Source organism: Gleimia hominis (assembly GCF_032085515.1).
Lineage (GTDB): Bacteria > Actinomycetota > Actinomycetes > Actinomycetales > Actinomycetaceae > Gleimia > Gleimia hominis.
In genome coordinates this window covers 57,672-107,780 of sequence record NZ_JASXSX010000005.1, presented here as the reverse complement: position 1 = coordinate 107,780, position 50,109 = coordinate 57,672, and the positions used below count along the sequence as shown (strand labels likewise).

At 58.2% G+C, this 50,109-nt stretch carries 46 protein-coding genes (1 of these 46 cut by a window edge); 13 read left to right on the top strand and 33 right to left on the bottom strand.

Translation table 11 applies throughout. The features are described from left to right. Positions 1-471: 471 nt before the first annotated feature. A complete protein-coding gene (locus tag QS713_RS08760) occupies positions 472-1,488 on the top strand; it encodes an endonuclease/exonuclease/phosphatase family protein (protein ID WP_313274584.1) in 1,017 nt (338 codons plus the stop codon). A gap of 249 nt (positions 1,489-1,737) precedes the next feature. Here the strand turns inward: QS713_RS08760 and QS713_RS08755 are convergent, their stop codons facing one another. The 4 genes from QS713_RS08755 to QS713_RS08740 all read right to left on the bottom strand — a co-directional run bounded on the left by QS713_RS08755 (position 1,738) and on the right by QS713_RS08740 (position 5,230). Beyond that, the gene (locus QS713_RS08755) at positions 1,738-2,493 is read right to left on the bottom strand and encodes a Rossmann-like domain-containing protein (protein ID WP_313274581.1); all 756 of its coding nucleotides are present in this window, start codon (positions 2,491-2,493) and stop codon (positions 1,738-1,740) included. After that, positions 2,490-3,365, bottom strand: a complete 876-nt coding sequence (locus QS713_RS08750) for an ABC transporter substrate-binding protein (protein WP_313274579.1) — start codon at positions 3,363-3,365, stop codon at positions 2,490-2,492. Before QS713_RS08750 ends, QS713_RS08755 begins: the two co-directional genes overlap by 4 nt. A gap of 66 nt (positions 3,366-3,431) precedes the next feature. Next, positions 3,432-4,238, bottom strand: a complete 807-nt coding sequence (locus tag QS713_RS08745; protein WP_313274577.1) for an ABC transporter ATP-binding protein — start codon at positions 4,236-4,238, stop codon at positions 3,432-3,434. Continuing rightward, positions 4,235-5,230, bottom strand: coding sequence for a FecCD family ABC transporter permease (locus tag QS713_RS08740; protein ID WP_313274575.1), 996 nt, complete (start codon positions 5,228-5,230; stop codon positions 4,235-4,237). Before QS713_RS08740 ends, QS713_RS08745 begins: the two co-directional genes overlap by 4 nt. A 283-nt stretch (positions 5,231-5,513) precedes the next feature. Between QS713_RS08740 and QS713_RS08735 the strand changes: the two genes are divergently transcribed. From QS713_RS08735 to QS713_RS08720, 4 genes are all read left to right on the top strand, one after another. Continuing rightward, entirely contained in the window at positions 5,514-6,992 is a 1,479-nt protein-coding gene (locus tag QS713_RS08735) for a catalase (RefSeq protein WP_313274573.1), read from the top strand. A 287-nt stretch (positions 6,993-7,279) separates the two neighbouring features. Then, a complete protein-coding gene (locus tag QS713_RS08730; protein ID WP_313274571.1) occupies positions 7,280-8,407 on the top strand; it encodes an ABC transporter substrate-binding protein in 1,128 nt (375 codons plus the stop codon). 20 nt (positions 8,408-8,427) lie between these two features. Further along, positions 8,428-9,408 (top strand): FecCD family ABC transporter permease, encoded by a 981-nt coding sequence (locus QS713_RS08725; protein WP_313274569.1) that lies wholly within the window; start codon positions 8,428-8,430, stop codon positions 9,406-9,408. Between the two features lie 14 nt (positions 9,409-9,422). Then, positions 9,423-10,178 (top strand): ABC transporter ATP-binding protein, encoded by a 756-nt coding sequence (locus QS713_RS08720; protein WP_313274566.1) that lies wholly within the window; start codon positions 9,423-9,425, stop codon positions 10,176-10,178. Here QS713_RS08720 and QS713_RS08715 read toward each other — a convergent pair. The 7 genes from QS713_RS08715 to QS713_RS08685 form a co-directional block, all read right to left on the bottom strand. Further along, a complete protein-coding gene (locus QS713_RS08715; RefSeq protein ID WP_313274563.1) occupies positions 10,167-10,781 on the bottom strand; it encodes a histidine phosphatase family protein in 615 nt (204 codons plus the stop codon). The two genes, QS713_RS08720 and QS713_RS08715, sit on opposite strands and share 12 nt — an antisense overlap. Further along, entirely contained in the window at positions 10,778-11,152 is a 375-nt protein-coding gene (gene rsfS, locus QS713_RS08710) for a ribosome silencing factor (RefSeq protein WP_313274561.1), read from the bottom strand. The genes QS713_RS08715 and rsfS overlap by 4 nt, the downstream gene beginning before the upstream one ends. A 28-nt stretch (positions 11,153-11,180) precedes the next feature. Then, positions 11,181-11,804: a nicotinate-nucleotide adenylyltransferase gene (nadD, locus tag QS713_RS08705; protein ID WP_313274559.1), complete on the bottom strand. Its 624-nt coding sequence runs from the start codon at positions 11,802-11,804 to the stop codon at positions 11,181-11,183. A gap of 24 nt (positions 11,805-11,828) precedes the next feature. Beyond that, on the bottom strand, positions 11,829-13,349 hold the full coding sequence (gene obgE, locus QS713_RS08700; protein ID WP_313274558.1) for a GTPase ObgE: 1,521 nt from the start codon (positions 13,347-13,349) through the stop codon (positions 11,829-11,831). Positions 13,350-13,525: 176 nt separating this feature from the next. Further along, positions 13,526-13,786: a 50S ribosomal protein L27 gene (gene rpmA, locus QS713_RS08695; RefSeq protein ID WP_102215659.1), complete on the bottom strand. Its 261-nt coding sequence runs from the start codon at positions 13,784-13,786 to the stop codon at positions 13,526-13,528. A 25-nt stretch (positions 13,787-13,811) separates the two neighbouring features. Continuing rightward, the gene (gene rplU, locus QS713_RS08690) at positions 13,812-14,132 is read right to left on the bottom strand and encodes a 50S ribosomal protein L21 (protein WP_102215658.1); all 321 of its coding nucleotides are present in this window, start codon (positions 14,130-14,132) and stop codon (positions 13,812-13,814) included. Between the two features lie 138 nt (positions 14,133-14,270). Then, the gene (locus tag QS713_RS08685) at positions 14,271-16,832 is read right to left on the bottom strand and encodes an Rne/Rng family ribonuclease (protein WP_446685023.1); all 2,562 of its coding nucleotides are present in this window, start codon (positions 16,830-16,832) and stop codon (positions 14,271-14,273) included. Between the two features lie 523 nt (positions 16,833-17,355). Between QS713_RS08685 and QS713_RS08680 the strand changes: the two genes are divergently transcribed. The 5 genes from QS713_RS08680 (at position 17,356) to QS713_RS08660 (ending at position 25,315) form a co-directional block, all read left to right on the top strand. Continuing rightward, positions 17,356-18,900 (top strand): cytochrome ubiquinol oxidase subunit I, encoded by a 1,545-nt coding sequence (locus QS713_RS08680; RefSeq protein WP_313274555.1) that lies wholly within the window; start codon positions 17,356-17,358, stop codon positions 18,898-18,900. A gap of 15 nt (positions 18,901-18,915) precedes the next feature. Next, positions 18,916-20,040, top strand: a complete 1,125-nt coding sequence (cydB, locus tag QS713_RS08675; protein ID WP_313274552.1) for a cytochrome d ubiquinol oxidase subunit II — start codon at positions 18,916-18,918, stop codon at positions 20,038-20,040. 88 nt (positions 20,041-20,128) lie between these two features. Beyond that, positions 20,129-21,877 (top strand): thiol reductant ABC exporter subunit CydD, encoded by a 1,749-nt coding sequence (gene cydD / locus QS713_RS08670; RefSeq protein ID WP_313274550.1) that lies wholly within the window; start codon positions 20,129-20,131, stop codon positions 21,875-21,877. Then, positions 21,874-23,652, top strand: coding sequence for a thiol reductant ABC exporter subunit CydC (gene cydC / locus QS713_RS08665; RefSeq protein WP_313274548.1), 1,779 nt, complete (start codon positions 21,874-21,876; stop codon positions 23,650-23,652). Before cydD ends, cydC begins: the two co-directional genes overlap by 4 nt. Beyond that, positions 23,639-25,315 carry a sensor histidine kinase gene (locus tag QS713_RS08660; RefSeq protein WP_313274546.1) on the top strand — a complete coding sequence of 559 codons (1,677 nt, stop codon included), beginning with the start codon at positions 23,639-23,641 and terminating at the stop codon, positions 25,313-25,315. The genes cydC and QS713_RS08660 overlap by 14 nt, the downstream gene beginning before the upstream one ends. 187 nt (positions 25,316-25,502) lie before the next feature. On the opposite strand, the gene QS713_RS08655 is transcribed toward QS713_RS08660, so the two are convergent. The 12 genes from QS713_RS08655 to QS713_RS08600 form a co-directional block, all read right to left on the bottom strand. Beyond that, the gene (locus QS713_RS08655) at positions 25,503-26,135 is read right to left on the bottom strand and encodes a response regulator (RefSeq protein WP_102216517.1); all 633 of its coding nucleotides are present in this window, start codon (positions 26,133-26,135) and stop codon (positions 25,503-25,505) included. 87 nt (positions 26,136-26,222) lie between these two features. After that, positions 26,223-27,104: a bifunctional DNA-formamidopyrimidine glycosylase/DNA-(apurinic or apyrimidinic site) lyase gene (gene mutM, locus QS713_RS08650; protein ID WP_313274543.1), complete on the bottom strand. Its 882-nt coding sequence runs from the start codon at positions 27,102-27,104 to the stop codon at positions 26,223-26,225. A gap of 3 nt (positions 27,105-27,107) precedes the next feature. Next, positions 27,108-27,833 carry a ribonuclease III gene (rnc, locus tag QS713_RS08645; RefSeq protein WP_313274540.1) on the bottom strand — a complete coding sequence of 242 codons (726 nt, stop codon included), beginning with the start codon at positions 27,831-27,833 and terminating at the stop codon, positions 27,108-27,110. Positions 27,834-27,835: 2 nt separating this feature from the next. Further along, complete coding sequence (locus QS713_RS08640) at positions 27,836-28,390, bottom strand: YceD family protein (protein WP_313274537.1); 555 nt, start codon at positions 28,388-28,390, stop codon at positions 27,836-27,838. An 87-nt stretch (positions 28,391-28,477) separates the two neighbouring features. After that, positions 28,478-29,197 (bottom strand): hypothetical protein, encoded by a 720-nt coding sequence (locus QS713_RS08635; RefSeq protein ID WP_313274535.1) that lies wholly within the window; start codon positions 29,195-29,197, stop codon positions 28,478-28,480. Positions 29,198-29,208: 11 nt separating this feature from the next. Then, the gene (gene coaD / locus QS713_RS08630) at positions 29,209-29,697 is read right to left on the bottom strand and encodes a pantetheine-phosphate adenylyltransferase (RefSeq protein ID WP_313274532.1); all 489 of its coding nucleotides are present in this window, start codon (positions 29,695-29,697) and stop codon (positions 29,209-29,211) included. Then, on the bottom strand, positions 29,694-30,263 hold the full coding sequence (rsmD, locus tag QS713_RS08625) for a 16S rRNA (guanine(966)-N(2))-methyltransferase RsmD (protein ID WP_313274529.1): 570 nt from the start codon (positions 30,261-30,263) through the stop codon (positions 29,694-29,696). The genes coaD and rsmD overlap by 4 nt, the downstream gene beginning before the upstream one ends. Then, complete coding sequence (locus QS713_RS08620; protein ID WP_313274526.1) at positions 30,260-32,389, bottom strand: ATP-dependent DNA helicase RecG; 2,130 nt, start codon at positions 32,387-32,389, stop codon at positions 30,260-30,262. The genes rsmD and QS713_RS08620 overlap by 4 nt, the downstream gene beginning before the upstream one ends. A 93-nt stretch (positions 32,390-32,482) precedes the next feature. Continuing rightward, complete coding sequence (locus QS713_RS08615) at positions 32,483-33,835, bottom strand: ABC transporter substrate-binding protein (protein ID WP_313274523.1); 1,353 nt, start codon at positions 33,833-33,835, stop codon at positions 32,483-32,485. Between the two features lie 6 nt (positions 33,836-33,841). After that, on the bottom strand, positions 33,842-34,849 hold the full coding sequence (locus tag QS713_RS08610) for a carbohydrate ABC transporter permease (RefSeq protein ID WP_313274520.1): 1,008 nt from the start codon (positions 34,847-34,849) through the stop codon (positions 33,842-33,844). Between the two features lie 4 nt (positions 34,850-34,853). Next, a complete protein-coding gene (locus QS713_RS08605) occupies positions 34,854-35,759 on the bottom strand; it encodes a carbohydrate ABC transporter permease (RefSeq protein ID WP_102215645.1) in 906 nt (301 codons plus the stop codon). Continuing rightward, on the bottom strand, positions 35,756-37,996 hold the full coding sequence (locus tag QS713_RS08600; RefSeq protein WP_313274518.1) for an alpha-galactosidase: 2,241 nt from the start codon (positions 37,994-37,996) through the stop codon (positions 35,756-35,758). The genes QS713_RS08605 and QS713_RS08600 overlap by 4 nt, the downstream gene beginning before the upstream one ends. Before the next feature lie 473 nt (positions 37,997-38,469). Between QS713_RS08600 and rpmB the strand changes: the two genes are divergently transcribed. Continuing rightward, positions 38,470-38,661: a 50S ribosomal protein L28 gene (gene rpmB / locus QS713_RS08595; RefSeq protein ID WP_102215643.1), complete on the top strand. Its 192-nt coding sequence runs from the start codon at positions 38,470-38,472 to the stop codon at positions 38,659-38,661. Between the two features lie 207 nt (positions 38,662-38,868). Here rpmB and thiL read toward each other — a convergent pair whose 3' ends face one another. The 8 genes from thiL to QS713_RS08555 all read right to left on the bottom strand — a co-directional run bounded on the left by thiL (position 38,869) and on the right by QS713_RS08555 (position 45,057). Further along, a complete protein-coding gene (thiL, locus tag QS713_RS08590) occupies positions 38,869-39,888 on the bottom strand; it encodes a thiamine-phosphate kinase (protein ID WP_313274516.1) in 1,020 nt (339 codons plus the stop codon). Continuing rightward, on the bottom strand, positions 39,830-40,759 hold the full coding sequence (locus tag QS713_RS08585) for a TrmH family RNA methyltransferase (protein ID WP_313274515.1): 930 nt from the start codon (positions 40,757-40,759) through the stop codon (positions 39,830-39,832). The genes thiL and QS713_RS08585 overlap by 59 nt, the downstream gene beginning before the upstream one ends. Positions 40,760-40,768: 9 nt before the next feature. Then, positions 40,769-41,152 carry a 50S ribosomal protein L20 gene (gene rplT / locus QS713_RS08580; protein ID WP_102215642.1) on the bottom strand — a complete coding sequence of 128 codons (384 nt, stop codon included), beginning with the start codon at positions 41,150-41,152 and terminating at the stop codon, positions 40,769-40,771. Positions 41,153-41,193: 41 nt separating this feature from the next. Further along, positions 41,194-41,388 (bottom strand): 50S ribosomal protein L35, encoded by a 195-nt coding sequence (gene rpmI, locus QS713_RS08575; protein WP_102215641.1) that lies wholly within the window; start codon positions 41,386-41,388, stop codon positions 41,194-41,196. 45 nt (positions 41,389-41,433) lie between these two features. Next, positions 41,434-42,036 carry a translation initiation factor IF-3 gene (gene infC, locus QS713_RS08570; RefSeq protein WP_102215640.1) on the bottom strand — a complete coding sequence of 201 codons (603 nt, stop codon included), beginning with the start codon at positions 42,034-42,036 and terminating at the stop codon, positions 41,434-41,436. Positions 42,037-42,348: 312 nt separating this feature from the next. Further along, positions 42,349-43,155, bottom strand: coding sequence for an SseB family protein (locus tag QS713_RS08565; RefSeq protein WP_313274510.1), 807 nt, complete (start codon positions 43,153-43,155; stop codon positions 42,349-42,351). Next, a complete protein-coding gene (locus QS713_RS08560) occupies positions 43,131-43,733 on the bottom strand; it encodes a hypothetical protein (RefSeq protein ID WP_313274508.1) in 603 nt (200 codons plus the stop codon). The genes QS713_RS08565 and QS713_RS08560 overlap by 25 nt, the downstream gene beginning before the upstream one ends. 76 nt (positions 43,734-43,809) lie before the next feature. Beyond that, entirely contained in the window at positions 43,810-45,057 is a 1,248-nt protein-coding gene (locus QS713_RS08555) for a dicarboxylate/amino acid:cation symporter (RefSeq protein ID WP_313274505.1), read from the bottom strand. 174 nt (positions 45,058-45,231) lie between these two features. On the opposite strand from QS713_RS08555, the gene QS713_RS08550 reads away from it, so the two are divergent. Both QS713_RS08550 and QS713_RS08545 read left to right on the top strand, forming a co-directional pair. Next, the gene (locus QS713_RS08550; protein ID WP_313274503.1) at positions 45,232-45,660 is read left to right on the top strand and encodes a VanZ family protein; all 429 of its coding nucleotides are present in this window, start codon (positions 45,232-45,234) and stop codon (positions 45,658-45,660) included. After that, positions 45,641-45,865, top strand: coding sequence for an RNA-binding S4 domain-containing protein (locus QS713_RS08545; protein ID WP_102215635.1), 225 nt, complete (start codon positions 45,641-45,643; stop codon positions 45,863-45,865). Before QS713_RS08550 ends, QS713_RS08545 begins: the two co-directional genes overlap by 20 nt. Positions 45,866-45,887: 22 nt before the next feature. Here QS713_RS08545 and dnaE read toward each other — a convergent pair whose 3' ends face one another. Together dnaE and QS713_RS08535 are read right to left on the bottom strand one after the other, a co-directional pair. Further along, positions 45,888-49,424, bottom strand: a complete 3,537-nt coding sequence (gene dnaE, locus QS713_RS08540; protein ID WP_313274500.1) for a DNA polymerase III subunit alpha — start codon at positions 49,422-49,424, stop codon at positions 45,888-45,890. Positions 49,425-49,449: 25 nt separating this feature from the next. Further along, on the bottom strand, positions 49,450-50,109 hold the 3' portion of the coding sequence (locus tag QS713_RS08535) for an RluA family pseudouridine synthase (protein ID WP_313274498.1). 261 nt of this gene lie beyond the right edge of the window; the window shows 660 of its 921 coding nt (coding positions 262-921); its start codon lies off the right edge, out of view; it ends in the stop codon at positions 49,450-49,452.

Sequence of the window (50,109 nt, the reverse complement as noted above, 5' to 3'; positions counted from 1 at the left end):
GACCCGTCCGGATTCGCCCCGACTCGAGGACGTATGAGTGCAAGCCCCACATGGCGGCAAGCACCTATTCGAATCCTTCAGAAAGGAGAAAACTTATGGCAAAGCACAAGCTTCGCATCAATGTCACCGACGACGCGCCAGATGACTCGCTAGTCTGGCTCTAATAGTCATTTAACCTGGATTTCCGATTACGCCAATGAGTCACCCAGTGTACCCCCTCTCGCGAAAAACTACTCCCGCTACACAAAAGTATCCATACTAGCGTGGAGGTAACAATCTACTACCTCATTTGAATACAAAGATGTGAGCGCATCTAACTCCCTCAGGAAGTCGCGTTTTACTTGGTCAAGTACGGTTTTTGAGAGGGCTCATGCATCTGCAGATGCGCTGAGACCGTGCTCTAGTTGGCCGGCAGACGTAGTGGCCTGCCTATCTAGTAGACTTCGTCTTGAGGGATGAGCGAGGAGATGGGTGAAGCATACGGCTAAGATATTGTCGGTATTTCTACTGGGGCTGTTGGCAATGGCTGCAATCAGTGCCATGGTCGCGAAAAGTTTACATATTTCGCTGCTGGTTACCACGTGGCCGGTCGCTGCCCATCTTCTTGCTTTTCCTTCGGCTCTGTGTGTCCTCCTGTGCAGCACAGGACTTGCTGTTGCGGCTATTTCATGTTGGTGGAAACGAAAAAATGGCGCCATCCAAAGGTTCTGGATTGTGTGTGCAGCAGCCAGTGTCGTTAGCGGTCTACTCTATGGGGCACTCGCTGTTGAACCAGCACCTCGCATCGATTCGGGGCAAACACAGCAAAGTGATATTACTGTTTTCGAATGGAATGCGCACGATTCTGCTGATGTAGACCAGTTTGAAGAAATTTTCAAACGATTCGACCCTGACATTCTCGTACTACCAGAGCTTGGCGATTACCCCACCCCTGGTGGAACACGCCTGTCAAACCTGCTCAATGACGCAGGTGAAAAATCCACGGATTACTCTATATTCACCTCACAGTCGCAAGGCGGGATAGCACCATTAACGGTAATGATAAAGAAGTCCTTGGGCGAATACACGGTTCAAGATACGGATTTAGCTACCTATGGGTCCCTTATCTTAACACCGAGCACCCCAAACTCTGCATTGCCAGTAATTATCGGTGTGCATACTGCGCCCCCACTGCCTGGTCTCATGGATTCGTGGCGTAGCGATCTTAAACGTATCCAGAGCCATCTTTCGTCTAGCGACCATAAACGAGCCATTATTACAGGTGACTTCAACGCGCAACTCCATCATGGCGCACTAGCCTCCCTTACCCACTACCATGAGGTCAAGCCTTGCACACTAGGTGGTACTTGGCCCAGAAGTGCCCCACCTGTTTTTCGCAGTCAAATCGATCATATTCTGACTCCGGATACGGTTTCCGTTAGGGCTACGCAATTTTACGAAACGAAGAAATCAGATCACATCGCCTTGGTCAGCACCCTCTCGTTTTAACTAACCAATTTGCGTGCCAGCACTTCTCGCTCACTGGCGGGAAGTGCTTTTTCATATCCGATACGGAGAACGTATGCGCTCGTTTATTTCTTCCGGCCGGTTGTTGATCACGACTTAAGTTATCCAACGCTAGGATCTTGAGGATAGACAAGCACTTTGGAGTAACCCAAGCTAATATCGCCGTTGAGGAATTCCCGCTTAACTGGGCCGCCACTGCTCAGCCAAGCGGGAATCTACTCGTTCACATGACTAGTGCTGTTTCACCACGTCGTAAGTGACGCCAGCGTCGAAATGGCTCAAACCACCAACGCCGCGCAGTGACTTCTTGAGTTTCTGCGGATCAGTCACCACGAGTCCGGATAACCCATCCACTCCTTCCTCAAATAAGGCGGCCGCCAAAGGAGTAGTAGGCCCCAAAATCACTACCCTCGCATTCTCAGAAAGCTGCAATAATCGCGGCGCCGTACGGTTCGCAAACGTACTTCCAGTAATGAACACGTAATCCTGGTCAGCAAGAACATACTCGCTTGCCGGATCTGGATAATCACCTTGCCATGGTTTGCGCTCCAACACGGTGAGCTCACGCGCCTGGCTTAACCGGTTTTCAACCCCCGGAAAGTGCCCCACTACCGCCACCCGCTTACCCACAATATCCTGAGCGTAAACAGCAAACGCATCATGCTCGCGAGCATTCGGATGTGGGGTAAACGACTTCAACGCATCAGGTGTGTTATACCAAGCGTTTATCGCCGCCATCCCCACCGAAGCTTCGGGCGCATTCCAACTCTTCACCAGTTGCGCAACCGAATGTAGAGGCTTACCAATTAGCGAATCATCCGCCGTCAGCTGTGGTCGCGTTCCAAAATCCGTGTTCATCGCCAGCCCAACAGATCCCGAACTGGCATGCACCTGCGTCCAAGAACGACCGACCTGATAGTCCTCAACAATAACGTCATCATCGATCGGGTCCAACAGGCGGTCATACAGGTACCACGGGTTACTCATGCAGCCTTCTTTTCATGAGAATCACCTGAATCGTGGGAATCACCCGAAGTACCCAACAGATCCGCCACTTCCTCATCCGTCAAATCGTGACGATACATGAGTTTGTAGAAATGCTTAACCTCTTTCTCCATGTCGTAATCAAACACGTCCGGGTAAAGCATGTTCCCAACCCAGCGGATCCCAATCAGACGGTTCGGCCCCGGTGGGCGGCCCACCCAGTTGTAAGGCGTATCCGGAATCCTGTAGTAATCCCCATTCTGAATAGCTTTAAGCCCGCTCCAAGTCGGATCACTCGCAACCGAATCGTAAATCGAATCTGGTCCAAAGAAAATCGCATCCGGATTCCACGCAAGCACCTGCTCTAACGAGACCGTGCCGCCACCCTGCTGCTTATTAGCCACCTCCGGGGTGGCCACCACATCGGCTCCAACCATCTCAAAAATCTGAGCGTGAATCGTACCCGCAAGAATCGTGGACAAACCATCTTCGCGTTCACCCACGTAAACCTTCTTGTGGTCCTTAATCTTCTTCACCCGATCCTGCGCATCCTGCAGAACCTCATCGGAATACTTACCGAGCTCTTCCCCGCGTTCTTCTTCACCCAACAGCTTACCCATGGTGCGGAACGCAGACGGATTCTCTTTAATGTTCCCATCAATTAGGACAACCGGAATCCCGATTTGTTCCTGCAGTTTATCCAGATCCTTCTTGTAGTCCTCATCCCACTCGCCAACATCAATCACCACTTGTGGTTTAGCAGCCATCAACGCCTCGCGATTAAAGTCACCAGACTTACCGTAGAACTTACCGTACTCGGGCAGGTCCCAGTACTTCTTATCCATGTACTCGCGAGCTTCCACCACCCGATGCACAGCCAGTAACCACTAGGGCCAAACCAGCCATAAGAGCGGCTAACTGCCGCCACTTTCGGTGTAACTTCATCTCCTCTTTCCTCTCGTTAACTGTGCTGGAATACAAACATTTGTAGAAACCTCCGTGCCTTGCACACGGATCGCCGCTACCTGCACGTCAACTCCGTACAGGTCACTTAAAGTCGTTTCAGTCAGTACATCACTAGGCTTGCCGGCCTGCACGAAACTATTACGCCCCAACGCCACTACCTCGTTTGCAACTGTGAACGCTTGCGTCGGATCATGAGTAATAAAAATAATCGTGTACCCAGATTCACTCAGCCGTTGAATCCGCTGCAGAACCAACACTTGATTCCCAAAGTCCAAACTCGCAGTTGGCTCATCCATCATGATTAGCTCCGCCTGCTGCGCTAACCCACGGGCAATCACAACCAGTTGCCGCTCTCCCCCACTGATCTGCGTGTAATCGCGCTTAGCTAAATGCGAAATCCCCATGTTCGCCAATGCGCGGCGCGCTACCTCAAACTCTCCTTCCCCAGGCGAAGCCAGTTCATTCAAATGCGGGTTCGTCCCCATAACCACAAAATCTTCGACCGTAAATGGAAATGGTGGAATATGACTTTGAGGCACGTACGCGACTTTACGTGCAAATTCTTTCGCCGAGTACTGCGACGCATCCTTGCCACTTACCTCGAAACTGCCCGAAAGAGGTTTCAGCAGGCCCAAGAGGGTCTTGAACAAAGTGGTTTTACCGATCCCATTTGGCCCAACTATGCAGGTGATTGATCCGCGTTTAATCCCGAGGGAAATGGGGCCAATAATTGGGTGCCCAGGCTTGTATCCGCACACTAGTTCGCGCGCTTGAATAATCATACAAACCCCTTTTGAGCGCGGAACAACAGGACGCAGAAAAAGGGTGCGCCCACAATCGCCGTGAGAATACCGAGCGGCACCTCGACGGTGAACAAAAGCCGAGCAACCGTGTCGACAAGCAGTAAGAAGGAAGAGCCCAACAGGATGGTGGCGGGCATGAGCCGCCCGTAGTTAGACCCCACCAGCATGCGCGCCAGGTGCGGCACCACCAGACCGATCCACCCAATATTGCCGCTCACTGCCACCGAAAGTGAGGTCAGTAGCGTGGCGCAACCAATGATTAGCCACCGGTACACAGCCACGTTCACCCCCAGCATTTTCGCTTCCTCATCCCCAAGGGAGAGGAGGTTAATCTTCCACCTCACCAGTTGCAGGACGAGCATTACGGGTACGAATAACCACAGGATCTTTAGGTCACTGAGCTGCGTGCCCGCGAGCGAACCCATCAGCCAGAACGTGATGGCCGGTAGTTTTGTTTCCGTATCAGCTACGAATTTCAGCAGTGAAACAAAGGCGTTGAACAGGCTGCCGATGAGCATCCCGCACAAGATGAGGGTAATGATTGTGTTTGCGCGGCGCACGAGTAGTCCGTTGAGAGTGGCTACTATTATCACGGCCAGCAGCCCGAACGTGAATGCGACAACCTGTATTCCCAGGCTAGAGATGCCAACGAAGATTGCGAGCGCAGCACCGAAGGAAGCACCAGACGAGGCGCCCAGCAGATCTGGCGAGACCACTGGGTTTCGAAACAAACCTTGGAAGGCCGCGCCTGCGGAAGATAGTGCTGCGCCAACAATCATGGCGACGAGCACGCGTGGGAGTCGCACGCGGATCAGTGCAAGCTGACCGGCGTCCATCGGAGCACCGGTTAGATATGCGCTAGTTGCGTCGTATAGGGATCCTAGGCTCACTGGATAGCGGCCCACGGATAAGGCAAGCATGAAAACGATAACCGGGCTGACCCACACCAAAGCAGTCCGGGCACGGCTCATTATCAGCTCCTCTTCCTTTACGTTTTCTGGCTCGTACTATGTTGTGTGACCACGTGCGGATGGTTAGATAACCTTAGCCCAGTTAGAACAAGTACGCCCACAGATAACCTGGCCGCATGTGCGCCTTATATATTAACCATAGCAAGATTGTGCAGACGCTTTTACCGCGTTTCTTCCGTTCCTGCTGTGGTGAGCGCGCGGAAAGTTTCAAAGCGCGCAGGCCACGTTTCGTGGTTAGAGTGGAAAAGCATCGTTTTCAAACAGCGTCAAGGAGGAGCGGACCATGAAACGATTCGACGGCTTGGAACAGCACGATCCCAAGAAACCATCCACAACTGAAACAGGTGCGGTTAGGGAAAGTGACGCGGACTCCCTCAGTGTCGGACCAGACGGCCCACTACTGCTACACGACGTAGCGCTAGTAGAGAAGCTTGCGCGTTTTGACCGCGAACGCATTCCCGAACGCAGCCCTCACGCTAAAGGAGCGGGCGCATTTGGGGAACTAACAATTACGCACGACGTGTCTAAATACACGAAAGCCAAACTCTTCCAACCGGGTGCGAAAACGCCAATGCTCGCCCGGTTCTCAACCGTCGCTGGTGAACAGGGTTCGCCCGACACGTGGCGTGACGTTCGCGGATTCGCACTCAAGTTCTACACAGAAGATGGAAACTTCGACCTCGTCGGCAACAATACGCCCATCTTCTTCGTGCGCGACCCCATGAAATTCCCCGATTTCATCCACTCGCAAAAACGCACCCCAGACTCCGGACTGCGTTCAAACAACATGCAGTGGGATTTTTGGTCTCTCTCCCCCGAAAGCGCGCACCAAGTTGCCTACCTAATGGGTGACCGCGGAATCCCCAAGACTTACCGGAACATGAACGGCTACGGCTCACACACCTACATGTGGGTCAACGAGCAGGGCGAACGCTACTGGGTTAAATACCACTTCCTCACCGAACAGGGAGTTGAAGGACTCACCAATGAAGAAGCCGAGAAACTAGCGGGAACCGACCCTGACTTCCACCGGCAAGACCTGTTCGACGCCATTGCTCGCGGTGACTACCCCACGTGGCGTTTCGAAGTGCAAATCATGCCATACGAAGAAGCGAAGACGTACCGGTTCAACCCGTTTGACCTCACTAAAACCTGGTCGCAAAAAGACTACCCGCGGATTCCGGTGGGTCACTTTACCCTGAACCAAAACCCCGTGAACTACTACGCGCAGATCGAGCAGGCGGCGTTCAGCCCCTCAAACATGGTGCCGGGAACCGGGGTTTCCCCCGATAAGATGCTACTCGGCCGTGTATTCTCTTACCCCGACGCGCAACGCAACCGGTTGGGCACAAACTTCAACCAACTGCCTGTAAACCGGCCGATCGTGAACACGAACTCGTACGACAAAGAAGGGGCGATGCAGTTCTTCCACTCCGGAGACGCGCCGGTATACGCTCCGAACTCGTACGAACGCGCGTTCCAAGACGAGCAGGGCCCGGTTGACAACGGTTGGGAAGCGGACGGCGAACTCGTGCGCGCCGCGTACTCACTGCACGAAGAAGATGACGACTGGGGGCAAGCACACGACCTCGTGCGTAACGTAATGGACGAGGCCGCGCGCGCCCGCCTGGTCGACACCGTCAGCGGAATGCTGCTCGACGGGGTGGATGACCACGTTGCCCGCCAAGCGATCGACTACTGGAAACACATCGACACCGAAACCGGAGAGAAAATCGAAGCAAAATACACGCAGAATAAGTAACGTGCTGGCAAATGCGAAATATCCGCACACCAAGTAGTGAGTGGGCAGGCGCCAAATACAAGCAAACCAAGTAAGGTTGCAGCGAGCGCGAAATACACGCAAGCTAAGTACGGTATCAGCGAGCGCGAAGGCAGCGCTGTAAGTAGCGGCGCAGGCTCGCACTGCATATACTTCATGAATCCGGGGGCAGGGGTACCAACGCGGCCCCCGGATTCATGTGTGTTAGGGTAATTATCACGCTTTTGCGTGGGAAAATACTTTTCCACCCGATTTTGAGAGAAGGATAGTTGAAAAATATAAAGCGCTTATCCATCGCATCACTCAGTGCCATCACCCTCGCGCTCACGATGGCAGCCTGCACAACCTCAACGGATAACAAAGCAAACAGCAGCCCCTCTGCAACCAGCAGTTCAGCGCAGGCATCGCAGAGTGAAATAACATTCACCGACCAGGCCGATCACGAAGTTAAAGTCAAAGCCCCCGTCGACCGCATGGTCGTCCTGCAACACCACTCGCTCGACATTCTGGCTCAACTCGGAGCGCAAGACAAAGTGGTGGGCACCGAAGCGAAATGGGAACGCGACCTCGGTGACTACATGAAAGACGTCTTCCCCGGAATTGAAGACCTCCCCACGCCAGGCGACCTAAAATCCATGAACGTTGAGCAAGTCGCGGCCCTCAAACCAGACATCGTGATTGTCGCTTCCCAGGCGAACCCTGAGGACCTCAAGAAACTCGACTCCTTGAAGATTCCCTACGCGACCGTTTCACTGCGTGCCGAAGGGAAGCAAAAAGAAGCGCAGAACCCACGCCTGGCGAACTCTGACAAAGCGTACACCGACGGCCTCAAGTGGAGCGTTGAAACGCTAGGTAAACTAACGGGCAAAGAAGATAAGGCGAAAGAACTGTGGCAGTTCGTTGAAGACTCGCGCGACCACGTTGAAAAAGCGGTCGGAGAAGTACCCGACGACCAGCGGGTCAAAGTATTCGTCGCAAACGAAGGCGACCAAACCTACGGAAACGACAAATACGTGGGCGCCCAGCTGCTCCGCGCAGGAGCTGTGAACGTCGCTGCAGACGACATTCAAGGCTACAAACCATACAACTTTGAACAAGTTGTCAAGTGGGATCCGGACTACGTGATCGTCCAGGACCGTTACCCGGAGGTACTTGAATCCGTAAAGAACGACGCGAAGTGGCAAGCGCTGCGGGCCGTGAAAGAAGGTAACGTAATCGAAGCGCCCTACTGGACGAAACCGTGGGGTAACCCCGATACCGATTCGATGGCACTTGGTGAACCATTCTTAGCTCACAAGTTCTACCCAGACAAAGTTAGCGCCGACTACGTTAAAGAACGCGCTCAGGACTTCTACAGCAAGTTTTACAAAGTGGAGTTCAAAGGCAAAGTAGATTGAGCGTTAAACGCATAAGCGCAGTGGCAGGGTTCGTAGCCCTGCCACTCGTGCTTGCAACCATTTGCGCCGGGGTGGGCGGATACCACATTGCCCCGGGCACCATCTGGCGCTCAATCACCGACCTCGTATTCGCTCAAGATGCAGCGGACCCGCAGGCATACACGCTGCTAACCCAAGTGCGTCTACCGCGCGTATTGGGCGCAGTCGTTGTCGGAGCCGGCCTCGCGGTCTCTGGCGCAATCTACCAAGCAGTTTTCCGCAACCCACTGTGCTCGCCCTACACCCTGGGCGTATCCAACGGCGCCGGATTCGGCGCTGCCCTGGCGATCCTCACACTCGGAAGTGGACTCGCCGTTCAAGCGAGCGCCGTCGTCATGGCTTTACTCGCCGTTGGGCTCACTTTTTTATTCGCCTCCACTTCGCGCGGTAACGCCAGCGCACTGATTCTGTCGGGAATCCTCGTGGGCGCACTCTTCGCATCCCTCACAGCTCTAATCAAGTTCGTTGCAGACCCGTACGAAAAACTGCCCCAAATCATTTTCTGGCTCATGGGTTCCATCGCCTCGATCGGCCCCGATAGCCTCAAAACCACTTTGCCCGCCTACATCCTCATTCTCGTGCTCATCGCCGGATTACTGTGGCGCCTGACCGTCATCAGCGTCGATGAAACGTTCGCCCAATCCGTTGGCGTGCAAGTACGCCGCGACCGCACTATTGCGCTAATCATGGCATCGGCCTTGGCGTCACTGTGCATTTCAATCGCCGGCGTGATCGGTTGGGTCGGTATCGTCGTCCCCCACTACGCACGCATGATTGTGGGGCCACAAATGCGTGCGGTGTTTGGCGCATCCATCTCTTTAGGTGCCTCATTCATGCTGCTCATAGACCTTTTTGCCCGTACCCTGATAGCCGGTGAACTACCCGTTGGCGTGTTAACCGGGGTGGTTGGCCTCCCCCTGTTCCTACTACTCGTGTTTCGCAGAAAGATCCGGTTCGTATGATTCGCATGAGGGACGTGAGTTTCAGCTACGGCGGCCCCACTGTTTTAGAGGGCATTAACTTAGACATCAAGCGTGGCGAATGCGTGAGTATCCTCGGGCCGAACGGAACAGGTAAGTCCACGCTTATGGAACTACTGGTAGGGCACCTAAAACCCAGCCGAGGGCACGTGCTTTTGGGGAATAATCCAGTATCCAAGTGGAAAGCCCGGGAGTTCAGCCAGCAGGTTGCCTACATCCCACAAGCCCTGAACGTCACCTTCTCGTTCCAAGCAATCGAAATTGTCACCATGGGCACCACTTCCCGACTGCAATACTTACACGCCCCCGGCGCGAGTGAACGCGAACAGGCACTGGAGGCACTTTCGCAACTCGGGGTTCGTCACTTGGCGTACCGTTACTTCAATGAGCTCTCGGGTGGAGAGCGCAAACTCGTCCTATTAGCCACCGCCCTGTGCCAACGAACCCCGTTCATACTTCTCGACGAACCAACCTCTGACCTGGACCCAGCGAACGCGCACCGCCTCACCGCACTGCTGTCTGAGCTCGCGAAGCAGGAAAATAAGAGCATCGTGCTCACCACGCACGCGCCCGAAACCGTACCCGTACTGGGCGGGCGCACCATCTTCCTGGGCGGCGCCCATATCCTCGCGCAAGGAGCGGTGGAAAACACGCTGACGGCACAGAACCTCACGCAACTGTACGGCATCCCATTTGGCATCACCCGCGTTGAAGGACGGGCACTACCGTACGTTAAAGACTCAACCCTCTAACTGCCCAACCCCGAAGTTGTGCGCCAACATGCGCCAATGTGGAGGCCGATCGCCGCGAACCAAAATCGACCAGTGGCAGTTATCTGGCCCGCGTAACCCCGCCCACTCGTGCGGATCTAAACCAAGTAGGCACGTCATCGCCTGCACAATCGCGGAGCCGTGCGACACAAACAAGTACGTACCCGGAGTTTGCGCGGCCTCCAAAACCGCTTGCGCAAACCTCTCACCTACGTCGCGGCGCGATTCGATCCCCGCGTCCGCGCATTCCCCTTCTGACCGCCACTGAGAGTACCACGGACCGTAATCTGCCTGCATCTGCGCACCACTCATGCCTTCGAACACACCGAAAGCACGTTCCCGTACCCGCTTATCCACTTCCACGGGCACATCCAAGAGGTTCGCCACCCCCTGCGCGGTGTCAACTGCACGCGACAGGTCGGAAGAAATAATCCGATCCGGCTTCAACTGCGCCACCCGCGCAGCTGCGGCCCGCACCTGGGATTTACCCACTTCGTTCAAAGCAATATCAATCTGACCTTGAACTCGCCCCGCCGCATTGTAATCCGTCTGCCCGTGGCGCATGAAGATAATGCGAGTGCTCACGCGCCCACCTTCGCGGGCTGTGGCAATGGCAAACGCGAGCAGTCTGCCCACAGGCGTTCCAACCCGTAGTATTCGCGCTGCGTATCCAACTGCACGTGCACAGTTACCACCCCGAAATCCAGTAGCACCCACTGGGCTTCCTCGGCGCCTTCCACACTGGGCCTGCGCCAACCGAGCTCCACTGCCCGATCCACTAGAGCACGGGTAACCGCACGCACTTGTCGTTCGTTATCTGCTGAAACGATTAGGAACACATCGCAGTAAGCTGTGCGCTCCCCCACGTTGATAGCTACGGGGTTGATTGCCTTCATTTCTTCCGCAGCCGCCGCCAGTTCGGTAACTAAGTTTACTGTTGCCCGTTCAAGCTCCACGTACGATCCATATCTCCTAAAACTCGGTTCAACTCTTATAGAGTCCGTACTTTTGAATGTACTGTACAACCCCGTCAGGTACTAAGTACCACACCGGTTTACCGGCTTTCACTCTTTTCCGACAATCCGTAGATGATATGGCCATTGCCGGCACTTCCAGTAAAGACACTTTACTAGCAGGGAGTCCTTGTGTTCCCAACTCGTGGCCCGGGCGCGTCACCCCAATAAAATGCGCCAACTGAAACAGCTCATCCACATCTTTCCATTCCAAAATCCGCGTTAACGCATCCGCACCCGTAATGAAGTACAGGTCTGCGTCAGGACGCTGGTTATGCAGATCCCGCAGCGTGTCGATCGTGTACGTGGTTTCCCCCCGTTCAATATCAACGCGCGAAACGGTGAAGCGGTTATTTGAGGCCGTCGCAATCACGGTCATGAGGTAGCGGTGCTCCGGTGAAGTGACACGGCGCCCGGCTTTAAATGGTTGCGTCGAGGTTGGGACGAACACCACCTGGTCTAGTCCAAACACGGCCATCGCTTCTGAAGCAGCCACGAGGTGGCCGTGGTGAATCGGGTCGAAGGTGCCACCCATCACGCCGATCGACGGGCGGTTCACTTGCCCACCGCCCCTTGTGTTTGCAGCGTATTCCATAGCTCTCGACGCTTTCCTCTCGTCTTACCTGCTGCTCGGGTCCGTCCACACACCGGATTCACGTTCCGTCCACAGTTCCTCGCGGGCCGCAGCCTTCGCATCCATCTTTTCGTGGTACCGGGCCTTACGTTCCTTGCGAGTCGCCCTGCCGGAGCCTTCCATACGCGCATCAGAACCTCGAGGTCCGAGCAGCTCCGCCCCAGTTTGCAAAGTCGGTTCCCAGTCGAACACGACCCCCGATTCTGCCGGGCCAATAACCACCGGATCCCCCGGGAGTGCCCCCGCCTCAACCAGCGCGTCTTCTACTCCAGCTTGTTTCAACCGGTCTGCGAGGAAGCCCACGGCCTCGTCGTTACCGAAATCGGTTTGCGACACCCACCGTTCCACACCGGTTCCACGCACCTGGTACGCGCGCTCACCCTCCACATCAGTGGTGGTCACTGTGAAGTCCGAGCCCCTCCGACGGCCCACCGGCTCAACTTCCACCACTTCCGGCACCTGCGGTTCCGGGAGCTGGGCGCGCTGCTCGGCCACCGCGTTCGCCAGTGCGAAACCGAGTTCGCGCAACCCCTCATGGGTAACCGCTGAAATCTCGAACACGGGCCAGCCAAACGCCTCCAGTTCAGCGCGTTGCATCTGCGCCATCTCGCGCCCATCTGGAATATCAATCTTGTTGATCACAATAATTCGGGGCCGCTGTCCAAGTGGAACGTAGCCCTCAACGTCCCCTAAATCCGACCGGTACTGCGCCAGCTCGTGCTCAATCACTTTCAGGTCAGACACGGGGTCGCGTTCAGTTTCAAACGTGGCTGCGTCGAGGACGTGGACGATCACCGCGCACCGCTCGATATGGCGCAAAAACTCCAGGCCTAAACCACGGCCCTGCGCCGCCCCGGGAATCAACCCCGGCACGTCCGCGATCGTGTACCGCAATCCATCCGCGTCCACCACCCCCAGGTTCGGCACGAGCGTGGTAAACGGGTAGTCCGCGATTTTCGGGCGTGCCGAAGACATCGCTGAAATAAGCGAGGACTTGCCTGCCGACGGGAACCCCACGAGCGCCACATCCGCTACGGATTTAAGTTCCAGCGTGACGGTGCGTTCCTGTCCCGGCTCCCCCAGCAGCGCAAACCCGGGAGCTTTGCGTTTACGTGACGCCAACGCTGCGTTCCCAAGCCCGCCGCGCCCACCTTGAGCGATCACGTACCTCTGCTGCGGGGCAGCGAGGTCAGCGATTACCTCACCATTTTCCTTTACAACCGTCCCCTGAGGTACTGGCAGCACCACGTGCTCACCATTCTTACCTTCCTGGTTATCCCCCTGACCGGGAGTGCCGTTTTCTGCACTCCGATGCGGCGAACGGTGATAGTCCAGTAACGTCGTGACCTGTTCTGACACTTCGAGGATCACATCTCCGCCGTTACCACCATTTCCCCCGTCAGGGCCACCCAAAGGCTTATATTTTTCGCGGCGCACGGAGGCACACCCGTTGCCACCATCACCGCCCGACACGAACAGCTTTACGGTATCCACGAATGAAGCCATTTATATTCCCTTTCCTCCGATGCGCCCCTTGCGTTAGTGTCCATGCGCCCCTTTCGCTAGTCCCCATGCGCCCTCGCGCTATAGGCTCAGCAGCCTGGGGTCGCCGCGAATCCGCGAAGATATGATGCAAGGGTGGACGGTTGTTCCGCCCACCCTCGTGTTAAACCTTAAAGAGGTTAAACTGCAGCCGGTTCCACCACGCTTACCACGCGGCGACCACGACGGCTACCAAACTCCACGTCACCAGCAATTAGTGCAAACAGGGTGTCGTCTTTACCACGACCAACGTTCACACCCGGGTGGTACTTGGTACCACGCTGACGAACGATGATTTCACCTGCGTTCACGAACTGGCCGCCGAAACGCTTAACGCCAAGGCGCTGGGCGTTAGAATCGCGACCGTTCTTAGTTGAACCGAGTCCCTTCTTACTTGCCATCTCTTAAGCCTCTTCCTTTTAGAACCTACTTGATCCCCGTAACCTTGATCTTAGTCAAGGGTTGACGGTGACCTTGGCGTTTGCGGTAACCAGTCTTGTTCTTATACTTCACAATCGAGATCTTCGGGCCCTTCATGGGTTCGACGATCTCGGCAGTAACCTTAACTTTTCCAAGCTCATCGGCGTTGGAGGTGACTTTGTCACCGTCGACCACCATTACGGGCTGGAGTTCGACGGTGTCGCCGGATTCTCCTGCCAACTTGTCGACGACGACGACATCACCGACGGACACCTTTTCCTGTCGGCCGCCGGCCTTGACGATCGCGTAGACCACGTTGCTGCTCATCTCTTATCGATTACGAATACTTACTGCGCGTTCCTCACCACAAATTAGAAGTGGATTAAACGCACCGACGCTTTAGAATACGGGATTTACCGTTATCTTTCAAACGATTTTCCCTCAAAAAGCGCTTTGTCCGGTGTGTTATTCACCACCCCCAGTGTCGGTAGATACCACCCGCCGATGGCGCTTCTTGCGCGGACGCGTCACGGGGGAATCCTCAGCCGCTTCCACGGTCGCCGCCACCGGACGCGCGATTTTCGGGGTCGGTTTCGCATCTGCTGCCGGTGCTTCCTCCGGCGCCGACTGTTCCATGGTTACCCCGCGTCGACGTGGCTTGCGCGGCGCCTTACCCGCCTTCTCAGAGTCACTTGCTTTGCGCCCGTTCCTCAGCTTGTCCCGGTCCTCTTTCTGGCGTGGTGCTTTACCTGCTGCATCGGTCTTGTGGGCAATGCCTTCCGCCCGGTGCGAATCCGATTCCCCCTGAGTCTCCCCGTGACCGGAGTTAGACTCACTTTCCTTAGATTTCGCCCCTCCCCCGGATTTCGCCGAGGTTCTCTTGGCCTTCTGCGAGTTCTTACGGTTCTTTCGCCCGTTCTTCTTCGATTTCTCCGCGGCTCCTTCAGTGCTGTTTTCTACGGATTCTGCGTTTGCCGCCCCATTTTCTTGAGGTTGTTCATGCGCCGACGCGGTCGCTGCTGCAATCGCACTGAGTGCGCTCTTCACTTCCTCACGCTTCTGGTCCTGCTTGGAATCCGCTTGTTCACGCGCTTTGTCTTGCTCCCGGTTTTTCTTCCCGTGCTTGTTACCACGTTTGCGACTGCGCCCTTCGTTATCGTCCGAGATTTCCACCGGATGGTCGTGCACAATAAAGCCACGTCCATCACAGCACTCACATGGCGTGGAGAACGCTTCCACCAAACCTTCGCCCACGCGTTTACGGGTCATCTGAACCAGCCCGAGGGAAGTAATTTCCGTCACCTGATGTCGGGTGCGGTCTCTGCCCAAGCACTCCACCAGGCGGCGCAGCACCAGTTCGCGGTTAGATTCGAGCACCATGTCCACGAAGTCGATCACGATAATCCCACCGATATCGCGCAACCGCAGCTGCCGCACAATCTCCTCAGCGGCCTCCAGGTTGTTCTTCGTAACGGTCTCCTCCAAGGTCCCCCCGGAGCCAATGAACTTACCCGTATTCACGTCGATGACCGTCATCGCTTCGGTCCGGTCAATCACGAGGGACCCACCGGAGGGAAGGAACACCTTCCGGTCCATGCCCTTCGCCAACTGCTCGTCAATGCGATGAGCGGCGAATACGTCGTCGTCACTCTTCCAATGGCGCAGGCGTTCCACCAACTCCGGCGACAGGTCAGACACGTACTGATGAATCGTCTCCCACGTGCGCTCCCCTTGAACCGTGAGGGACTCGAAGTCTTCCGTGAACACGTCCCGCACCACCCGGACCGCGAGTTCCGGTTCGGAACGCAACAGAGTTGGTGCTTTCGGCTTGCGTTTTTCTTTCTGCTTAATCTCGTCCCACTGCTTACTGAGCCGTTCCACGTCGTCACGCAACTGCTCTTCACTGGCACCTTCCGCTGCGGTGCGCACGATCACACCGGCTTCCTTCGGCACGATCTTCGAAAGCAGTTTTTTCAAACGAGACCGTTCCGCGTCGGGAAGTTTGCGGGAAATCCCGGTCATCCCCCCACCGGGTACGAACACGAGGAACCGGCCCGCGAGCGTGACCTGACCGGTTAGCCGCGCACCCTTGTGTCCAATCGGGTCTTTTGTCACCTGCACCATGACGGTGTCACCAGATTTGAGGGCCTGTTCTATTTGCCGCGGTTTTGAGGTTACGCCCGCCGCTTCCCAGTTCACTTCCCCCGCGTAGAGCACGGCGTTGCGGCCCTTACCCAGGTCCACGAACGCAGCTTCCATGGAGGGCAGCACGTTCTGCACGCGCCCGAGGTACACGTTCCCCACCATGGTTTGCTGCGTGTGCCTGGCCACGAAGTGTTCGACGAGCAGCCCGTCTTCTAGCACCGCGATCTGGTTCAGTCCATCTGACTCGCGGATAATCATTTCACGACGCACCGATTCGCGGCGTGCCAAGAACTCCGATTCCGTAACTACCTGCCGTCGTTTTTCACGCCGGCCCTCGCGCCTGCGCTGCCGTTTGGCCTCTAGCCGGGTTGACCCTTTAACCCCTTCAACTTCCGCTACGACCTCTTCGTGGCTGGCGGTGCGGCGGCGGCGCCGACGGCGGCGGGACGTTTCTATTTCCGCCCCATCCTCATCTTCTGAATCCGAGCCGCGTTTGTTCCCTGGTTCGTCATTGCGTTCAGCACTGGCCTGTTTATCGCCGCTGTCACTGCGGTCTCGTTCGCGCCGGTTCCGGCGCCGCCCAGATTTTTGTTTCGACCCGCGCGACCTATGTTCCTCAGCGTTGTCGTCGCCCGCTTCGTCCCAGTCCTGATCTGCTCCCGCGTCCCATCCGGCGGCCACTTGCGGGGCCTGGAAAAAGATTCCTCCCGACGCGTCACTGCCCATTGGGGGCCGCCCCTGGTTGGAATTATCAGCCCCACCGGCTTCGGCCGACATGAACAGCGGGTTCATGCCAACACCTGGTGTTTGCGCCCCACTGTTTTGGAACGCTGCATTTGGCAGCGACTTATTTTCCGAATCGCCGTTTCCTTCTTTATTCACGTTATTTACTCCACACTAATTTCGAGTAGTCCAGTACCGGATCAAACTCCGCCGCCTGTCTCCAGGCGGAAACTCTGAAAGCGCTCGACGTGCACAAACACGACAGGCACGGAACGCGCCCCTACTGCCGCAACTCAGTTACGCGAACTCAGCGTCCAGGCAGTAAGCTCAACCGGCGGGGTACTCCGCTAGTTACATGCACAGTATTCCACAGATGCGCACGCAGAACCTATTGGGGAGCTCACTTCCCGCTCCGCTTCACAAAGTGCCTCAAGGGAAAAAGTGACATTAAAGGCAGTTTCTTTACCTGCATTTGATAGGACTAGGGGCCCAAAATTGCTATAAATACCGTTCCCGCAGCATTTCGGCGCCACCCGGATTTTTCCGCCAGCTGGCAGCGCCCCCGTGTTTTGCTGACGAAGAGTCAGAAATCAGCATAGAATACCATTATCCTTATTTATGAGGGTTGCGAACTAGCAACAAATAATTTTAATTAACCTATCAACTCGGAAAGGCGGACATCATGACCGTCCTCCCAGCAGCACTCGATGGAGTGCTCCTGGCACGGTGGCAGTTCGGTATCACTACCGTCTACCACTTCCTCCAGGTGCCGCTCACAATCGGACTGTCACTCCTGGTTGCGATCATGCAAACCAAGTGGCATCGTTCCGGCAATGAGGTCTGGCTCAACGCAACGCGTTTCTTTGGGAAACTGTTGCTCATCAACTTCGCACTCGGGGTTGCAACCGGTATCGTGCAAGAGTTCCAGTTCGGCATGAACTGGTCGGAGTACTCCCGCTTTGTCGGTGACATTTTCGGTGCTCCCCTTGCTTTTGAGGCGCTGCTCGCCTTCTTCCTCGAATCCACCTTCCTTGGCGTGTGGATTTTCGGTTGGGGCCGCATCTCCAAAACCATGCACCTCGTGAGTATCTGGCTGGTGGCGATCGGTACGTCCGTGTCGGCACTGTGGATCCTCGGTGCGAACTCGTGGATGCAGCACCCAGTTGGAGCCGTGTTCAACCCCGAAACTGGGCGTGCGGAACTAGATGGTGCCAGCGGTTTCCTCGACGTGGTTACCAACCCGGTTCTGTTCTGGTCTTGGACCCACGTGTTCACCACTTCAGTGCTGATCGCCGGATCGTTCGTGTGCGGTATCGCCCTATGGTGGCACACCCGCGCAGTTAACGAAGGGGACAAGGGATTCGCAAAAGCCACGAAGGTTTGGAAACCAATTGCCCGTTTCGGTGCGATCGCACTGCTAATCGGTGGGGTTGGCGTGGCGTTAACCGGCCACTTCCAGGGGCAAGAAATGGTGCGCCTGCAACCCATGAAGATGGCAGTTGCAGAAGGCATTTGTATGGACACAGAATCCGCAGCCTTCACCGTTGCATCCTTCGGGGAATGCCCGATTGGCGACGAAGGTCAGCCCACCAAGTTCATTTCCGTACCGGGCGTAGCATCGTTCATGTCCCACAACTCATTCACCGCAGAGGTCGAAGGGGTTAAGGACATTCAAGAACGCACCGTTGAGATGTTGAACGCTAACGAGTCGTTCACGTCGCGTTACGGCGACGCCAGCCAGTACGACTTCCGGCCCCCAGCCGCCCCGACGTTCTGGTCTTTCCGCGTCATGATCTTCATCGGTTTACTTTCGTGCATCACCGGTCTAGTTACCCTCATCGGGCTGCGCGGCGACAAGGTCATCAAGTCGAAGGCGATCGGTAAGGCCGCGATCTGGAGCATCCTCGCGCCGTTCATCGGTGCGTCCGCCGGCTGGCTGTTCACCGAACTGGGACGCCAGCCGTGGGTCGTGTACCCGAACTCCGCGGCTGCGTTAAACAACGACCCGGTTGGCGGAGTACTGCAGCTAACTCAGTTCGCGTCTTCCGCAACTGTTCCGGCCGGTCAAGTTTTGGCCTCCACCATTATCTTCACTCTCCTGTACGGTGGTCTTGGGGTCATTTGGATCTGGCTGATGCGTCGCTACGCCCTCGAAGGCATGCACGTACCAGGCGAAACTAAAGCCGACACTGCGGACGATTCCGCCGCACTGGCATTCGGGTACTGAGGAAGGATATAGACAATGAGTTGGCTCAGTATTCTTTGGTTCATTCTGATCGCCGTCCTCTGGACGGGCTACCTAGTTCTCGAAGGTTTCGACTTCGGGGTCGGTGCGTTACTGCCAATCGTGGCGAAAAACGATAAAGAACGCACGCAAACGGTTCGCACAATCGGCCCGCACTGGGACGGTAACGAAGTTTGGTTACTAACCGCCGGCGGGGCTACGTTCGCGGCGTTCCCAGAGTGGTACGCCACCATGTTCTCCGGCATGTACCTGGCTTTGTTCCTGGTGCTGGTGCTGCTGATTTTGCGCATCGCCGCACTTGAATGGCGCAAGAGCATCAACACGCTGCGGTGGCGCCACACCTGGGATGTGCTGCACAGTATCGCCGGTTGGGTTGTGCCGATCCTGCTTGGGGTTGCGTTCGCGAACCTGGTTCAGGGCATGAAGATTGAGGTTGTGGACCCGACCACGAACGAGGCGGTACAGGGGGCAATTACGCCTGAGGTTCTGGCGCACTCCGTGCACAACCTCACCGGTGGTTTCTTCTCCCTCCTCACGCCGTTCACGATTCTCGGTGGGCTCGCCGTGCTGTCGCTGTGCTTGTCACAGGGCGCGCAGTTCCTGTCCCTCAAGACCGAAGGGGCGGTGCATGAGCGGGCGGAGAAGCTTTCTTCCACCTTCTCAATCGTTGCGACCCTGGTGGTTGCAGTGTGGGCCCTGTGGGCAATGCTGCGTTACGCCACGAACTCTTGGGCGTGGATTCCCCTGGTAGTGGCTGCGCTGGCACTGATTGCATCCGCGGCGTTTACGCAAAAAGCGATGAACAAGTCGGTCACTTCGTTCCTGCTGTCTTCGGTTAGCATCGCCTCGGCAGTCGCATTCATCTTCGTTGCGATGGCACCGAACGTGATGCGCTCGTCGATCGACGACATGTACTCGCTCACGATTGAGCAGGCGTCGTCCACGACCGGTACGCTAACGGTCATGACGATTTGCGCGGTGGTGTTTGTCCCCATCGTGCTTGCCTACACCGCATGGTCTTACCACGTGTTCCGCGACCGCATCTCCCCCGATGACGTGTCCACGAACACCGGTTTGCACCCCACGAAGATTCGTCTCGGAGCTAACTTCCTTCAAGGCTAATCTTCACTGAGAGTTACTGCGGGACCAGCGTTTGCTGGTCCCGCAGTCTTATGATGGAACAGTATGTAATCGGCCAGAAGGAAACAGGTTGAAACCATTTGACCCGCGCTTACTGCGCTACGCCCGCGCTGCCCGCAAGTACATCGGGCTCGTGGCCCTGCTCGGTACCCTTAACGCAATCCTCGTGGTTGCGCAGGTTTACTGCATTGCGGCCGCCATCTCCCCCGTCATCACGCACGGCGCTTCCCTAGTTCAAGTTCGCGGGTACATTCTGGGTTTCCTAATCGCAGTGCTCACCCGCGCGGCCCTCACGTGGCTGCGCCAGTCCATGGGGGAACGCGCCGCGCACGACACGATTATTGAACTGCGGTCCAAAGTGCTGCACCACGCCAGCCAGCTGGGGCCCCGCTGGTTAGCCCGCCACGGGACCGACACGGTGACCCTAATCACGCGGGGTTTAGACGACTTAGGTCCGTACTTCGTGGCTTACCTTCCGCAACTAGTCCTCACCGCTACGGTAACGCCCCTCACGATTTTGGTGATGCTGTATTTCGACTGGACGTCGGCCCTGTACGCCATCTTTGCAATCCCACTGATCCCTATTTTCATGATCCTCGTGGGCAAACTCACGCAACAGTTTTCTGATGAAAAACTTGCCACCATGGAACGGCTCGCCACGCAGCTGCTAGACGTAATCGCGGGCCTACCGACCCTGCAGGCACTTGGGCGGCAACGCGCGCCCCGCGAGCACATTCACACGCTCGGGCAAAAACATGCGCGCACCACGATGCAGACACTGCGGGTGGCGTTCCTGTCCGGCGCGATCTTGGAGTTCTTAGCGACCCTGTCGGTGGCACTGGTAGCAGTCTGGGTGGGGCTGCGGATGGTTAGTGGCACGGTTGACCTGTTCACTGGCCTGGCGGTAATCATGCTCGCGCCGGAAGTGTTCTTACCGTTGCGCGAAGTTGGCAAACAGTTCCACGCTTCCGCCGATGGGCTTTCCGCAGCCCAATCCGCGTTCGAAATCTTAGAAACCCCAGTCATTAAACCGGGCACCATCCCGGCGCCCGATGTGCGCAGCGCAACCATCGAATTCAAGGACCTGTCCGTCGCCGCGCGGGGAGCGTGGGCACCGGCAGCACTGAATGCACGCATAGAACCGGGGTCAATCACCGCACTCGTGGGAGCTTCCGGCGCTGGGAAAACCACGACCATCATGACGCTCCTACAATTACTGCCCCCCACGCGCGGAAATATTCTACTGCGCGCCGGAGATTCAGTTTTAGACCTGAGGGACTTGGATCCGCAAAGCTGGTGGAACTGCGTTACGTGGGTGCCGCAAAACCCTGCGATACTGCCGGGCACAATCCGTGACAACGTGACCTCGGGAAGCGCAGTTAGTGATGAGGCACTGGCCGCAGCAGCGCGCGCCACCCGCTTCGATGAAGTCCTCGCGCAGTGCCCGCAAGGGTGGGACACCAAAGTGGGCCACGCGGGCGTGGGACTATCGGTGGGTCAGCGCCAACGACTGGCACTGACGCGCGCCTTACTGTCGGATGCGCCAATTGTGATTCTTGACGAACCTACTGCGCATCTGGATGCCATGACGCAAACCCAGGTGATCGACACGATCAAGCGGCTGCAAAGCCAAGGCCGGCGAGTGATAGTAATAGCCCATCGCAAGGCCGTCACGGATGCGGCCGATCACGTGATCGAAGTGGTCTCGCGCGCCGCAACAGCCGCGGAAGAACAGCGTTACCCCGAACTGGTGCAAAGCGAAGCGCATACCCTAAGCGTCACCAGCACCCCGGATTTGCTCGAAGGAGCGCAGTCGTGAATCTTTTTCTATCCAAAACCGAGCGCCGCGCAATCCGGCGCATCTTACGGCTGCTAGAGATCTCTAAACCAAAGTTCGCACTCGCCGTGCTGCTGGGCGCACTTGGGATCGGTGCGGCCATCGGTTTGGGCGCGACCTCCGCGTGGCTAATTGCCCGCGCCTCCCAGCAGCCACCAGTTATGTACCTCATGGTCGCCACCGTGGGCGTGAGGTTCTTCGGGGTCTCTAAAGCAGTGCTGCGTTACGCCCAACGCCTGGCCTCGCACGCGGTCGCGATGGACGGGATCGCGGCGTTGCGCGACAACGTCTACGCAATTTTGGCGCGCTCACAGGCCGATAAAGTGGTGTCACTGCGACGCGGAGACCTATTGGCCCGCACCGGCACGGACGTGGACGCCGTGGGTGACCTGTTGGTTAAATCTGTTTTGCCCGCAGCGGTCGCGCTCGTGTGCAGCGCCGGGACAGTGGTGGGGATCGCGTTCCTGTCAGTGGGCAGTGCCCTCGTGCTCCTACTTGGGCTCGCGCTGTCGGGCGTAGCCGGTCCGCTCCTGACGGTTGTGGCTACGCGCCGGTCCCAGGAAGCCACCGACTTAGCTCGCACCGAACTTGCTGCAAACGCGGTTACGCTCGTGGACCACGCCAGTGAATTAGCCGTTGAGGGCCGCCTCCCCGCGGTGCACAACTCAATTGCTGAAACTGAAACTCGGTTGCGTAAAGCGAAGAATGACGCCGCGTTCGTTGCCGGCCTCGCCGCGTTCGTGGACCTCGTTGGCGTGGCGGTGGCGGTGAGCGGAGCCATGTGGATCGGGATTCCCTCAACGCTTGGGGGCACTCTCGCGGCCGTGGCACTCGCCGTAGTGGTATTAACCCCCCTGTCCGCATTTGAAGCCACTTCTGATCTAGGCCCCGCGGCCGTGCAACTCGTCAAATCTGCTCGCGCTGCCGTGCGCCTGGATGACCTGTTGAGCGCCGCCCCACAGGGTCAAGCACACCTAGAACCCGGGCTCACCCCCGTGTTAGAGGCCAAAGACCTCGCAGTCGGATGGCCCGGCGGACCCGTAGTGGCGTCCGGGATAAACCTCACGCTCCGGCCTGGCTCCCACACCGGGATCGTGGGGCCCTCCGGAATCGGGAAAACAACGCTCCTATACACGCTCGCGGGCCTACTAGAACCCAAGTCTGGTTCCGTAACCCTGTGCGGACGCGACATTCACACGCTCGCCCGCGCCGACGTGGGTAAATACGTGTCCCTCACCGCCGAAGACGCACACGTGTTCGCCACCACCGTTTTAGAGAACCTGCGGGTCGCCACCCCCACTATCACAGCTGAGGACGCGCACGAACTCCTGCGCCGCGCCGGCTTGGGACAGTGGGCCGCTGAACTCACCGACGGGGTCGGTACCCTCCTCGGATCCGAAGGCAGCACAATTTCCGGTGGAGAACGGCGCCGGCTACTGCTGGCCCGCGCCCTCGCCAGCCCGGCTCCCCTCATGCTAATAGACGAACCCGGTGAGCACGTCGACACCCAAACGGCAGACGGGCTGATCCGTGACCTGCTGGAATCGGACCAAAACCGGGGCGCGCTGGTGGTGACGCACCGACTCACCCCGCTTGAAGCGGCAGATGAAGTGCTCGTGCTGGACCCAACCGCAAATCCAGACGGGACCCGCAGCGCCACGGTTTCTGCCCGCGGCAGTCACAACGACTTGAAACGAACGAACGAACAGTACCAATGGGCTCTGTCCCAGGAAGGAGACACCGATGACCTCGCCTGACAGTCAGCCGACCCTACCCCACGCGGAAAAACTCGTGGACGCAATGATAAAACTGACGGCAGCATCCGGTGTAGACGGAATCCTCCAAGCTTTCGTTAACGAAGCCACAAGACTCACGAACGCCCGCTACGGCGCCCTGTCGATACTCGACACCTGGGGGGAAGCCCGCCTGTTCTTCAACCGCGACTACACCCACCCCAGTGAAACCGAACAAGTCTTCACGGGTATGAACCTGGTGAACCTTGTGCCCACCGACGAAACCTACATCCTCAACGACGCCTCCAGCTTGGATCGCATCCCCCAAAGTGACGCGGAAACCCTCCATAAACTCCTCGTCACCCCCACGCCGATCCACGATCAAACCATGAGCCGCCTGTACCTAGTGAACAAGCCCACTGATTTTGACGATGACGACGTGCGCATGCTGCACGCCCTCACGCGCGTCGCCGCCGCAACCGTAGCGAAAGCGCGCCTGTACCAAGAATCACGCAACCGGGAGCGGTGGATGAAAGGTACTCAAAGAATCGTCACCTCCATGCTGGAAGGCAACGACGAAGAGGAAATCCTGCCGCACATCGCGAAAACTGTGCTAGACGTGGCGCAGGCCGACACCGCGCTGATCGTCCTGCCGTCCGTGGGCTACTCGTGGGCGTGCGAAATTTCGGAAGGCTACATGGCGGACACCCTGCTGGGCACCGTATTTCCCCCAGAGGGACGCGCCATGGCGGTGGTCCACGAAGGAACCGGCATGATCGTGGATTCGCTCGCAAACGCCTCAATGCTGCGGGTCGACCAACTCAAAAACTTCGGCCCCGCCATGTACGTGCCGCTAATCAACCGGGGCGTGGCCCAGGGCGTCCTACTGATCTTGCGAAAGATTGGTGCGCCCGCATTCAACCGCTCCGACCTGCCGCTCGCAGAAGCCCTGGCGGGGCAGGCTGCGTTTGCCCTCGAACTATCTTCAGCCCGTCACACGGAGGATATGGCGGCGCTTTACGACGAACGCGACCGCATCGGCCGGGACCTACACGACTTCGCTATCCAACAGCTATTTGCCACGGGCATGCGGATTGACACGGCGAAAGCGAAACTTTACACCGGCGACACCACAAGAGAGCAGATCGATTCGATTCTTTCAGATGCGCTTGAGGCCGTTGACGCGTCCGTGCGGCAAATCCGCTCGATCGTGCACGACCTCCGGGAACCAGATCAGGAAGTGGACCTGGTGGAGCGGTTACGCAGGGAAACGTCGATTGCGCGGAACTCACTGGGGTTCGCTCCCTCGCTGATCCTAGATCTGGACGGGCAGCTGATTGAACCCGACGACCCGGATAGTATCGACGAAGTGTCCGCCCGGGTGGATGACGCGATCGCCGACGACGTTGTGGCAGTGGTGCGCGAAGGCCTATCAAACATTGCCCGCCACGCCCACGCAACGGCCGCGCAAGTACTGATTGACGTGCACGGGCACGCGGAACTGGGGGAAATCAGCGTGCGGGTCACAGACGATGGGGTGGGGATTCCGAAGAACCGCACCCGTACCTCCGGTCTGGGGAACCTGCGGATGCGAGCGCGCAGGTTGAAAGGCTCGTTCAAAATCGGGCCGGCACAAACCGGGCACGGCACCACCATGGTTTGGACCGTGCCGCTCGCAGACTACTGATCCCGTGCGGGCAGCGTTCCCGAGCGGGAGCGCCTTGACTCGCGGGGTTCGTGCGAAGGGGGGGGCAGCGGGGCAGGCCCGCGTGTGAAACTGCGGGCGGGGCGGAGGCGCGGAAGCATTCCCACCCCGCCGGGTTCATCCGCGGCCGCTAGCAGGGCGCGAGTCCAGCTGCTTGGTTAGGCGGGGATTATGGCCGCGGTGGGGTTTGGTTCCGCCACGCCGCCGCGCGCTGACCAGCAACCCACGCGGCCACCTGGGTGCGGCGCTGCAACCCCATTTTGGAAAGCAGGGACGTGATGTGGTTCTTCACGGTTTTCTCTGCCACCCCGAGTTTCTCCCCGATCTCGCGGTTCGACAACCCGTCACCAATCAGCCCCAGTACCTTGCGTTCGGACGGCGTTAAGTCCGCGGTTGGGTCCCCGTGGTCGGCCCGCCGCCGCGTCACCGTCCGCTCGTCAAGCAGTACCCGACCGTCAGCAACCGCGCGGATCACATCCGTAATCTCCGCCCCGTGCACCGTCTTCAAAACGTAAGCTAAAGCCCCCACCTCAAGGGCCTCTGACAAAGCGGAATCGTCATCAAACGACGTGAGTACAATCGGGCGGATCTGCGGTTTTGTCTCTCGCAGTTTCCGCATAATGTCAATCCCCGTGCCGTCCGGTAGCTGCAGGTCCACCAGCATCACGTCGGGCACCACCAGTTCGGCGCGGCGGATCGCATCTTCAACCGACCCGGCTTCCGCCACGACCTCCAGATCATCCGCCCGGTCAACGAGTTCCGCGATGCCCCTTCGGACAATCTCGTGGTCGTCAATGATCATCACGCGAACGGCTTTACTTTCACTATTCACAAACTCACCCCACAGGTTCGAAGTGGCAAAAACTAAACCAGTCCTATTGTACGCAGACTACCCGCGGATTAACCTCCCGCGTTGACAGTGCGGACAGTAAAAATGTGAGCGGTTAGAAATCACAATCCGCCTAATTACAGCTCCGCAGCGCCGACAGTTTTGCCCTTCCCGTCCATACACTTGGAGCTCACGCTCAAAATAACCCGCCTGGCCTTCAATATTCACATACAGCGTGTCAAACGACGTGCCTCCCGCGGCAATCGACCGTTCAATCACCTCTCGGCACGCCTCCAATACCGCACTTACGTCCCGCACCCGCAGGGCCCGTCCCCGCCGGCCCCCAAAAATCTGGGTTGCCCACAGGGCCTCGTCCGCGTAAATATTCCCCACCCCCGAGACCACTGCCTGATTCAGCAGCAGGGTTTTAATGGGCGTGCGGGATGCGCGGATGCGTCTACTTACCGCCGCGAGGTCCAGCAGTGGATCCAGTGGGTCACGCGCAATATGCGCCGCACTGGTGGGCACGCGATCCCCCTGCTGCGTAACCAACAGTGGCACCACTTCAACCCGCCCGAACGTGCGTTGGTCAACAAAACTCAGCACCGACCCGTCGTCAAATTCTAAGCGCACGTGTTCGTGACGTTTACGCGCCAACGGCGCCGCGGCCGGTTCGTGCCAGTGAAGCTGCCCCGACATCCCCAGGTGCATCACAATCGCCCGGGGTTCCCGCTGCCCTTTTTGCGCTACCGCCCACATGAATTTGCCCCGCCGCGCGGTCGACTCAATTTGCAGCCCCGTGAGGGCCTGCTCAAGTGCGTGCGGCGACTCGGACGTACGAGCTATGCGGGGGTGCCACACGTGCGCGCGCGTAATAGTGCGGCCCCGAACGTGGGGGTCTAGCCCCGCGCGGATAGTTTCAACTTCGGGAAGCTCCGGCATCGATCAGTTCGCGCCCGATAAGCTCAAGAAAGCGGCCCGCGCAGCCGCCGCGGTCGCGTTCTTCTTCGAGGTCGCATCCCCCTCACCGGCTACGCGCCCCCCGATTGTCACGGTTGCGTGGAACCGGCGCGCGTGGTCTGGGCCGGAGCCGATTGCCTCATACACCGGCTCCCCCAGTCCCTCATGCGAACAATATTCCTGAAGCGTCGTCTTATAGTCCGACGACCGGCCCATCTGAACCGCGTTATCCAAAAAGGGTTTCAAATGGTGCTCCACCACTTTGCGCGTGGTCTCTAGTCCGTACGTCAAATAGGTCGCGCCAATCATCGCTTCCGTCGTGTCACACAAAATCGAATCACGTTCGCGCCCACCCGTGAGGTTCTCGCCCTTGCCAAGCAAAATGAAATCCCCCAGATGAATCCCGCGCGCCACTTTCGCCAGTGTCCGCTCAGACACGATGGCCCCGCGCATACGAGACAGCTGCGCCTCCGACTCAGATGGGAACGTTTTAAACAGGTATTCCGTAACCACAATCGACAACACGGAATCACCCAGGAACTCGAGCCGCTCATTGTGCTCAATCCCACCCATCTCGAACGCGAACGACCGGTGCGTAAGCGCAGTCACCGCCAAATCCGGGTCCAACTCTATAGACCACGCCCCCATCAGGTCTGCAATCTGCGAGTTCACCGCTGCCGGCGGCGCTGCTTTACGCGAATGTGACGACACCCCTAATCCTCCTTAAAGAAATCTTTCAACGCCGAAAACCGCGGGTCCAATACCTCGTGCTCGTGATCATCCGGCAGGTCCTCCCAGCGTTTCCCACATACGTCGCACAGCCCCTCACAATCGGGCTTACACAACGGGGCGTACGGAAAACTCGTCACAATCGCGTCCCGCAACCAGGGTTCCAGCTCAATCTCGTCGCCCTCCAGCACCACCAGGTCCTCGACCGCTTCATCTCCATCTTCCTTACGAATCCGGGCCACAGCCTCGGGGGTAAACAACATTTCATGCACGTCCACGTGCACGTCTTGCGAAACGGGACGCAAACACCGCACGCACTCCGCCCGCGCCGAAGCATCAGCTTGAATCTGCAGCAACACGCCATCTTCCATAGACGTCACAGTCACGTCCACGGGAATCACCTGGCCCGCCGGAACCGTCATCACCTGGGTCCCCAAATCGTCTGGAGCCGCAAGCTCCAACTGGTAATCCCGCACACTCCCACTGCGCGTAGGGAGCGTGGCGATAGACAGCTTGGCACCCGCAAATGGTTGGCTCACGCCGTTCAACCTCTCTTATCCACACCGCCGCGTTCGAGCGCGACGGCTCGTCATCACAACTATTTGCACCCGACGAATAGCAGTCGGCTACTCGTGATCAGCGCGGCGGTGGGACTCAATCTTTTCCCGCCCCGCCTGCGCCTGCGAATACATTTTCTCTAAAGTTTTCGTCAGCGCCGTGAGTGATTCCTGGCAGTACGAATCCGCCCCATTCGCCAGTTCTAACGCGTGCTTACGCGCCTTATTAACAATCTCTTCCCCACGTTCACGCGCCTGCTCCACAATCGGCTGCTCACTAACGAGCTCTTCCGCACGCTCCCGGGCCTGCTGTTCCACTCGCCGCGCTTCCTCATGGGCTTGCTCAACAGTAGCTGCTGCTTCCTGCTGCGCGCGCGCCACCTCCTGCTGCGCATCCTCCTGAGCCCGCTGCGTCAGTTCTTCAGCTTTACTGCGCGCGTCCTCAACAATCGTTTTTGCCCGCGCGTTCGCTTCATCCAACGTGGTTTGGGCCGCGTCATCGGCCCGTACCATCACCGCGTCAGCATCTGCCACTACCGCATCCGCCGCCAACAGGTCATCCGGGAGCGCCTGCCGGGCCTGCGCCAGCAAATCCAGCATCTCCGCCTTGTTAACCAACACGGACGCGCTCATCGGCAAGGCCCGCGCTTCCTCCACAAGTTCTTCAATCTGTTCGATCGCGGCAATCACGGTAGATGGCCCGTACACGTCGTCAATGTTCTGCGAATCCGCTTTCGGACCCGCCACCACCTCGTCAAAATCCGAAGCGGGGGTTTCGTGGTTACTCATCTCAAGACTCCTTACAGGGTGGTAGTGCTGTCAATTCTATCGCGTAACGCGCGTTCAACCGGCTCCGGCACCATTGCACGCACAGACCCCTTGTTGACCGCCACTTCCTTCACAATCGTCGAGGAAATGTGCGCGAGGTGCGCGCGGGTGGGTAGGAACAGGGTTTCAATGTCCGCAAGGTTGTGGTTCACGGTCGCTTGGGGCAGTTCGAAACTCGCGTCCCCAGCGGTGCGCAGCCCTTTCACGATCACGTCCACACCGTTTTGTTCGCACCACAGCGCCAGTAGTCCTTCCACGCGGGCAACCTGCACGTTCGCCAGGTTTTGCGTAACTGTTTTGGCTAAACTCACGCGTTCGTGAGCGTTAAACAAGTACCGTTTCGACCAGTTGTTAGCCACCCCCACGATCACGTCTTCAAACAGGTTCGTGCACCGCTCGATAATATCTACGTGCCCCAACGTGATCGGGTCAAATGAGCCGGGAATCAGCGCTCTCGTCATACCTCCACGCTACCCTCATTACCCGTGTACGTGAGGAACCACGCCCTCGTCTCGCCCCATTTGCGCGTCGATTCTTCCGTGTATCCCGCCGGCCAGCTAGGTGCAGTTGAGCGGGTGGATCCCTCCACTACTACAAGTGCCTGAGGTTCTAGACCGCTCCGAAGTGCATCGAGAACGCGTGCAAGTTGCTGCGCTGGGTAGTCGTAGGGTGGGTCAATGAAAACCAGGGTGTAGGCCGGTTGCTTGGTGCTGCACGCGAACTGGTAGGCGTCTTGCGCAACCGCGTGCGCTGGTGCGTCAAGGCAGCGGATGTTCTTGCTCATCACCCGGTTTGCCTCCCGCGCCTTATCTACCAGAACCGCGCTTTGCGCGCCGCGTGAAATGGCCTCTAGCCCCAGTGCGCCCGAACCCGCGTACAGGTCCAGTACGCGCGCGCCCTCCAGCTCATCCCAAGCTTCTAGGCGCGAAAACAGCGCTTCCCGCACGCGCGAAGATGTGGGGCGCGTCCCCCGCGTGGGAACCGCCAGTTCCCTGCCTTTGTACGTGCCCGCGATGATCCGCGTCATGTTCTCTCCATCCACTGTGCTTGAACTTGCAGGTTTTCCACTCGCTCGGCAAGCGCTGGCCGGTGGGCCAGGTGCGGATCTGCCGCAATTATTTCTTTACCGAGCGAACGGGCTTGTTCGATGATCGCGTGGTCCCGCATCACTCGCAGCAGCGACAGGGAGGTGCGTCCGCCCGACTGGCCCTCCCCCAGCACGTCCCCTTCCGAACGGAGCTTCAGGTCTGCTTCCGCAAGTTCGAAACCATCTGTGGTGTCGGCAAACACTTGCAACCGCTTGATCGATACCGAGGGGAGGGCTGGGCGGGCTACGGCCATGCACACTGCTTTTTGTCCGTCCCGGCCGACCCGGCCGCGCAACTGGTGCAGTTGGGACAGTCCGAACTGGTGTGCATCCAAAATCACCATCATCGACGCGGCCGATATGTCTACCCCTACTTCGATCACGGTAGTGGTGACGAGAATGCCGATGTCACCGTTGTTAAAGGCTTCAATTGCCTCGGTTTTACTATCCGGATTCATCCGCCCGTGCAACGTACCTATGCGAATCCCCGCGAGCACCGGGAGGTTGGTGAGCTCGCGGGCAGTGTCCGCGACGTTCGCTAACTCCGGTTCTTCTTCCCCTTTAGCGGATTTTCCTTGCGCGGCAGGTTTTTCTTGCGATTCTATCCGGGGGGTAACTACGAATACGCGTCCGCCTGCTTTTACTTCTTCTGCGGCTCGCTCCCACATCCGGTTCATCCACGCGGCGTTTTCGGCGGGAACCACGTAGGTTTCAGTGGTTTTGCGACCTTTGGGGAGTTCGCGGATGGTAGTTACGTCCAGGTCACCGAACACGGTGATGGCGATGGTGCGTGGAATTGGCGTGGCTGTCATGGTGAGCATGTGGGGCAGCATTGAGCCAGCGTTTTCACGCAGTTTATCGCGTTGACGGACCCCAAACCGGTGCTGTTCATCGACCACCACTAGGCCCAGCGCACCGAAGTTGAAGCTGTCTTCTAGCAGGGCGTGGGTGCCAACAAAGATACCGGGTTGTCCACTGGCGGCGCGCTGCAGGGCTTCGTTTCGGCTGCTCGCACTGCTGGCGCTGGTGAGTACGCTAACGGGGACGGGCAGTAGGGTCGACAGTGATTGCGCGTGCTGTTGTGCGAGCACTTGTGTGGGTGCCAGCAGGGCCGCTTGGTAGCCCGCGTTCACGGCTGCGGTCATTGCGAGGCCGGCGACCACGGTTTTGCCCGCGCCCACGTCCGCTTGCAGGAGGCGTTGCATCGGAGTGGTCTGCTGCATGTCCCGCGCGATGGTGTGCAGCGCATCTTGTTGGCCACCGGTGAGTTGAAATGGGAGGTCTGCCACCACTTGTTCGATTCCATTTTGGTTGATTGCGGGTGCGTTTTTGCGTTTCAGTTCGTCGTGCCGCGCCAGCATGGCCACTTGGAGTGCGAGGGCTTCGGACCATTTCACCGTTTTCTTAGCCGTTTCCAGTGCCGCGTCTGACGTCGGGTCGTGTAGCTCCCGCACCCCTTCCAAAAGGGGGACGAGGCCGCGTTCTTCCCGTTCTTTTTCGGTTAGGACGTCGGGTAGGTCCTGAGGGGTGAGCATCCCTAACAGCAGTTTCGCGCACTTGTGGATGAACCACGATGGGCATCGTTGTTGCGCCGGGTAAATGGGGATGGGTTTGTCGGCTTTCTCGCGCGCGTCTTGGGCTTGTGTAGATTCGAACTGCGGGTGGCTCAGCTGCAAGCTCCCTTGGTAGTCCCCCACTTTGCCGGCAAACAAATGCTGTGACCCGGGTTCGAGTGCGCGTTCTATTGGGGCGAGCCGCCCGGGGTGTTTAGCGAAAAAAACCGCGTTTATCGACCGGTGTCCGTCCGTGAGCACTACGGAGAGGCGCACACCACCCGCTCGGTTTTGCAGCATCTGTACTGACTGCACACGCGCGAGGATAGTGACGTCTTGGCCCGGGTGCACTAGTTCCAGCGGGGTGAGTTTCCCCCAGTGTGCGTATCGACGTGGGTAGTGGGTGATTAGGTGCCGCCCGGTTTCGATCCCCAGGCCCGCGAGTTTCTTAGCGGATCGTTTTCCGAGCACCTGTTCTAGGGGTCGGTCTAGCAATCCGGCTATCGCATCCATACCGGTAGTATCCCACAGTTACTGCCCGGCCGTTCACTTCCAGGTACCGCCCGACCGCTTACTTCTGATGCTCACGATGCCCCTGAGGGGTGGCTAGCGTTTCAAAATGCGATTCATCTGCTGATTCATTTCTGTGAACGTGGATGGGTCTTTAGAGCCAATCCAGACTGCATCAAAGTACGGGCGGGCTTTCGCAAACAGGGCTGCCCCACTGACGGTTAGTGGGTAGCGGGAGGTTTCTTTGCGTTCCACCCGGTCTGTGAATGGGGTGACGTCAATCCCGCGGTCCTGGAATGCTTTCACCGCTTCTTGAGTTCCCGCTGGTCGGGCTGGGAACACGATTCCTTGCCGTCCGATCACGTTTTGACATTTGTCAGACCCCAGGTAGGCAACCCAGCGGGCGGCCTCGCGCGGGTTCTTAGTCTGCTTAGAGATGGAATCGCCCAACCCGTTGTACATGGTGGCGGGGTGACCAGAGGGACCGCTGGGCAACGGGGCAATTCCCAGGTCAATGTCTTTCAACCGGTCGTACCCATTGATCATCCAAGAACCCGCGATGGCGAGTGCGGCCCGGTGCGCACCCAGTTGCTGATCTGCGGGGAATGCTTCCCCGAACTCACCGTACGCGGGCAGTATCCCCTCTTTTGTGAGCCCCGCGTACCACTGCATGGTTTTTTGGAACCGCGGGTCGTCGTACTGGAACTTTGTGCCCCACACCGGCACGTCCGTGTGCGTCCACCCGGTGGACAGGGCGAACGGGGACCAGCTGGTCTGCCCCACGTAGTCTAACGTCGGGTCCGCCGCAAGCCCATAGGTTTGGATTTTAGTTTTATCGAACCCATCTTCATCCCCGCGTTTACCGTTCTTATCCACGGTAAGGTGGCGGATGATCTTCCCGAAAGAACCGCCGTCGTCGGGGTTCCAGTTCGCGTTTTGCAGTTCCTCTTCGCTGATTCCCGCATCCCGCAGCACGTTCTTGTCGTACATGATCGCCACGGTGTCGTAGTCTTTCGGCACGCCGTAGCGTTTGCCATCTTGACCAATCCACATGTCCGCCAGCCCGGTCATGAACTCCTGCGGGTTGAGGTCTTTGAGCGGCCCCACGTCATCGAGTGGGAGCAGCACACCGCGTTCTTGGAACTCCGGGTAACGGGCCACGTGGTCGGTGAACACGTCCGGTCCCGCATCCGCCACGAAACCCGCGGTTAGTTTAGTCCAGTAGTCGTCCCACCCCACCTGCGTGATACGGATGTCGATATCGTCGTTTTCCTTCATGAAATCCTGCGCGCACTGCTGGTAGCCGGGTAGTTGGTTCGCGTCCCACATCCAGTAGTCAATCGCGGTTTTGCTGCCAGAAAATGTGCTTGAGGAGCATCCGGCAACCGCGAGCGTAAGAGTTGACACCAGTGCTGCGGCGGTGCTCAAAATTCCAGTTCTATTCTTCATCTTGACCTACTTGATCCCCGTGAATGCAATGGAGTTGACGATTCGTTTAGCAAACAGTGCGAACAGCAGCAGCATCGGCAGTGCTGCTACGAGTGTGGCTGCCATAAGCCCCGCCCAGTCAGTACCGGATTGGGGTGCCTGCGCGCGGAACACGCCCAGTGCCACAGTGAGCACGCGTGAATCGTCGGTGTAAGAAACCAGCAGGGGCCAGAAGTAATCGTTCCACGCAGTGATGTACGTCAGTAGCGCGAGGGTCACGATTGGGCCCTGTGACATAGGCACGATCAGCCGCACAAAAGTACCGAGCCGGGAAACTCCGTCGAGCAGCTGCGCCTCCTCAAGTTCGCGGGGAATGTTCATGAAGAACTGGCGCAAGAAGAAGATCGCGAACGGTGAGATGAACATGGTTGGCAGCATGATCCCCAGGAGCGTATCCACCAACCCCAAACTCTTGATGAGCGTGAAGTTCGGTAGGTACGTGAAGATTAAAGGAATCATGAGGGCGGACAGGAAGATGGCGTACACCGCGTTTCTGCCCGGCCAACGAAGGCGGGAGAACGCGAACGCGGCCATTGCGCAGAACGTGGTTTGGAACACCGTTATGCACGTGGCGACCACCACGGAGTTCAACAGGTACCGCCAAAAGTCGATGGTGGCACCGCTACCTCCCTGTTCGATCGCGGTTTGCACGTCTTGCAAACCGAAGACGCGTGCAAACCCACCCCAGTTAATGCCCCCTGCCGGCAACAGGTTACCCGCGTTGGTTGCCAACGCACCGTTGGCAGACAGAGCGGTCCGTAGAATCCAGTAGAACGGGAAGAGGGTGATCACAATGATTAGGATCATGAATGCCCACGCGAGCACTCGCCCCACCGACCAGCGTTTACGCCGCTTTTTAGTGCCGCGCGGCGCGGTTTTGTCGGCAGGTTCACGAACGGGGGTTTGTGCCGCATCTGTGCGCGCACCCCGCCCCTCAAGGACCGGACCCGTTACAGGCTGTGTGTTCTTGTCCATGGTCTTACCCCAAATCCGTCTCGCCCGCACGGGAAACCTTGTACTGCACAATCGTTACAATCCCGAGGATTACCAGCAGCGCCACGCTCATCGCGGAAGCGTACCCGAAGTCGAACTGGGCAAACGCGCGGTCGTAAATGTACATCTGCAGCACGCGGGAGGCATCCACTGGGCCACCACCCGTTGCGACCGACACCGTGTCGAACACTTGGAACGAACCGACTATCGACATGATTAGCACCAGCGCCAAAATTGGGCGCAGCAGTGGCAAAGTGATTCGGAAAAACGCTTGGACCTCACTGGCCCCATCCGTTTTAGCGGCCTCGTACACGTCGTTCGGGATTCCCTGCAGGCCCGCGAAAATAAGCAGTGCGGTGTACCCCATGTGTCGCCACACGTTCACCAGCGCAATCGTGGGGATCACCAGGGCTTCACTCCCCCAGAAGTTCTGCGCGCCGATCCCCAAGGCTTCCAACAGCTTGTTGCCAATCCCCATGTTCGTGTCCAAAATCCACAAGAACACGATCGCTGCCACTACGTTCGACACCAGGTACGGGGTGAGCACGATTGAACGCAGCCACGTGGATTGCGTCAACCGTTGCATCAGCACCGCGATCAGCAACGCCACCACGGTCTGTACCCCAATGTTGACCACCACGTAGTACAGGGTTACTTTAATCGCGTTCCAAAACACGGGGTCGGCAAACATTTGCCGGTAGTTTTCTAACCCAATCCACTGCGGTGGGGTCAGCAAGTCGTATTTAGTGAACGAATAATAGATCCCCATAATTAGTGGGCGCAATAGGAACACCAGCAGGCCTATGGACGCGGGGATAAGAAAGACAATCGCCAGCGGCAAGTCCCCCAGTTTTCTGCGCCACCGCGATGACGAAGTGGGATTCACACTCATCGGACGGCCTCACTAACCTCAAATAACAGTGCTTGCTCGGGGTTAATCGACGGCACGGCGAGCCCCACCTCGGACAGTAAGCTCCCGCGAATCCGCGCGACCTCGTACGCCCGGCCCGACTGCTCAGCGGGAGCATTGCCCGCACTCTTGGCAGCGCTGTTTGGCCAACTACCCTCAAGCCATTTGGGAGGTTTAAAACCCGACGGCGGCGTGTGCGCCATTAATAACCGCACCCGGTAGTCTTTGTGCGGATCCAAACCCGGGAACGTGAAACAACCCCGCGGGGACATGGCGCTACGATCCACGCTGACCATCTGGTACAGAGCCTGCGCCTGGTCTTGTGCCACAACGCCCGTGACCCATACGGAATCCTCACCCCGATCCGCACGCACCAGGCGGCCGGTCGACAGTAAGTCGCGGTGCTGCTTGTACACATCCAACCAGTAGCGCAATTCTTGCCGATCCGCCGGGCTCGCGGCCTCCAAATCCCACTCGATACCCAAGTGGCCAAACATGGCGGTAACTGCCCGGAAAGACAACGAATGCGTCCGCCCCGTGGTGTGCGAAACCTCAGACGCAATATGGGACCCCATCATTTCCAGTGGAATCAGCTGCGCGGTCCAACGATTCATCTGCTGGCGTTCAAGCGGATCAATACAATCCGAAACCCACACGCGATCCGCATGCTGCAACACCTCTAAATCAACGCGGCCCCCACCGGAAGAACACGATTCAATCTCCAACCCTGGGAACCGGGCTTTGAGCTCATCCATCAGCGTGTACGCCGCCAAAGTCTGCGCGTGAAACGCTGCCTTCCCAGACTCCGCGTACCCCGCATCGATCAGATCCCGGTTGTGATCCCACTTAATGTAAGATACATCCGCGTCCTCAATGACCCGCACCATCTGATCGCGAACGTGCGCGTAAGCCTGCGGAATCGCGAGGTTAAGCACCTGCTGGTCACGCGACGGAATCGGCATGCGCGAACCAGCCTGCATCACCCACTCCGGGTGAGCACGCGCCACATCCGAATCCAAGTTCACCATCTCCGGTTCAAACCACAAACCGAACTTCATGCCCAGGCTTTTCACATAATCCGACAGGGGGCGCAACCCGTGTGGCCACACATCTTTGGACACCACCCAGTCACCCAACCCCGCGTGGTCACTGCGGCGGGCACCGAACCAACCGTCATCCAACACGTACCGTTCGACCCCGACCTCACTAGCAATGTCCGCTAGCCGTTTGAGTTTGTCTAGGTCGTGGTCAAAATACACCGCTTCCCACACGTTCAACGTAACCGGACGCGGCGTCTTCGGATGCTGAGGGCGTGCGCGCATGAACTGGTGGAAACGAGCCGCCACCTGGTCTAACCCGTGGCCAAATGAGGCGTACACGAAAGGAGACGTGTAGCTGTCACCGGGTTCGAGCGTGCATTCGCCGGGCAGTAGCAGTTCCCCACCGCCCAGTACTTGCACGCCACTGTAGGTGCGTTCCAAGTAGGTAACGTGGTTGCCCGACCAGGCTGTGTGCAGCGCCCAGATCTTCCCACTTCCGAAGTTGAAACCGCGCTCTCCCGCATGCAGCACGTATGCGGCATCCGCCCCGGTGCGGCCCTTGCGGCCCTCCCGCAGATGCGTCCCCACCGTGATTTCTTGCCGCTGCGGAACGCGTTCCTTCCCCCACCTACCAGCAAAATCCAGGGTCTCTACCGCATCCAACGGCACCGGCAGCGCTAGGCACAAGCCACTGAGTTGGTAGGGTTGCGCGGCCGCGTTCGTGAGTTTCATTCGACTGCGCAGCAGCCCCTGTTCGGTCAGTTCAACGGTGAGCACCCCCGCCAGCCCCGTGTCCGCCTCCAGCGTGTACCCGACACTGCCTGAGCCCATTTGCTTGAACTTTTCCGTCACGGGCTGCGCGTCACCGCGTCCGCTCTGCGCTGCAACTGCGGTGGTGGCGAATTTTGGGGAGAATCCGGAACCATCCGCGAACGCGCCCTGCACGCTGGGGCGTCCACTCCACCCGTCACCCGCCTGCATGAGCAGTGCGGGGCGCAGCGGCACGTCGGGCGCATTCGTCCCCACCGGTAGGTCAATACAGCTGCGCACCTGAGTAGCCGATTCTGCGTCTATTGCCCCCAGGTCTTCCCCCCAGTGCAAGATTGCTGGTGGAGCATCGTCCGCACTTTCGATCAGAACACTTACGCCGTTGGCGCGCAGATGAATTAAAGTCATCATTCAGACCTTCCTAGGAGCTTCATTGGGCCTATTTTTACAACCGAGAAGACGCGTCCCACTGTGTTATTTGCGTCACCCAAATAGTCTAGTCGTTTCTTTAACTTCCGCCAGGTCACAATGGTTTCTCGAGCGTTTTCACGGGGGTTACATAACACTAGCTTGCAGGTCGGGTTTAGTCCTTTAGGACCAGGTTTTTCCGCATTTTTCCTGAGGCCCGAGCGACTGTACGCGAGCCCGGCCGGCTTTGAGTATCCTGAGTCCTCAGGCGAAAAAGAAAAGGGCGAACTACCTGCTGCGCGACTGTGCTCAACCCGACACTGAAAAGACGGGTTCGAGCTAGCTGCACGCACACGCTTGAGTTATACTAATCAAGTTGCCTGCAGCGGCTGTACGTGCCGGGCGGGTGGGTGGTGGACCCACGTGGTCTGTCGCTCATGTAGGAAAGTAAGCTAATAAGAATCGGAGATACGACCGTGGCTTCAAAGTGCGACGTGTGTGGCAAGGGTCCGGGCTTCGGCAAGAGCGTTTCGCACTCCCACGTGCGGACGAACCGTCGTTGGAACCCCAATATTCAGCGTGTGCGCGCGATCGTTAACGGGACGCCTAAGCGTCTCAACGTGTGCACCACCTGCATTAAGAGCGAACGCATTCAGCGTCCTGCCTAAGTAAACGCGTTCTTAAACGAAAAGACCCCGCTCATCGCGGGGTCTTTTCGCATGCCCAAACTAGTTCGAGGGTAAGCGTTCGCGGCGGGAACATCACGGTTTCAAACCTGAGCGCGTGCGGCGGAAGCATCGCCGTTTCAAACCTGAGCACTCACGGCGGAAACATCGCCGTTTCAAACCTAAGCACTCACGGCGGGAACATCGCGCTTAGCGTTCAGAGAGGTGATCCCACCCGGCTTCCGCTACCGGCCGCCCGTCCAGCGTAACCGCTCCTCCCTCAGCGCTTTCCTCAACCCGGCCCACTACCTGAAAGCCGTCTGGCAGCGTGCTCTCGGGTGGGAAGCAGGCCAGCAGCGAGTGGTCTTCACCCCCATTCAGCACGCATTCCCACGGATCAACCCCGGCTGCTTCCGCCCCCGGTTTAAGCTGACGCGAAAAGCCCCTCAGCTGCGTGCCGACGAACGCGAGCGTAACCGCGGACGCATCCGCCATGCGTTTGGCGTCCGTGGACAGGCCGTCCGAAATATCCATCATCGCGTGCGCCCCCGCCTGCGCGGCAAGCACACCGGCCTCATACGGTGGGTGCGGGGCCCGGTACGTATCCACGTACGGCGCCAAGGTTGGCTGTACCTCACTGGTGCGCAAAGTCCCCGGTACCTGCCCCGTCTTTAGCAGCTGGTAGCCGACGTACGAAAACCCGAGGGTACCGCAAATCGCAACCACGTCCCCCACCTGCGCGTTGCCGCGCTGCACGTCGCCATACGGCGTATAACCCAAGGCGGTTACGGACACAACCAGTTGCGACCCGGCGGTCACGTCACCGCCAACAACCCCTGCGCGTGTGCACGACACTTCCTGGCCAAAACCAGTGACGAGATCCACCACCTGCTCGTCGGACACGTAGGGTGGCATCACTAGCGCGACCACCAGGGCACTTGCCCGCCCCCCTTGGGCTGCTATATCCGCGAGGTTCTGCGCTGCTGCACGCCGACCCACGTCATGAAACGAGGACCATTCCAACGTGAAATGCTCATTTTCTACAATCGCATCTGTAGTGACGATGAACCGCTGCTCGGGCGCCGCGATTGAAGCGCAGTCGTCGCCGGAACCGATGAGGGTGCGTTCTCCTACTGGCAGGTGGCGGCGCATCGCGGCGATTAGTGCGTCCTCACGCCCCATCTGAGCCTCCCACTGGCGCCCCATCTGAGCCTCCTGCTCCGGGTCCATCGCCGCCCACTCGTGGCCCGGCGATGCCTCCCACGAGCCGGCGCATCCGGGCGGACGCGAACATGCACACGGCGGCGGCTGCGGACACGTTCAGTGATTCCGCGTGCCCGGCCAGTGGGATTGCCACCAGGTGGTCGATCGCACCGGTTTCCACTTGGGCGAATCCATGTGCCTCATTGCCGAAAACCCAGGCGGTCGGCGCGGCTAAATCCACTGCTTCTCCACCCAGCTCTGCGTCGAACAAATCGGTTGAGCCACGTCCATCTGCGCCCAACACCGTCATGTTGCGCGCGTGCGCCCACTGCGCCGCATCTTCGAATGACACGTTCACGACGGTGGGTAAGTGGAATACGGAACCGGCGGAGGCGCGCACCACTTTCGGGGAAGACACGTCTGCGGTTCCAGAGCATGCCAGCACCGCATCCGCCCCCGCGGCATCCGCGATGCGAATCATGGTGCCCACATTTCCGGGGTCTTGAATTCCAGCGAGAATCATCACGAATGACCAGTCCACGCGGGGTAGTCCATCGGTTCTGAAGTCCTCTACGACCGCGCTAACGCCTTGAGCGTCTTTAGATATCGCGTTCGATACTTCGTCGGTGACTTCGTGTACCCACCGGGTTTTTGTGCGCGCCAGCTGGGTTAGTTCAAAGTCGCGTTCCATCGCGGTCGAGCTGAGATACACGTCTTTGAGGTCGCGGCCACAAAACCGCAATGCTTCGCGTACCGCTTGGGGGCCTTCTACTAGTACTCGTCCTGCGCGTCGGCGTGCAGAACGCCCGGCTAGTCGAGCTACCTCCCGGATTCGATCCGAGTTGGGGTTAGCTAGAATAGCCGGGCGCCTGGCCGACTGGTTCCCAGTCGAACTCAACTTTCCTCGCTATTTCGCTGCGGGAGCGTTAATGTCTTCGGGCAGTGCTGCCTTGGCCGATTCCACTAACGCGGTGAATGCGGTCGCGTCGTTTACCGCTAGGTCAGCGAGCATCCGCCGGTCAACCTCAATGCCCGCCAGGTTCAGGCCCTGCATGAAGCGGTTGTAGGTCATCCCGTTTTGGCGTGCTGCCGCGTTGATACGCTGAATCCACAGTTTGCGGAATTCGCGTTTCTTGGTACGACGATCGCGGTAAGAGTACACAAATGAGTGTGTAACCTGCTCTTTAGCTTTGCGGTACAGCCGGGAACGCTGCCCCCGGTAGCCCGACGCTTGTTCCAGTACTTTGCGACGCTTCTTGCGTGCGTTCACGGACCTTTTTACACGTGCCATCTCTTATAGTCTCCTTAAAACTCTGGTTCCCAGCAGTTGCTTTAGCGTCCTAGTAGACGGTTAGCCTGCTTTAGATTTGCGCTGTGTACAACCTGGTCGCGAGATAGGCGACGCTTACGGCGAGATGACTTGTGCTCCAGCAGGTGACGTTTCCCTGCCCGCTCACGCATGAGCTTGCCACTACCGGTTACACGGAAACGCTTTTTAGCACCGGAGTGCGTCTTCATCTTTGGCATTTATCTAATCCTCAACTAGTGATTGTCGTGCGTAAACGTTGGTCTTTACGCGTTCTTAGCGGAGCGTTCGGCCTGGCGGTTACGGCGTTGCTGCCGCTGCGCCTCCCGGCGTTTACGCTGTTCGCTTTTCGCTTCCGACTTTTTACGGGTCGGGGCCAGCACCATCGTCATGTTGCGGCCGTCTTGGCGGGGGCGTGATTCCACTGTGCCCAGTTCGTGCACGTCTTCCGCCAGGCGTTCCAGTAGGCGCACACCCATTTCTGGGCGGGACTGTTCGCGCCCGCGGAACATGATCATGACTTTAACTTTGTCGCCACCGTTTAGGAAGCGCTCAACATGGCCTTTTTTCGTTTCGTAATCGTGGTCGTCGATCTTGAGGCGGAAACGGATTTCCTTCAACACCGTGTTGGCTTGATTACGTCGCGCGTCACGTGCTTTCTGAGCAGCTTCGTACTTGTACTTACCGTAGTCCATCAGGCGCGTTACGGGCGGATGGGCTTTGGGGGCTACCTCGACGAGGTCGAGTCCCGCCTCCTCGGCAAGTCTGAGGGCGTCTTCCACTCGGACGACACCAACTTGTTCACCTTCTGGTCCCACGAGGCGCACCTCGGGAACTCGTATGCGGTCATTGACGCGAGGTTCCTTGATGAGAACTTCCTTTCATAGTTTCCCTATGAACACGAAGAAGGTCTTCGCATTCTCAGCGAAGACCCACATAACACGCGCAAAAACGCTTGCTAACCCGTTTCCTACTCTGCCGAACCGAGATGGTCCAGGGGAACCCAAGGTGGGATTACTCCGCTTACTTATTGGCCGGCCGATTGGCCGTTGTTGTGTCTGGCGACACGTTAATCAGGTGACCCTGACATGTACGCGCTCTAGTTTAGCAAACCCACGCGAGCAAAAACAGTGCGCTCCTTCTGGTGGTACATGAGATTGCGCACACCAAGTCGCGTCGTGCTAGGCCACGTTCACGACGGTGGGTTGAAACTGCACCGTTTCGGCTGCCACCCGCAACCGTGGTTCCGCCGCAAGCTCGTTGAGGACGCGCACAACCTGAGCCCGTCTAACTTCAGCGGTAAAACCCACTTCAATCACCTGCGTTTGCCCACCACTGGGACGCAGCTGAACGCGGGCTTGAGCGCCCACGCGGGTTTGCAGCGCATTGCGTAACTCGTCATCTTCCCACGGGGGTAACCACACGTCCCCGTGCGCAAGGGCAATCACCGCGGGCCGCGGAAGCCGTACCGCCGGCGTCTGCTCACTTGCTGGCGCGGCTGCATGGTTGTCCTCCGTTTTTGAATCAGTGTGCGGAAAAGATGCGTTTGCCTGCGCTGCAGTTGCCCCGGCCGCAGGAGTTGAATCTGCCGGGGTCGGATCGATGATCAGGCGCGAGCCGTACTGGGCGCAAGCTAAGAGCGCGTGCTGCGGGCCGGGGACGGGAACCGGCCGGGCGGTACTATCCCACCTGGCGAGCGCATCAGCGCTGGTGAACCCGGCAAGCACCCACCCACTTTCTGTCTTAACTGCGCCGGCACCTCCATCGCAGCCTTCCGGACTTGCTTCAACTACGGCAGCAGCAATTAACCGTTCCTTCTGCACTGCGTGCACTAACTGTTTTAACCGCTGCCCAGCGTCCACCTGCTGCAGTGCTGCTTTAGTTTCAGGTAGGACCTCACCCCGGTCCGTGGTGTCTACGCGCTGGGAGAGTCTACGCTGCAGTTGCTCCAGTGAATGCGCCATCAGCTGCTGCCACCGCGCCGCCATGGGCGTCCAAATCCGCGTTTTGGTGATTCGGGTCGCTCCTGTGGGTTCACGGCATCGTCGTAGTCTTGAGGTTTCGTGCGGCCCAGCAGGAGGTCTTCCGCCCGCTCGTCCATAGTGTTTATCAACAGGCCCGCCGGAATCACTTCTTCCGGTTCGCCATTTATATAGCGTCGGGCCACTACCGATCCGGCGACCTCGTTTTCATCTTCACTAAGAATTGAGGTGATCGCTACCGCACCGTAACGCGTAAGCCGGCTCATAATGCGCGCAAACTTGTCACACTCTTCTGGGATGGGCCGGTCTTCGCCCAGTAGGGATGCGAACTCGTCGGCGTCCGATCCCTCTCCCAGGTCCATGTACAGCGCCACTTGGCCTTGGAGAGGCACGACCCAACGACTGATACCGTACATGCCCAACAGTTCAGACACGCCTGGTGCAGAAGGGATTGGCGCCATCACAAGTGCGATCGATCGCCGCCCACCCTCAAGGTGTAAAGACTCGTCAACGGGGTCGTCCATGCTGAGCTCATCATCCATCCCAGCCATGATTTTTTCGAACTCGTCATCAATGGAACTCACAGTGTTTTCACTCCCCCTACTGCTGTAACCGCTTCTATCCTATCGGTATCTACTCGGCCCTGTTTGCCCGCATACCTCAGGCTTCTTTCATGTGATCATCAACACCACCTGCGTGCGCCCCCAATTGTTTTCCGGCGAGGCGGTCGATGATCATTGCGATTGCGCCGTCACCGGTCACGTTGGTGGCGGTTCCAAATGAATCCAACGCAATGTAGGTAGCGAACATTAGGCCCACTTGCGCGTCGTTAAAGCCAAGCATGGAAGACAGCAAGCCAGCTGCCGCGGCGATTGCCCCACCGGGAACGCCGGGCGCGGCAATCATCATCACGCCGAGCATCAAAATGAACGGTGCATAAGACGCGAAGTCGGTGTGCCCGCCAGTCAAAAACAGGATAGCCAGCGAAAAGCCCGTGATTTTAATGGCCGAACCGGAAAGGTGGATCGTGGCGCACAGCGGGACAACAAAGGACGCCACCGGTTTTGACACGCCGTTTCGCCGGGCGCATTCCAGGGTTACTGGAATTGTGGCTGCTGAAGAGGAGGAACCTAACGCGGTGAGGAACGCGTCTTTCATTGCCCACAAGCTTTTGAGGGGATTGCGGTGCGCGACCGCACCGGCGAGGGCGTATTGCAGCAGCAGGATCAGCATGCACAAGCTGAAGGTCATCACCACGACCGCGAGGAACGTACTGATCACCCGGGTGGCGTCTCCGCTCATGGTTAGATTCATGAAGATACCGAAAATATGGAGGGGTAGTAGGGGGATGAGGATCTTCTCTACCAATGCGACCACGATTACCCGAAACTCGCGGAACCCCTCTTTAACTACTGTGCCGCGCACCAGTGAGACGCCGATACCGATTACGAACGCAAGAATGAGGGCGGTCATCACGTCCATCACGGGCGCGACCACAATTTCCACGCCGTCACCTGAGTGCGCGTTCGCGACAGTGAAGTACGGTTCTAGCTCGGGGTGTTCACTGGCGTCTAACGCCCCTATTGTTTGCCCTTGCAAAAAGGGTGGTAGCACCAGGTGGCTCACGCCCCACGTTCCAAAGCCAGCAATCATTGTGGAAACGTAGGCTATTGCGGTGGTCAGCAAAATCCATTTCGCAGAGCCCGAACCCAGTTCTGCTAACGCGGGCGTGACGAGGCCAATGATGATCAATGGGATGGCGAACCCGATGAAGGTCCCAAAGATCGAGTTGAATGTGAAGAACACGCGCGCTAACCCCGTGGGGAAAAACTGGCCGCAAATAACGGCGAGCACGATCGCGATCAGGATCCAGACGTAAAGCGGGAGCCTTCTAAAAGTTTTCACCATGATTCTTTCTGCACTTGTGTTTTGGGCTCTGCTCGGCCACCACGGGTTAGGCGCGGCGCGAGCGGTACGAGCATCTATGGTACCGCAAGCTCAAGTTGCCGCGACAAGCCCCGGCAGCACGCGAAGCACTGGGGATGGTGGACAGGCTGGGGTTTGCACGGTGAAATAAGACGTATGGAAAGAAGTAAACCGTGGTTAGTGTGCGCACTGATCCTGTTGGGGGTCCAGGTGTGGTTGCTGTATTCACCTGCGGGCGCGCCCTCAACCGAAGGGCTGGCGGCAATGCTCCGCCAAGTGCTCACACCTTTACCGGGCCCATCCGCACCCGGGGAACCCGGGTTCGACAAAGTCGCCCACGCAACGAGTTTTGCCGCTGTAACCGCCGCCCTCCTACTTGCGCGCCTGCCCTCAGGATGGGTGGTGGGATTCAGCGTGGTTCACGCAATAACCTCAGAAATTGTGCAAGCACTGCTCATCCCTGGACGCGACGGCGACCCGGTTGACGCCCTCTTCGACCTCGGCGGTATTTTATTCGCATGGGCGGTGATAACGTGGTGGAAAAACAGGACTGGGAAGGAATCCAATGCAGCAGGTACCCGTTAAAGGCACGATTCGACTGGGGCAACTATTGAAGCTAGCGAACCTCGTGGAAGATGGCGTGATGGCGCGCGAAGCAATCCAAGGGGGATTCGTGGACGTCGACGGGCAGGTGGAAACCCGGAGGGGGAAGCAGCTGAAAACCGGGCAGGTCATCACCGTCCACTTTGACGACGGCGACGAAACCGTACAGGTCGTTTCTGCTCCCTAACCCGCGGGTTCGCCTGCAGGTACTAGTCCGCCAGGATCGCCGGCCCAAGCGTGGCCTTCAGGTCCGAGTAGAACGACGAATCCGTGTTCACCCGGTAGCGTTGCCCCAGTTCCGCGAGGATCGTGGGGGTGCCCGCGCGTTTAATCCGCATGTGCACGGGTGAGGGCCCGGGGTGCGCACTCAAAATGTCGCGCAGCATCTCCACGCGGTCGGTGGTGCAGAACTGCCACGGCATATCCAAAACCACCGGCACGGTCCCGTCCTCACGCAAATCCAGAATCGTCATCGTCTGGCCCGCAATGGAAACCTCCGAGTCCCGGTCCAGCACCTGCCCCTCAACTTGAACAATCAAATCCGCACTCAGCGCATGCGAAATCGTCTGGTAAGTGCGGGGGAAGAACAGGATATTCACCGAGCCCGACAGGTCCTCAAGTGTAGCGGTGGCCCACAGCTCGCCTTTGCGTGTCGTTTTAATCGCCACCGCCGTAATCAACCCCGCAACCTTAACGCTCTGCCTGTCCTGCAGCGATTCCGCGTTCACGAGCTGTGAAATCTCCTGATCCTGGTACCGCGCCAACGCCCGATTAACCCCAGACAGCGGGTGGTCCGACACGTACAACCCCAGCATTTCGCGTTCAAAAGCCAACTTTTCTTTCTTCGGCCATTCCGGAATCTGCGGTACCTCAACCGTCATCGCAGACATCCCCATATCCGTGGCGGACGCGAACAAGTCGAACTGGCCCGCAGCCTCATTGCGTTTCAGCTTCACGGAAGAATCCACCGCTTCCTCGTGAATCGCCACCAGAGCACGCCGACACGGTTCAATCGCGTCAAATGCCCCCGCTTTAATCAGCGACTCGATCGTGCGCTTGTTACACACCGCGGTCGGTACCTTATCTAAAAAGTCCGTGAAATCCTCGTAGTCTCCTCGTTCCTTGCGGGTCGCCGTGATCCCATCCACCACGTGGCCACCCACGTTCCGCACCGCTGCGAGCCCAAACCGGATGTCCTCCCCCACAGCTGTGAAGTTCGCTTCCGAAGAGTTCACATCCGGAGGCAGCACCGTGATCCCCATGCGCCGACACTCCGACAGGTACAGCGACAGCTTGTCTTTATTGTCCTTTTGCGATGTGAGTAGTGCCGCCATGAACTCGACTGGGTAATGGGTTTTCAACCACGCGGTCCAATACGACACCAACCCGTAGGCCGCCGAGTGCGCCTTGTTGAACGCGTAGTTAGAAAACGGTACCAAAATATCCCACAGGGTTTTCACCGCGTCTTCCGAGTACCCGTGGTCGATCATTCCCTGGCGGAATGGGACGTATTCCTTATCCAGGATCTCCTTTTTCTTCTTCCCCATGGCGCGGCGCAGCAAGTCCGCTTGTCCCAGCGTGTATCCCGCCAGTTTCTGCGCGATCGCCATCACCTGTTCCTGGTAGACGATCAGGCCGTATGTGGTGCCGAGAATGTCTTTCAGTGGTTCCGCGAGTTCCGGGTGGATTGGTTCAATCGGGGCCCGCCCGTTCTTGCGGTCCGCGTACTTATTGTGCGAATCCGCCCCCATCGGGCCGGGCCGGTAGAGTGCACCCACAGCGGAAATGTCTTCGAAGTTGTTGGGCCGCATCCGTTTGAGCAGCTTCTGCATCCCGTCCCCATCGAGTTGGAACACACCCAGCGTCTCCCCCGTTGAGAGCAGTTTGAATGTCGCTTGGTCGTCGAGCGGAACTTCCTGCAGGTCCGGTTGTTTCTTTCCGTTTAGCCCAATGTTTTCAATCGTGTCCGATAGTACCGTGAGGTTGCGCAGCCCCAGGAAGTCCATTTTTAGTAGCCCGAGGGATTCGCACGTCGGGTAGTCGAACTGCGTGATGATCGCGCCGTCTGCGGGTCGCTTCATCATCGGGATGATGTCTTGCAGCGGTGCGGATGACATGATTACTGCGCACGCGTGCACGCCCCACTGGCGAGTGATTCCCTCGAGTCCTTTCGCCATGTCCACCACGGGGTGCGTGTCCGGTTCTTCCGCGTGCAAACGCCGGAATTCCGCGGCCTCGTCGTAGCGTTTATCGTTTGGGTCAAAGATGCCCGACACGGTGATGTCTTTCCCCATCACGGATGGGGGCATGGCTTTCGTCAGTTTCTCGCCAACTGAATACGGGAGCCCCTGCACGCGCGCGGAATCTTTCAGCGCCTGCTTAGCTTTAATCTTCCCGTAGGTAACTACCTGCGCGACCCGGTCGTCACCGTACTTTTGGGTCACGTACTCGATCACTTCGCCGCGCCTACGCTCGTCAAAGTCTACGTCGAAGTCCGGCATGGACACGCGTTCTGGGTTCAGGAACCGTTCAAAGATCAATCCGTGTTCGAGGGGGTTCAAGTCCGTGATGTGCATCGCGTACGCCACCATTGAGCCTGCCCCTGAACCACGGCCCGGACCCACGCGAATGTTTTGACTTTTCGCCCAGCGGATGAAGTCGGACACCACCAGGAAGTAGCCGGGGAACCCCATTTGCGTAATGATCCCCACTTCGTATTCCGCTTGTTTACGCACGTGGTCTGGCACGCCCGACGGGAACCGGGAGATGAGTCCGCGCTCTACCTCTTTAACGAACCATGAGGTCTCATCTTCCCCTTGAGGCACTGGGAAGCGCGGCATAAAGTTTGCCCCATCCGCGGTGGTGCGGAAAGTGATGTCGCAGCGGCGTGCGATTTCGAGCGTGTTGTCACATGCTTGCGGTAGTTCCAACCAGTCGTTTCGCATGTCCTCGGACGAACGAATGTAGTAGCCTGAACCGTCAAATCGGAATCGGTCCGGGTCGTTGAGCGTGGACCCGGAGTTAATGCACAAGAGCGCGTCTTGAATATCGCGGTCTTCTTTGCGCACGTAGTGAGCGTCGTTGGTGACCACCGGGGGTAGCCCCATGTGTTTAGACAGTTTCAGTAGGTCTGCTTTGGTGCGGCGTTCAATTTCAATCCCATGGTCCATTAGTTCCACGTAGAGGTTGTCTTTACCGAAAATGTCTTTCAGCCGCCCCGTCGCCGCCACTGCTTCGTCCCACTGCCCGAGGCGCAGGCGGGTCTGCACCTCAGAGGACGGGCAGCCGGTGAACGCGATCAGTCCTTTTGAGTAGCGTTCAAGTAGTTCCATGTCGATCCGCGGCCACTTACCCATCTGTCCCTCGAGGGAAGCGAGTGACCCCATGCGGAACAGGTTGTGCATCCCTTCGGTGGTTTCCGCGATGAGCGTCAGGTGAGTGTACGCACCGCGGGCAGAAACGTCGTCGCGCCGCTGCCACTCTTCGCCCCACAGCACGCGTTTTTGTTCGAACCGGGATATGCCGGGCGTCATGTAGGCTTCCAAACCGACAATTGGTTTAACTCCAGCGGCTTTCGCTTCGGTGTAGAACTCGTAGGCGCCAAACAGGTAGCCGTGGTCGGTGATGGCGATGGCTTCTTGATTCAGCCGCGCAGCCTCTTCCACCAGGGGCTTCAGTTTTGAAGCGCCATCTAGCATTGAGTACTCGGTGTGGTTGTGTAGGTGAACGAACTGATCTTTAGCCATGGCGCCAGTTTAACCCGAGCGCGGGTTATTCACCGAAGTGTCGCAGTTGGTTTAACGCGCCTTCCAAGTCCGCCATGTATGGCGCGTTCACAACCGTGCGGATACCTGTGCGGGGATGTTCGAATTCGAGGGTTCGGGCGTGTAACCACTGGCGTTTAAGCCCGAGTTTTTCCGCTTGCTGCGGGTCCGCACCGTAGAATGTGTCCCCCACGCACGGGTGGTGGAGGGCGGAGAAATGCACGCGGATTTGGTGGGTGCGGCCGGTTTCTAACTCCACTTCAACCAGCGCGGCTCCCGCGAGCAGTTCGAGTGTGCGGTAGTGCGTGACTGCGCGGCGTCCTCCCGCTACTACTGCCATACGCCATTCTTTTGAGGGGTGGCGCGCAATCGGTGCGTCAATCGTCCCGGTCTGCGGGTCCGGGTGGCCGCACACGATCGCGTGGTAGATTTTGCGCACCTTTCGTTCTTTGAACGCGTGTTTGAGTTTGGTGTACGCCAGCTCGGATTTCGCCACTGCCATTGCCCCGGAGGTGCCCACGTCGAGGCGATGTACTATCCCTTGTCGCTCCGGTGGGCCCGACGTGGAGATGCGTAAACCACTTGCCTCCAGTTCTGTTAACACGGTTGGTCCGGACCAGCCCGGCCCGGTGTGCGCGGCCACTCCCACCGGTTTGTTGACCACCAC

What these genes read in the sequence shown, in the direction of transcription:
- QS713_RS08615 (WP_313274523.1), bottom strand. Translation starts at nt 33,835, where the DNA reads ATGAAGAATAGAACTGGAATTTTGAGCACCGCCGCAGCACTGGTGTCA.
- QS713_RS08745 (WP_313274577.1), bottom strand. Translation starts at nt 4,238, where the DNA reads ATGATTATTCAAGCGCGCGAACTAGTGTGCGGATACAAGCCTGGGCAC.
- QS713_RS08635 (WP_313274535.1), bottom strand. Translation starts at nt 29,197, where the DNA reads ATGAGTAACCACGAAACCCCCGCTTCGGATTTTGACGAGGTGGTGGCG.
- QS713_RS08600 (WP_313274518.1), bottom strand. Translation starts at nt 37,996, where the DNA reads ATGATGACTTTAATTCATCTGCGCGCCAACGGCGTAAGTGTTCTGATC.
- rplU (WP_102215658.1), bottom strand. Translation starts at nt 14,132, where the DNA reads ATGAGCAGCAACGTGGTCTACGCGATCGTCAAGGCCGGCGGCCGACAG.
- QS713_RS08740 (WP_313274575.1), bottom strand. Translation starts at nt 5,230, where the DNA reads ATGAGCCGTGCCCGGACTGCTTTGGTGTGGGTCAGCCCGGTTATCGTT.
- QS713_RS08550 (WP_313274503.1), top strand. Translation starts at nt 45,232, where the DNA reads ATGGAAAGAAGTAAACCGTGGTTAGTGTGCGCACTGATCCTGTTGGGG.
- QS713_RS08610 (WP_313274520.1), bottom strand. Translation starts at nt 34,849, where the DNA reads ATGGACAAGAACACACAGCCTGTAACGGGTCCGGTCCTTGAGGGGCGG.
- rpmA (WP_102215659.1), bottom strand. Translation starts at nt 13,786, where the DNA reads ATGGCAAGTAAGAAGGGACTCGGTTCAACTAAGAACGGTCGCGATTCT.
- dnaE (WP_313274500.1), bottom strand. Translation starts at nt 49,424, where the DNA reads ATGGCTAAAGATCAGTTCGTTCACCTACACAACCACACCGAGTACTCA.
- cydB (WP_313274552.1), top strand. Translation starts at nt 18,916, where the DNA reads ATGAGTTGGCTCAGTATTCTTTGGTTCATTCTGATCGCCGTCCTCTGG.
- obgE (WP_313274558.1), bottom strand. Translation starts at nt 13,349, where the DNA reads ATGGCTTCATTCGTGGATACCGTAAAGCTGTTCGTGTCGGGCGGTGAT.
- QS713_RS08655 (WP_102216517.1), bottom strand. Translation starts at nt 26,135, where the DNA reads ATGATCATTGACGACCACGAGATTGTCCGAAGGGGCATCGCGGAACTC.
- QS713_RS08620 (WP_313274526.1), bottom strand. Translation starts at nt 32,389, where the DNA reads ATGGATGCGATAGCCGGATTGCTAGACCGACCCCTAGAACAGGTGCTC.
- QS713_RS08755 (WP_313274581.1), bottom strand. Translation starts at nt 2,493, where the DNA reads ATGAGTAACCCGTGGTACCTGTATGACCGCCTGTTGGACCCGATCGAT.
- rpmI (WP_102215641.1), bottom strand. Translation starts at nt 41,388, where the DNA reads ATGCCAAAGATGAAGACGCACTCCGGTGCTAAAAAGCGTTTCCGTGTA.
- thiL (WP_313274516.1), bottom strand. Translation starts at nt 39,888, where the DNA reads ATGGACCCGGAGCAGGAGGCTCAGATGGGGCGCCAGTGGGAGGCTCAG.
- QS713_RS08565 (WP_313274510.1), bottom strand. Translation starts at nt 43,155, where the DNA reads ATGGCGGCGCGGTGGCAGCAGCTGATGGCGCATTCACTGGAGCAACTG.
- rsmD (WP_313274529.1), bottom strand. Translation starts at nt 30,263, where the DNA reads ATGACGCGGATCATCGCGGGCACGTACAAAGGCAGGGAACTGGCGGTT.
- rplT (WP_102215642.1), bottom strand. Translation starts at nt 41,152, where the DNA reads ATGGCACGTGTAAAAAGGTCCGTGAACGCACGCAAGAAGCGTCGCAAA.
- QS713_RS08735 (WP_313274573.1), top strand. Translation starts at nt 5,514, where the DNA reads ATGAAACGATTCGACGGCTTGGAACAGCACGATCCCAAGAAACCATCC.
- mutM (WP_313274543.1), bottom strand. Translation starts at nt 27,104, where the DNA reads ATGCCGGAGCTTCCCGAAGTTGAAACTATCCGCGCGGGGCTAGACCCC.
- QS713_RS08555 (WP_313274505.1), bottom strand. Translation starts at nt 45,057, where the DNA reads ATGGTGAAAACTTTTAGAAGGCTCCCGCTTTACGTCTGGATCCTGATC.
- QS713_RS08545 (WP_102215635.1), top strand. Translation starts at nt 45,641, where the DNA reads ATGCAGCAGGTACCCGTTAAAGGCACGATTCGACTGGGGCAACTATTG.
- coaD (WP_313274532.1), bottom strand. Translation starts at nt 29,697, where the DNA reads ATGACGAGAGCGCTGATTCCCGGCTCATTTGACCCGATCACGTTGGGG.
- QS713_RS08680 (WP_313274555.1), top strand. Translation starts at nt 17,356, where the DNA reads ATGACCGTCCTCCCAGCAGCACTCGATGGAGTGCTCCTGGCACGGTGG.
- QS713_RS08605 (WP_102215645.1), bottom strand. Translation starts at nt 35,759, where the DNA reads ATGAGTGTGAATCCCACTTCGTCATCGCGGTGGCGCAGAAAACTGGGG.
- QS713_RS08660 (WP_313274546.1), top strand. Translation starts at nt 23,639, where the DNA reads ATGACCTCGCCTGACAGTCAGCCGACCCTACCCCACGCGGAAAAACTC.
- nadD (WP_313274559.1), bottom strand. Translation starts at nt 11,804, where the DNA reads ATGGAATACGCTGCAAACACAAGGGGCGGTGGGCAAGTGAACCGCCCG.